Source organism: Arthrobacter sp. SAFR-044 (assembly GCF_051965175.1).
Taxonomy (GTDB): domain Bacteria; phylum Actinomycetota; class Actinomycetes; order Actinomycetales; family Micrococcaceae; genus Arthrobacter.
The window spans coordinates 160,561-216,780 of the sequence record NZ_JBQCMK010000001.1; the positions used below are offsets into that span (position 1 = coordinate 160,561).

At 66.8% G+C, this 56,220-nt stretch carries 52 protein-coding genes; 26 read left to right on the forward strand and 26 right to left on the reverse strand.

The features are described 5' to 3' along the window. Both ACTHQS_RS00685 and ACTHQS_RS00690 read right to left on the reverse strand, forming a co-directional pair. The coding region (locus tag ACTHQS_RS00685) for a S8 family serine peptidase (RefSeq protein ID WP_440165170.1) at positions 1-1,916 on the reverse strand (1,916 nt) is incomplete at its 3' end. Positions 1,917-2,323: 407 nt separating this feature from the next. Further along, positions 2,324-3,613 carry a GAF domain-containing protein gene (locus ACTHQS_RS00690; protein WP_440165172.1) on the reverse strand — a complete coding sequence of 430 codons (1,290 nt, stop codon included), beginning with the start codon at positions 3,611-3,613 and terminating at the stop codon, positions 2,324-2,326. Positions 3,614-3,755: 142 nt separating this feature from the next. Between ACTHQS_RS00690 and ACTHQS_RS00695 the strand changes: the two genes are divergently transcribed. The 7 genes from ACTHQS_RS00695 to ACTHQS_RS00725 all read left to right on the forward strand — a co-directional run bounded on the left by ACTHQS_RS00695 (position 3,756) and on the right by ACTHQS_RS00725 (position 13,025). Beyond that, positions 3,756-5,546: an NAD(P)/FAD-dependent oxidoreductase gene (locus tag ACTHQS_RS00695; RefSeq protein ID WP_440165174.1), complete on the forward strand. Its 1,791-nt coding sequence runs from the start codon at positions 3,756-3,758 to the stop codon at positions 5,544-5,546. A 24-nt stretch (positions 5,547-5,570) separates the two neighbouring features. After that, positions 5,571-6,626, forward strand: coding sequence for a 2,3-butanediol dehydrogenase (locus ACTHQS_RS00700; protein ID WP_440165176.1), 1,056 nt, complete (start codon positions 5,571-5,573; stop codon positions 6,624-6,626). A gap of 95 nt (positions 6,627-6,721) precedes the next feature. Continuing rightward, the gene (locus ACTHQS_RS00705) at positions 6,722-7,423 is read left to right on the forward strand and encodes a hypothetical protein (protein WP_440165178.1); all 702 of its coding nucleotides are present in this window, start codon (positions 6,722-6,724) and stop codon (positions 7,421-7,423) included. Between the two features lie 29 nt (positions 7,424-7,452). Further along, positions 7,453-7,740 carry a hypothetical protein gene (locus tag ACTHQS_RS00710; protein ID WP_440165180.1) on the forward strand — a complete coding sequence of 96 codons (288 nt, stop codon included), beginning with the start codon at positions 7,453-7,455 and terminating at the stop codon, positions 7,738-7,740. A gap of 34 nt (positions 7,741-7,774) precedes the next feature. Next, positions 7,775-8,434, forward strand: coding sequence for a class I SAM-dependent methyltransferase (locus ACTHQS_RS00715; protein ID WP_440165182.1), 660 nt, complete (start codon positions 7,775-7,777; stop codon positions 8,432-8,434). Positions 8,435-8,502: 68 nt separating this feature from the next. Then, positions 8,503-11,229 (forward strand): magnesium-translocating P-type ATPase, encoded by a 2,727-nt coding sequence (gene mgtA, locus ACTHQS_RS00720; protein WP_440165184.1) that lies wholly within the window; start codon positions 8,503-8,505, stop codon positions 11,227-11,229. A 116-nt stretch (positions 11,230-11,345) separates the two neighbouring features. Next, entirely contained in the window at positions 11,346-13,025 is a 1,680-nt protein-coding gene (locus ACTHQS_RS00725) for a GAF domain-containing sensor histidine kinase (RefSeq protein WP_440165186.1), read from the forward strand. Positions 13,026-13,089: 64 nt separating this feature from the next. Here ACTHQS_RS00725 and ACTHQS_RS00730 read toward each other — a convergent pair whose 3' ends face one another. The 3 genes from ACTHQS_RS00730 to ACTHQS_RS00740 form a co-directional block, all read right to left on the reverse strand. Continuing rightward, on the reverse strand, positions 13,090-13,788 hold the full coding sequence (locus ACTHQS_RS00730; RefSeq protein WP_440165188.1) for a response regulator: 699 nt from the start codon (positions 13,786-13,788) through the stop codon (positions 13,090-13,092). Positions 13,789-13,877: 89 nt separating this feature from the next. After that, entirely contained in the window at positions 13,878-14,201 is a 324-nt protein-coding gene (locus tag ACTHQS_RS00735; protein ID WP_440165189.1) for a hypothetical protein, read from the reverse strand. A 22-nt stretch (positions 14,202-14,223) separates the two neighbouring features. After that, on the reverse strand, positions 14,224-14,763 hold the full coding sequence (locus ACTHQS_RS00740; RefSeq protein WP_440165191.1) for a hypothetical protein: 540 nt from the start codon (positions 14,761-14,763) through the stop codon (positions 14,224-14,226). 299 nt (positions 14,764-15,062) lie between these two features. Between ACTHQS_RS00740 and ACTHQS_RS00745 the strand changes: the two genes are divergently transcribed. Further along, the gene (locus tag ACTHQS_RS00745; protein ID WP_440165193.1) at positions 15,063-15,764 is read left to right on the forward strand and encodes a hypothetical protein; all 702 of its coding nucleotides are present in this window, start codon (positions 15,063-15,065) and stop codon (positions 15,762-15,764) included. Positions 15,765-15,861: 97 nt separating this feature from the next. Here the strand turns inward: ACTHQS_RS00745 and ACTHQS_RS00750 are convergent, their stop codons facing one another. Then, a complete protein-coding gene (locus ACTHQS_RS00750; protein WP_440165195.1) occupies positions 15,862-16,944 on the reverse strand; it encodes a tellurite resistance/C4-dicarboxylate transporter family protein in 1,083 nt (360 codons plus the stop codon). 97 nt (positions 16,945-17,041) lie between these two features. Further along, positions 17,042-17,452 carry a TfoX/Sxy family protein gene (locus ACTHQS_RS00755; protein ID WP_440165197.1) on the reverse strand — a complete coding sequence of 137 codons (411 nt, stop codon included), beginning with the start codon at positions 17,450-17,452 and terminating at the stop codon, positions 17,042-17,044. A 233-nt stretch (positions 17,453-17,685) separates the two neighbouring features. On the opposite strand from ACTHQS_RS00755, the gene ACTHQS_RS00760 reads away from it, so the two are divergent. The 6 genes from ACTHQS_RS00760 to ACTHQS_RS00785 all read left to right on the forward strand — a co-directional run bounded on the left by ACTHQS_RS00760 (position 17,686) and on the right by ACTHQS_RS00785 (position 21,916). Beyond that, complete coding sequence (locus ACTHQS_RS00760; RefSeq protein ID WP_440165199.1) at positions 17,686-18,174, forward strand: hypothetical protein; 489 nt, start codon at positions 17,686-17,688, stop codon at positions 18,172-18,174. A gap of 10 nt (positions 18,175-18,184) precedes the next feature. Beyond that, complete coding sequence (locus ACTHQS_RS00765; protein WP_440165200.1) at positions 18,185-19,414, forward strand: Nramp family divalent metal transporter; 1,230 nt, start codon at positions 18,185-18,187, stop codon at positions 19,412-19,414. Further along, complete coding sequence (locus ACTHQS_RS00770; protein WP_440165202.1) at positions 19,411-19,821, forward strand: hypothetical protein; 411 nt, start codon at positions 19,411-19,413, stop codon at positions 19,819-19,821. The genes ACTHQS_RS00765 and ACTHQS_RS00770 overlap by 4 nt, the downstream gene beginning before the upstream one ends. Beyond that, on the forward strand, positions 19,808-20,155 hold the full coding sequence (locus ACTHQS_RS00775; RefSeq protein ID WP_440165203.1) for a PRC-barrel domain-containing protein: 348 nt from the start codon (positions 19,808-19,810) through the stop codon (positions 20,153-20,155). Before ACTHQS_RS00770 ends, ACTHQS_RS00775 begins: the two co-directional genes overlap by 14 nt. Before the next feature lie 203 nt (positions 20,156-20,358). Further along, on the forward strand, positions 20,359-20,562 hold the full coding sequence (locus ACTHQS_RS00780; protein ID WP_015936345.1) for a cold-shock protein: 204 nt from the start codon (positions 20,359-20,361) through the stop codon (positions 20,560-20,562). Positions 20,563-20,962: 400 nt separating this feature from the next. Continuing rightward, positions 20,963-21,916, forward strand: coding sequence for a plastocyanin/azurin family copper-binding protein (locus tag ACTHQS_RS00785; protein ID WP_440165205.1), 954 nt, complete (start codon positions 20,963-20,965; stop codon positions 21,914-21,916). 75 nt (positions 21,917-21,991) lie between these two features. Here ACTHQS_RS00785 and ACTHQS_RS00790 read toward each other — a convergent pair whose 3' ends face one another. Both ACTHQS_RS00790 and ACTHQS_RS00795 read right to left on the reverse strand, forming a co-directional pair. After that, positions 21,992-22,603 (reverse strand): gluconokinase, encoded by a 612-nt coding sequence (locus tag ACTHQS_RS00790; RefSeq protein WP_440165207.1) that lies wholly within the window; start codon positions 22,601-22,603, stop codon positions 21,992-21,994. Beyond that, positions 22,603-24,009: a GntT/GntP/DsdX family permease gene (locus ACTHQS_RS00795; RefSeq protein ID WP_440165208.1), complete on the reverse strand. Its 1,407-nt coding sequence runs from the start codon at positions 24,007-24,009 to the stop codon at positions 22,603-22,605. Before ACTHQS_RS00795 ends, ACTHQS_RS00790 begins: the two co-directional genes overlap by 1 nt. 249 nt (positions 24,010-24,258) lie before the next feature. On the opposite strand from ACTHQS_RS00795, the gene ACTHQS_RS00800 reads away from it, so the two are divergent. Continuing rightward, entirely contained in the window at positions 24,259-25,083 is an 825-nt protein-coding gene (locus ACTHQS_RS00800) for an SDR family NAD(P)-dependent oxidoreductase (RefSeq protein WP_440165210.1), read from the forward strand. Positions 25,084-25,085: 2 nt separating this feature from the next. On the opposite strand, the gene ACTHQS_RS00805 is transcribed toward ACTHQS_RS00800, so the two are convergent. Together ACTHQS_RS00805 and ACTHQS_RS00810 are read right to left on the reverse strand one after the other, a co-directional pair. Then, positions 25,086-25,862 carry a hypothetical protein gene (locus tag ACTHQS_RS00805; protein ID WP_440165212.1) on the reverse strand — a complete coding sequence of 259 codons (777 nt, stop codon included), beginning with the start codon at positions 25,860-25,862 and terminating at the stop codon, positions 25,086-25,088. Between the two features lie 165 nt (positions 25,863-26,027). Continuing rightward, entirely contained in the window at positions 26,028-27,440 is a 1,413-nt protein-coding gene (locus ACTHQS_RS00810) for a PLP-dependent aminotransferase family protein (protein WP_440165214.1), read from the reverse strand. Here ACTHQS_RS00810 and ACTHQS_RS00815 point away from each other — a divergent pair. Further along, positions 27,439-28,365, forward strand: a complete 927-nt coding sequence (locus tag ACTHQS_RS00815; RefSeq protein WP_440165215.1) for a DMT family transporter — start codon at positions 27,439-27,441, stop codon at positions 28,363-28,365. The genes ACTHQS_RS00810 and ACTHQS_RS00815 overlap by 2 nt on opposite strands. An 18-nt stretch (positions 28,366-28,383) precedes the next feature. Continuing rightward, on the forward strand, positions 28,384-29,007 hold the full coding sequence (locus ACTHQS_RS00820; protein ID WP_440165217.1) for an FMN-binding negative transcriptional regulator: 624 nt from the start codon (positions 28,384-28,386) through the stop codon (positions 29,005-29,007). 9 nt (positions 29,008-29,016) lie between these two features. Here the strand turns inward: ACTHQS_RS00820 and rlmC are convergent, their stop codons facing one another. Continuing rightward, positions 29,017-30,144 carry a 23S rRNA (uracil(747)-C(5))-methyltransferase RlmC gene (rlmC, locus tag ACTHQS_RS00825; protein ID WP_440165219.1) on the reverse strand — a complete coding sequence of 376 codons (1,128 nt, stop codon included), beginning with the start codon at positions 30,142-30,144 and terminating at the stop codon, positions 29,017-29,019. A 152-nt stretch (positions 30,145-30,296) separates the two neighbouring features. Here rlmC and ACTHQS_RS00830 point away from each other — a divergent pair, with 152 nt between their 5' ends. After that, the gene (locus tag ACTHQS_RS00830; protein WP_440165221.1) at positions 30,297-30,647 is read left to right on the forward strand and encodes a DUF3846 domain-containing protein; all 351 of its coding nucleotides are present in this window, start codon (positions 30,297-30,299) and stop codon (positions 30,645-30,647) included. A 1-nt stretch (position 30,648) separates the two neighbouring features. On the opposite strand, the gene ACTHQS_RS00835 is transcribed toward ACTHQS_RS00830, so the two are convergent. Further along, positions 30,649-31,200, reverse strand: a complete 552-nt coding sequence (locus ACTHQS_RS00835; protein WP_440165223.1) for a dihydrofolate reductase family protein — start codon at positions 31,198-31,200, stop codon at positions 30,649-30,651. Between the two features lie 224 nt (positions 31,201-31,424). On the opposite strand from ACTHQS_RS00835, the gene ACTHQS_RS00840 reads away from it, so the two are divergent. Then, positions 31,425-31,856 (forward strand): hypothetical protein, encoded by a 432-nt coding sequence (locus ACTHQS_RS00840; protein ID WP_440165225.1) that lies wholly within the window; start codon positions 31,425-31,427, stop codon positions 31,854-31,856. Between the two features lie 16 nt (positions 31,857-31,872). Here ACTHQS_RS00840 and ACTHQS_RS00845 read toward each other — a convergent pair whose 3' ends face one another. Both ACTHQS_RS00845 and ACTHQS_RS00850 read right to left on the reverse strand, forming a co-directional pair. Beyond that, positions 31,873-34,044 carry a putative bifunctional diguanylate cyclase/phosphodiesterase gene (locus tag ACTHQS_RS00845; protein WP_440165227.1) on the reverse strand — a complete coding sequence of 724 codons (2,172 nt, stop codon included), beginning with the start codon at positions 34,042-34,044 and terminating at the stop codon, positions 31,873-31,875. Positions 34,045-34,197: 153 nt separating this feature from the next. Continuing rightward, on the reverse strand, positions 34,198-34,467 hold the full coding sequence (locus ACTHQS_RS00850; RefSeq protein ID WP_440165229.1) for a GlsB/YeaQ/YmgE family stress response membrane protein: 270 nt from the start codon (positions 34,465-34,467) through the stop codon (positions 34,198-34,200). Between the two features lie 199 nt (positions 34,468-34,666). On the opposite strand from ACTHQS_RS00850, the gene ACTHQS_RS00855 reads away from it, so the two are divergent. Beyond that, positions 34,667-35,530, forward strand: a complete 864-nt coding sequence (locus ACTHQS_RS00855; protein ID WP_440165231.1) for an HAD hydrolase family protein — start codon at positions 34,667-34,669, stop codon at positions 35,528-35,530. Between the two features lie 3 nt (positions 35,531-35,533). Here ACTHQS_RS00855 and ACTHQS_RS00860 read toward each other — a convergent pair whose 3' ends face one another. Then, positions 35,534-36,904, reverse strand: a complete 1,371-nt coding sequence (locus tag ACTHQS_RS00860; RefSeq protein ID WP_440165233.1) for a UDP-glucose dehydrogenase family protein — start codon at positions 36,902-36,904, stop codon at positions 35,534-35,536. Next, on the reverse strand, positions 36,901-38,058 hold the full coding sequence (locus tag ACTHQS_RS00865) for a glycosyltransferase family 4 protein (protein ID WP_440165235.1): 1,158 nt from the start codon (positions 38,056-38,058) through the stop codon (positions 36,901-36,903). The genes ACTHQS_RS00860 and ACTHQS_RS00865 overlap by 4 nt, the downstream gene beginning before the upstream one ends. A gap of 260 nt (positions 38,059-38,318) precedes the next feature. Between ACTHQS_RS00865 and ACTHQS_RS00870 the strand changes: the two genes are divergently transcribed. Beyond that, positions 38,319-39,176 (forward strand): DUF2382 domain-containing protein, encoded by an 858-nt coding sequence (locus ACTHQS_RS00870; RefSeq protein WP_440165237.1) that lies wholly within the window; start codon positions 38,319-38,321, stop codon positions 39,174-39,176. Between the two features lie 436 nt (positions 39,177-39,612). Further along, positions 39,613-40,929, forward strand: coding sequence for a cell division protein PerM (locus ACTHQS_RS00875; protein WP_440165239.1), 1,317 nt, complete (start codon positions 39,613-39,615; stop codon positions 40,927-40,929). A 13-nt stretch (positions 40,930-40,942) separates the two neighbouring features. Here ACTHQS_RS00875 and ACTHQS_RS00880 read toward each other — a convergent pair whose 3' ends face one another. Next, complete coding sequence (locus ACTHQS_RS00880; protein WP_440165241.1) at positions 40,943-41,374, reverse strand: hypothetical protein; 432 nt, start codon at positions 41,372-41,374, stop codon at positions 40,943-40,945. A 39-nt stretch (positions 41,375-41,413) separates the two neighbouring features. On the opposite strand from ACTHQS_RS00880, the gene purN reads away from it, so the two are divergent. Together purN and ACTHQS_RS00890 are read left to right on the forward strand one after the other, a co-directional pair. Beyond that, the gene (purN, locus tag ACTHQS_RS00885) at positions 41,414-41,995 is read left to right on the forward strand and encodes a phosphoribosylglycinamide formyltransferase (RefSeq protein WP_440165243.1); all 582 of its coding nucleotides are present in this window, start codon (positions 41,414-41,416) and stop codon (positions 41,993-41,995) included. A gap of 120 nt (positions 41,996-42,115) precedes the next feature. Next, on the forward strand, positions 42,116-43,066 hold the full coding sequence (locus tag ACTHQS_RS00890) for an endonuclease domain-containing protein (protein ID WP_440165245.1): 951 nt from the start codon (positions 42,116-42,118) through the stop codon (positions 43,064-43,066). 143 nt (positions 43,067-43,209) lie between these two features. Here ACTHQS_RS00890 and ACTHQS_RS00895 read toward each other — a convergent pair whose 3' ends face one another. Next, the gene (locus ACTHQS_RS00895) at positions 43,210-44,562 is read right to left on the reverse strand and encodes an MFS transporter (RefSeq protein ID WP_440165247.1); all 1,353 of its coding nucleotides are present in this window, start codon (positions 44,560-44,562) and stop codon (positions 43,210-43,212) included. 143 nt (positions 44,563-44,705) lie between these two features. On the opposite strand from ACTHQS_RS00895, the gene purH reads away from it, so the two are divergent. Continuing rightward, positions 44,706-46,391 (forward strand): bifunctional phosphoribosylaminoimidazolecarboxamide formyltransferase/IMP cyclohydrolase, encoded by a 1,686-nt coding sequence (gene purH, locus ACTHQS_RS00900; protein ID WP_440165248.1) that lies wholly within the window; start codon positions 44,706-44,708, stop codon positions 46,389-46,391. Positions 46,392-46,582: 191 nt separating this feature from the next. On the opposite strand, the gene ACTHQS_RS00905 is transcribed toward purH, so the two are convergent. Then, positions 46,583-46,756: a hypothetical protein gene (locus ACTHQS_RS00905; RefSeq protein ID WP_440165249.1), complete on the reverse strand. Its 174-nt coding sequence runs from the start codon at positions 46,754-46,756 to the stop codon at positions 46,583-46,585. Beyond that, a complete protein-coding gene (locus ACTHQS_RS00910) occupies positions 46,740-47,708 on the reverse strand; it encodes a hypothetical protein (protein WP_440165250.1) in 969 nt (322 codons plus the stop codon). Before ACTHQS_RS00910 ends, ACTHQS_RS00905 begins: the two co-directional genes overlap by 17 nt. A 329-nt stretch (positions 47,709-48,037) precedes the next feature. Here ACTHQS_RS00910 and ACTHQS_RS00915 point away from each other — a divergent pair, with 329 nt between their 5' ends. Beyond that, positions 48,038-50,257 (forward strand): NADP-dependent isocitrate dehydrogenase, encoded by a 2,220-nt coding sequence (locus ACTHQS_RS00915; RefSeq protein WP_440165252.1) that lies wholly within the window; start codon positions 48,038-48,040, stop codon positions 50,255-50,257. Positions 50,258-50,373: 116 nt separating this feature from the next. Here the strand turns inward: ACTHQS_RS00915 and ACTHQS_RS00920 are convergent, their stop codons facing one another. The 5 genes from ACTHQS_RS00920 to ACTHQS_RS00940 form a co-directional block, all read right to left on the reverse strand. Further along, on the reverse strand, positions 50,374-50,895 hold the full coding sequence (locus ACTHQS_RS00920) for a hypothetical protein (RefSeq protein ID WP_440165254.1): 522 nt from the start codon (positions 50,893-50,895) through the stop codon (positions 50,374-50,376). Further along, positions 50,892-52,133 (reverse strand): serine/threonine-protein kinase, encoded by a 1,242-nt coding sequence (locus tag ACTHQS_RS00925; protein ID WP_440165256.1) that lies wholly within the window; start codon positions 52,131-52,133, stop codon positions 50,892-50,894. The genes ACTHQS_RS00920 and ACTHQS_RS00925 overlap by 4 nt, the downstream gene beginning before the upstream one ends. 286 nt (positions 52,134-52,419) lie before the next feature. Then, positions 52,420-53,877 (reverse strand): beta strand repeat-containing protein, encoded by a 1,458-nt coding sequence (locus tag ACTHQS_RS00930; protein WP_440165257.1) that lies wholly within the window; start codon positions 53,875-53,877, stop codon positions 52,420-52,422. Between the two features lie 93 nt (positions 53,878-53,970). Then, the gene (locus ACTHQS_RS00935; protein WP_440165258.1) at positions 53,971-54,915 is read right to left on the reverse strand and encodes a hypothetical protein; all 945 of its coding nucleotides are present in this window, start codon (positions 54,913-54,915) and stop codon (positions 53,971-53,973) included. A 217-nt stretch (positions 54,916-55,132) separates the two neighbouring features. Further along, positions 55,133-56,203: a Gfo/Idh/MocA family protein gene (locus ACTHQS_RS00940; RefSeq protein WP_440165260.1), complete on the reverse strand. Its 1,071-nt coding sequence runs from the start codon at positions 56,201-56,203 to the stop codon at positions 55,133-55,135. Between the last annotated feature and the right edge of the window lie 17 nt (positions 56,204-56,220).

Here is a 56,220-nt window from a genome sequence, read left to right on the forward strand (position 1 = left end):
TCGCGGGCGACGAGATCAGGCTCCCCGTCTCCGGTCAAATCACCTGCGGCGCTGATGGCGGTCATGACGTTCCAGCCATCTCCGACTTTGATGCGCCAGCCAAAGAGGCCGTTGCCTTGGCCGGGGTAGGTCCAGAGGGTGCCGTTGGTGTCGCGGGCGACGAGATCAGGCTCCCCGTCTCCGGTCAAATCACCTGCGGCGCTGATGGCGGTCATGACGTTCCAGCCGTCGCCGACTTTGATGCGCCAGCCGAAGAGGCCGTTGCCTTGGCCGGGGTAGGTCCAGAGGGTGCCGTTGGTGTCGCGGGCGACGAGGTCGGGCTGGCCGTCTCCCGTGAGGTCACCTGCGGCGCTGATGGCGGTCATGACGTTCCAGCCATCGCCGACTTTAATGCGCCAGCCGAAGAGGCCGTTGCCCTGGCCCGGATAGGTCCACAGGGTGCCGTTGGTGTCACGGGCGACGAGGTCGGGTTCGCCGTCCCCGGTGAGGTCTCCTGCGGCGCTGATAGCGGTCATGACGTTCCAACCATCGCCGACTTTAATGGGCCAGCCGAAGAGGCCGTTGCCCTGGCCCGGATAGGTCCACAGGCTCCCGTTGCTGTCCTGGGCCAGCAGGTCGGCCTTGCCGTCACTGGTGAAGTCCCTCGCTGCCGGTGCCGGCGCCGGAGCCGGAGCCGTGCTGGTGAAGAGCAGCCGGTTGGGGGTTCCCGCTGACACGTTGGTGACGGCGCCCTGCGTGGCGGCGGAGGTGATGTCCGCTGCCACCGCAGCAGGAGTCTGCTGCGGGTTCCGCGACAGGGCAAGCGCTGCAGCACCGGCAACGTGCGGTGACGCCATGGAGGTGCCGCTCAGGGTGGCTGCTGATGTGGTGGAGGTGTCCCAGTCGGACGTGATGCCCACCCCCGGCGCGTATAGATCAACGCAACTCCCGTAATTCGAGAACCCTGCCTGCCGGTCAGAGGAATCGCTGGCGGCGACGGTCAGGGCCTCGGGTACCCGGGCGGGAGAGGTGGTGCAGGCGTCCACCGCGGCGTTTCCGGCAGCCACCACCGCCGTGACGCCGTCATTGATGATTCCCTTGACGGCGTTATCCAGGATGGTGCTGGTGGCACCGCCGATGCTGAGGTTGGCTACTGCCGGTGCGCCGGCGGCGTGCTGGGACGCGATCCAGTCAAGCCCCGCGATGACGTCGGAGTCATACCCGGACCCGTCGCACCCGAGCACCCGCACCGGAACCACGCTGGCTGCTTTGGCCACCCCGAACGTCTTTCCGGCAATGATGCCGGCAACATGGGTGCCGTGGCCGTTGCAGTCGCTGCTGCCCTTGCCGTCGGCGATTGCCGTCCAGCCCGCCGCGACCCGGCCGCCAAAGTCCGTGTTTTCCGCCAGGACGCCGGTGTCGATGACGTAGGCACTCACGCCCCCGCCGCTGGAAGAAGGCGTGAAGGTGCCGGAGAGCGGGAGCGCGCGCTGGTCGATCCTGTCCAGGCCCCAGGGCGGGGACTGCTGGGTGTCGGAAACCGAAACCGGCGAATCCGGCTCCATCAGGGAAACCCGGGGCGAATGTGCCAGGGCAGCGGCCTGCGCTTTGGTGGCTGTGATCGCCGCACCCCGTAACGCTGCGGAGAAGGTCCTGCCCACGCCCACTCCCTGGGACCGGAGGGACTGGGCTTCCGTGGCCACGTCGGCACCCTCGGTGAAACTAACCAGGTAGCGGCCTTCATCGGCGCTCAGGGGGCCGGCTGCCTGCGCGTTACCGGCGGCTGCCTGCGCGTTACCGCTGGCTGCCTGCGAGGGCATCGGATCGGGTGCCACCGCAGGGGTGACTGCTGTGGCCGGGGACGCCGCCAGCATTACCGCGGCCGCGGCTGCCAGTACCGCGCCGGCGGAGCGCCGGAATCGCTTGGAAAATGACATGGTGGCCTCCTAGTGACCCGTGTGTCCTGCAGTGAACAAACCTCGAGCGGTTCCGCAGGCCGTTCCGGGCGCGGCAATGGAGGCAGGCGTTGCCAGCCGGCAGCGGGTACAGCGGCCGGCAGTAAGTTCGGTAGCCCCAGACAATCCCTTGTGCTCCCCAGCTTTCGGCGGAAACGGAAACCATTCCCTGGTCCACGTGGTCCGTCCCCGCCCAGGAGTCCCGGCTGAGCCCGGGGCCTGTTCTCCAGCACGGGCTTGGGCCTGGGCAGACGGACGTTGTGGCTCCGGCCATTTTACAACTCCCCGGTTCCGGAAGCCGCGGCCCCACCTGCCAACTCGCAACCTGCCAAGCCCCGCCAACGTTCCGCGCCCGGGGCCCACCAAGCACGCCACCCTGCCCGGTCGGCTCAGCCGGCGGGGCAGGAAGCCCGGAAGGCCAGGTACCGCGGATCGCCGCGGCCCACCAGCCGCCCCAGCGCCTCGACGGCCAGGAAATCGGCAGCACCCATATCCGTGGAAAGCCACCGGGCCAGCAGCGAAGCGTCCCCGCTGGAGCGCACGGCCGATCCAATCGCCATGTCCAGCTGGTCCCGCAGCAGCTGCACGGGAAGGGCACCGGACCGGCTGAGCAGGGGAGCGCGGTACGACTCCAGCGCCCCGGCAACCCTGCCCTTGCGCAGCAGCCGCAGCACGCGCGCCGCGTCGGACCGGCCGGCCAGCCCGGGAGCCAGCCGGTAGGGGGTGGACTCCACGGCCCCGCCCAGCATGGACCGCACCCGGAACATCTCGGTCCGGATGGCCTGCGGCGTTCCCGCATCACCATGCAGCTCGTACGCCAACTCCTCCGCGGACCAGCCCTGCGACCGCGAATCCAGCAGCGCCAGGATCTCCGCCCGGCGCAGCGTCAGCGGCGTGCGGGTACCGTCAGCAAACACCGCAGAGGGTTTGTCGCCGAGCAGTTCCAGCGACTCCACCCCAGCCGTCCGGGCTGCAGGAGGCCCGGGCCGCCGGGACGCACCCAACGGAGACGGGGCACCCGGGGAGGTGCCGCCGTCGGACGTTCCCAGCAACGCCTCTGCCACCCGCACGGCGCACCGCACCATCCGCAGGGTGTCCGCGCTGATGGTGTCCAGCGGGCCGGAGACATCCAGCACCCCGAGCACCCGTCCCGTGGCCGGGTCCGTAATGGGGGCTGCCGTGCAGGCCCATTCGTGGTGCGTGCGGACCAGGTGTTCGGCGGAAAACAGCTGCACGGCGCCGCCGGTGGCCAGGGCCTCGCTGATGGCATTGGTGCCGATGCCCGCCTCGGACCAGTCGGCGCCTTCGGAGAACTCCAGCGTGTCGGCACGGCGGAGGACGGCGGGGCTGCCCACCCGCCACAGGACCTCGCCGCCGGCATCGGTGAGCACCAGCAGGTGGCGGCCGGACCTGGAGTCGTCGGCAAGGAGGTCGTGGAGCGCCGGCATGACCTGCTGCAGCCGGTGTTCCCGCCGAAGCTCCAGTACCTCGGACACCTCGTGCAGGTGCCGCGGGCTGTGCTGGTCCGGGCTGATACCCAAGGCCATGGAACGGTGCCAGGAGTCAACCAGGCGGGTGGGGATCTCGGGCCGCGGGAAACCGGCAATAACCAACTCGTGTGCGCGGCGCAGCGTCCGTGCGTACCGTGCCGGGTCCGAAAACCTCAGGCCGTAGTCCACCGTTTCCTCCTCGCAGCCGGCACCGTTGCCGGATCCGTGTAACGCCGCTGTTACCCCCGCAGGGTTCCACTGGTGATGCAGCTCACGCCCGCCCCAGCATATCGGGCAGGCGGAGCCCAAGGAACAGCACAAAGGAGTGGAAATGACCCAAACACCCACGGCTGCCGCCCAGGCCTGGCTTTCCGGTCTGGACGATGCGCTGCAGCGGCGCGACGTGGACGCCGCGCTGGAACTTTTCGAGGACGGCGCCTACTGGAGGGACTTCGTGGCCTTCACCTGGAACCTCAAAACGCTCGAAGGCAAGGCGGACATCCGGCGGATGCTGGAGGCCACACTGGACCGCGTGCAGCCTGCCAACTGGGCGCTCGCCGAAGACGCCACCGGGGACACGGAGAATGTGGAAGCCTGGATCACGTTCGAAACCGGCGCCGCGCGCGGCTACGGCCACCTCCGGCTCCGCAACGGCAAATGCTGGACGCTGCTGACCACCATGCAGGAGCTGAAGGGCTTCGAGGAGAAGAAGGGTCCCCGGCGCGAGCAGGGCGTGGCGCGCGAGACAGTCCGCGGCCGCCGGTCCTGGAAGGAGCTCAAGGAGGAGCAGGAAGCCCGGCTCGGCTACGACGAGCAGCCCTACTGCGTGATCATCGGCGGCGGGCAGGGCGGGATCGGGCTGGCGGCGCGGCTGAAGCGGCTGGGCGTGCCCACCATCATCGTCGAAAAGAACCAGAACCCCGGTGACTCCTGGCGCAACCGCTACAAGTCCCTGCACCTGCACGATCCCGTCTGGTACGACCACCTTCCCTACCTGAAGTTCCCGGACGACTGGCCTGTCTTTGCCGCCAAGGACAAGATCGGCGACTGGCTGGAGCACTACACCCGCATCATGGAGCTGAACTACTGGTCCGGCACCGAGTGCGTCAAGGCAGCGTACGACGACGGCACGCAGGAATGGGAGGTCAACGTCCTTCGCAACGGCGAACCAGTGACGCTCCGGCCCAAGCAGCTCATCTTCGCCCTGGGCGTCTCCGGCTACCCGAACATCCCCAAATTCGATGGCGCCGAGAGTTTCCTGGGGGAGCAGCGGCACTCCTCGCAGCACCCGGGCGGCGGGGACTGGAAGGGAAAGAAGGCCGTGGTGATCGGTTCCAACAACTCGGCCCACGACATCTGCGCCGACCTGTGGGAACACGGTGCCGACGTCACCATGGTCCAGCGCTCCTCCACGCACATTGCCCGCAGCGAATCGCTGATGGACCTGGCCCTGGGTGACCTGTACTCGGAGCGGGCGCTCGCTGCCGGCGTGACCACGGAGAAGGCGGACCTGCTGTTCGCCTCCCTGCCTATGCGCGTCCTGCCGGACGCCCAAGTGCCGGTGTACCAGGAAATGGCATCCCGGGATGCGGACTTCTACTCCCAGCTGGAGGCCGCCGGCTTCGACCTGGACTTCGGGGTGGACGGGTCCGGCCTGTTCGTGAAATACCTCCGGCGCGGCTCCGGCTACTACATCGACGTAGGCGCCTCCCAACTGATCATCGACGGCCGGGTGAAGCTGAAGTCAGGGCAGGTTGCCAAGGTCACCGGCAACGCCGTGGTGATGGACGACGGCGCCGAACTGGAAGCGGACCTCATTGTCTATGCCACCGGCTACGGTTCCATGAACGGCTGGCTGGCGGACCTGGTCTCGCCCGAAATCGCCGACCGCGTGGGCAAATGCTGGGGATACGGCTCAGACACGCCAAAAGACCCTGGTCCGTGGGAGGGGGAGCTGCGCAATATGTGGAAGCCCACTAACGTGCCCAACCTCTGGATCCATGGTGGAAACCTGCACCAGAGCCGGCACTACTCCGCCTACCTGGCGCTGCAGCTAAAGGCCCGGATGGAAGGACTCGACACCCCCGTCTATGAACTGCAGCCCAGCCACCACACCCGCTAACCGCGTCCACAACATGGAGGAATCATGAAGGCAGCACGTTTCCACGCCCGCAAGGACATCCGGATCGAGGACATTCCGGAGCCGGAGCTGCGGGCGGGGGCCGTGAAGATCGACGTCGCGTGGTGCGGCATCTGCGGCACGGACCTGCACGAGTTCCTGGACGGGCCCATCTTCTGTCCCGCTCCGGGCCATCCGCACCCGCTCTCGCACGAGGAATCCCCGGTGACCCTGGGGCACGAATTCTCCGGGACTGTGTCCGAGGTCGGGGAAGGCGTGGAAGGGCTGGCAGTGGGTGACAACGTCGTCGTCGAACCCTATTTTGTGGACGGCGACTGCGACATGTGCCAGGCGGGCAGCTACCACCTGTGCCGGCAGATGGGCTTCATTGGGCTCTCCGGCGGCGGGGGAGGGCTGAGCGAGAAGATCGTGGTGGACCAGCGGTGGGTGCACCCCATCGGTGACATCCCGCTGGACGAGGCCGCGCTGATCGAGCCGCTGTCTGTTGCCCACCACGCGGTGGCGCGCAGCGGCGTCAAGGCAGGCGACGTTGCGCTGGTGGGCGGGTCCGGGCCCATCGGCCTGCTCACCGCGGCGGTCCTCAAGGGCATGGGCGTGACCACGATCATCAGCGAGCTCACCCAGGCCCGCAAGGAGAAGGCCACCTCCAGCGGCGTGGCGGACCACGTCCTGGACCCGAGCAAGGAGGACGTCCCGGCGCGGGTGCGCGAGCTCACCGGCGGCACCGGGGCGGACGTCGCGTTCGAATGCGCCGGTGTGAATGCCGTGCTGGACACCATGCTCGACGCCGTACGGCCCGGGGCCGTGGTGGTCAACGTGTCCATCTGGGGCGGGCCGGCCACCGTGGACATGCAGAAGATCGTGCTCAAGGAGATCGACCTGCGCGGCACCATCGCCTATGTCCGGGACCACCCGGCCGTCATCAAGATGGTGCAGGAGGGCAAGGTGGACCTCAAACCGTTCATCACCGGCCGGATCGCGCTGGAGGACCTGGTGGAGCAGGGTTTCGACACCCTCATCAACCACAAGGACACCGCGGTGAAGGTGCTGGTGCATCCGTAGCCAGGCGTGGACTTTGGTCCCTGTTCCTGCCGTAACCCTCAGGCGTAGCTTGAATGTGGGTCCCGCAACCGCGGGCCCACATTCAAGGGGGCGTCATGACCAGGCCCAGGCTTACCGCACTCAGCGTTCTCGGTCTCAGCGGCCTGATGGTGCTCACCGGCTGCTTCGGCCCGCCCAGTCCGTCTCCCACCACCAGTTCCGCGGCGCCGTCCGCAAGTGCCGGCACAAGCACCAGTCCAAGCACGACGGCGGGCGCCACCACAACGGCGACCCCAACGACGCCGGGCAGCACCTCAGCCGCGCCCACCACCCCGGCTGCCGCGCCGCCGTCGTCCGTGCCGACCAGCCCGCCGCCCACACAGGAACCTGCCCCGACCGGCCTTCCCGAGCAGGTGGCGCCGCTGACTGTCTACTACGTCGCGGTCGGCGACAACGGTGTCTCGGGGCCCATGATCGGCTGCGGCGACAGCCTGGTGGCCACCACCACTGCGCCCGTCCGGTTCACGGACCAGGTGGGCCCCAGCGTCGGGACCCTGCTGGCGAACAAGAGCCGGGATGTGGGACTGTCCGGGCTGATCAACGCCCTCTACCAGTCAAACCTGACCTACCTCGGCGGCGAGCTGAATGGCAGCACCATCAGCATCTGGCTCTCCGGGCAGTTCATGCTGGGCGGCGTGTGCGACGTCCCCCGCGCGAAGGCGCAGCTTGAATACACGGCCATGGCCGCCTCCGGCGCCACGAACGCGCAGGTGTTCGTTAACGGCCGGCCGATTGACGAGGTGCTCAGCCTCAAGTGACAGGAAGAAGCAACCAAGGAGGAAGCACCATGTTCGCGAGAATCAGTACCTACCGGACCGGACCTGAAACCCGCGCAGACAATCCCGGCGACGTGGTGGACGCGGTGCTGCAAATTCCCGGGTGCAAGGGCGTCTACTACTTGAACGGCACAGGAACCGATAAAGCACTGTCCATCACGCTGTGGGAGACGGAAGAGGCGATGGTTGCCAGCCGGCGGGACGCCACCAGGATCCGCGAGGAGAGCAGCCGGGCGGACAGGACGGAGATTGTCTCCGTGGAGGAATTCGAAGTCACCGCAAGCAGCCTTCACCAGTGAAGGCTGCACCAGGCGGCGGCCCCGGCGGGGCCGCATGACGGGCAAGGACGGGCCGGGCCACCTCCAGCACCCGCTGTTCGCCCGGGCTTTTTCCCGCGCCGTTGGCGGCATGGACCGCCGCGGGGCCACGGAGCACCGCCGGCGCATCCTTGCCGGGCTGCAGGGATCTGTGGTCGAAATCGGCGCAGGGGCGGGCTCATCATTTTCGCTGTACCCGCCCGCAGTCACCCACGTCCTGGCCCTGGAGCCGGATGACTACCTGCGGGCCGTGGCGGATAAAGCCGCAGGATCGGCAAGTGTCCCCGTGACCGTCGTGGCCGGCGCCGCTGAGCGCATCCCCGCGGAAACCGGCAGCGCCGACGCCGTGGTGGCAAGCCTGGTCCTCTGCAGCGTCGCGGACCAGGCGGCCGTGCTGGCGGAGATTCGCCGCGTCCTGCGCCCTGGCGGATCCCTGGCCTATTACGAGCACGTCCGGTCCGCGCGCCCGCTCCTGGCCAGGGCCGAAGATGTGCTGACCCCGGTCTGGGGACGCTTCATGGGCGGCTGCCACCTCAACCGGGACACGCTTGCGGCCATCACCGCAGCGGGATTCAGGGTCCAGGACAATGAACGCTTCGGTTTCGCGGTGCAGCGGCTGAACCCTCCCATGGCCCATATCCTGGGCACGGCCACCAGCCCCGGGCCGCCTGATTGAACCTGCCACGCCGTCGTACCCTTGCCTTAGGTTGAAGCCACGAAGCCCACGCGTCCGAACGGATCGGCATGACAGACGTGAACCTCCGGGAGCGCAGCTCCCTCCAGCTGGCCATCACCGACGCCGCGAGCCTGACGGCGGAGCAAACACTGGCACGCCTGGCATCCGGCACCGGCGGCCTCACCGGGGAGGATGCCGCCGCCCGCCTGCTGGAGCTGGGCCCCAACGCCGTCCGCACGCACCGGGCCAACTCCTGGGCCGTCCTCGGCCGGCAGTTCGCCAGCCCCATCCTCATCCTCCTGATCGTCACCGCCGGCCTGTCCCTGTTCCTGGGCGATGCCACCAACTCAATCGTCATCGGCGTGATCCTGCTGGCCAGCGTGGGCCTCGGTTTCGCCAACGAATACCGCGCCGAACGCGCCTCCGAGGCCCTGCACTCCCGCGTCACCCACAAGGCTGCCGTCCAGCGCGACGGAACCACCACCGAAGTGGACGTCACCGCCCTGGTGCCCGGCGACGTCGTCCATCTTTCCCTGGGTGCAATTGTCCCGGCGGATATCCGGCTCCTCACCACGAACAACCTGCTCTGCGACGAAAGCATCCTTACGGGCGAGTCCCAGGCGGCCGCCAAGGATCCTGCCCCCGTTCCCGGCGGCGCCTCCCTTGCCGACCTCGCCTCCTGCGTGTTCATGGGCACCGTGATCCAGTCCGGCGGCTGCAGCGGCGTGGTGGTGGCAACCGGCGGCCGCGCCGAGTTCGGCCGGATCGCGCTGGGCCTGGGCGAACGGCAGCCGCAGACCGAGTTCCAGCTGGGCCTCAAACGGTTCTCATTCCTGCTGCTGCAGGTGGCCGTGGTGCTCACGTCGCTGATCTTCGTCGCCAACCTGCTGCTGCAGCGGCCCCTGCTGGAATCACTGCTCTTCTCACTGGCCATCGCGGTTGGCATCACCCCGCAGCTGCTGCCCGCTGTCGTCAGCACCAGCCTGGCTACCGGCACCCGCCAGCTGGCCAAGCAGAAGGTCCTGGTCAAGCGGCTGGTGTGCATCGAGGACCTGGGCGACATGGACATCCTGGTCACGGACAAAACGGGCACCCTCACCGAGGGGAAGATCAGCTTCACCCACGCGCTCCCGGCCACGGAGGGGATGTCCGACGCCGGCCTGCTAACCTTGGGCCTGCTGGCTACCGAGGCGAACTACGCCGGCGCGAAGGTCTCCTCCGCCGGCCAGAACCCGCCGGATGCCGCGCTGTGGGAGAGCCCCGGCGCGGCGGCCTTCGACCCGGCACGGTTCGAGCGGCTGGACCTGATTGGATTCGACCACCAGCGCCGCCGGACTACCGCGCTGGTCAGTGAAGCCGGCGGTCCCGCCCTGCTGGTCACCAAGGGTGCCCCCGAAGATGTCCTGGCCCTGTGCGCGCCCATCACCCTGGCAGCGCAGGCGCTGCTGGATGAACAGTTCGACGCCGGCTCCCGGGTGGTTGCCGTCGCCACCCGCCCTGCGGCGGGGCTCAGCCGGCTGACTCGTGCCGATGAGCAGGACCTTACCCTTGCCGGCTTCCTGGTGTTCCTGGACCGGCCCAAGGCTAACGCCCGGCAGTCGCTGGACCGGCTTGAGGCGCTGGGCATCTCGGTGAAACTCGCCACCGGGGACAACGCCAAAGTGGCGGAGCGGGTGTGCGCAGACCTGGACGTGATCTCCGGCGGCACGCTGACAGGCGCCGAGGTTGAGGGAATGTCCGACGCCGACCTCGCCGCCGCGGCGCGCACGGCCACCATCTTCGCCCGCGTCTCGCCCGAACAAAAGGCCCGGATCATCACCCTCCTGCGGCAAAGCGGCGGGGCGGTGGGCTTCATGGGCGACGGTGTCAACGACGCCCTGGCACTGCACAAGGCGGACATCGGCATCTCCGTCGATACCGCAACGGACGTCGCCAAGGACGCGGCCGACGTCGTCCTCCTGGACAAAGACCTGGGCGTCCTGGCGGACGGCGTGATGGAGGGGCGGCGGATCTTCGCCAACACCATCAAGTACGTGCTGATGGGCACGTCCAGCAACTTCGGCAATATGTTCAGCGCAGCCACGGCCTCCGTGGTGCTCAGCTTCCTGCCCATGCTGCCGGGCCAGATCCTGCTGAACAACCTGCTTTATGACAGCGGCCAACTCGCCATCCCGGGCGACCGCGTGGACAAGGAACAGTTGCGGGCACCCTCCCACTGGAACATCGCCTTCATCCGCCGCTTCATGCTCCTCTTCGGGCCCATCAGCTCGCTGTTCGACTTCGCCACGTTCGCCCTGATGCTGGTCGTGTTCACGGCGGTGCCCGGCGAGTTCCGGGCCGGTTGGTTCATCGAATCCATCGCTACCCAGACGCTGATTATCTTCGCCATCCGTACCCGGCGGGTGCCGTTCCTGCGCAGCCGGCCGTCCGCGGGCCTGCTTTCCGCCTCCCTCGGAGTAGTGGCCCTGGGCGTGTTCCTGCCGCTCTCGCCCCTGGCCGGCGTGCTGGGCTTCGACCCCCTGCCGGTACCGTTCTTCCTCGCCCTGCTGGGCATGGTGGTGGTGTACCTGGTGCTGGTGGAGCTCGCCAAACAATGGTTCTTCGCCCGCGACGCCCAGCAGCTGCCCGCGCCGCCGCCGCCCGTCCGGCGCCGGCATGCCACCCACCACATTTCCCGGCGCGCGTTCCGGTTCAGCATCCCGGCCCGGGTTCCTCCGCTCAAGGTGCATGCAGCCAGGGGGCGCGCGGTAGGCTGGCGCCGGGCACGGCGGGGAAGGCCTGGCCGTAACCTTTAGGGCCCGCGGCGCCAAGGGTTGTTAGCATGGAGAAAAGAGACGCTGGGGGCTTTCAAAAATCGGATCCGGGGTGATGCAGCCCGCCGTGGATGCGTTCGATTTCGGAGCGTTTTTACATGTGGCGTGAACCAATAAGGCGGCGGACCCGGGAACTCCTGCGGGAGTTTGTAGAGCGGGCGGATGATCTTGTCCGGGCACAGGAACATGTCGAGGGGCTGCTCGGCGCAGTGGTCTCCATGACAGAAGACCTGAGCCTGGAAGCAGTACTGGACCGGCTGGTGCAGTCGGCATGCGAACTAGTGGGGGCGCGCTATGGGGCCCTGGGCGTCATCGGCGACGACCAGCAGCTCAGCCACTTCATCACCGTGGGCATCGATGAAGACGGTGCCCGGGTGATCGGCGACCTGCCCACCGGCCATGGCGTGCTTGGCGAGCTGATCCGCGAACCCAAGCCGTTGCGGCTCCATGATTTGGGCGAGCACCCCATAGCGGTTGGGTTCCCTTCCAACCACCCGCCCATGAGTACCTTCCTCGGCGTACCGGTCCGGGTTCGGAACGAAGTCTTCGGGAACCTCTACCTAACGGAAAAGATCGGCGAGCAGGATTTCACGGGCGAGGACGAAGACCTCGCTGTTGCCCTTGCGGCTGCCGCCGGTGTGGCCATCCAGAACGCTAAGTTGTTCGATGACAGCAGGCGCCGCCAGCGATGGCTGGAAGCGGGCATGGAAGTAAGTGACCGCCTGAAGGAGGAGCCACGCTCCGATACGGAGAACCTGGACATGATCGCGGAGCGCGCCCTGAACGCCTCCGTCTCCGTCCTGTCCCTGATTGCATCGGTGGGCGCGGACGGGACCATCAGGTCCCGGACATCGGTGGGTGCCCAGGCAATGCCCGGCGGCCAGGAACTTTCCGCTGCCAACGTCCTGGCTAAAGTGCTGGAAACAGGGGAGTCCAAGGTCCTGGCCGACCCCCTCCTGGTGTTCGATCCGACGTCGGCCGAGAAGCTTGGGCCGGTCCTGGTGGCCGCCCTGGGCAGCAACAGTGACGGCCACCGCGACAGCGTCCTCATCCTCGCCAGGAATGTTGGCGGAGCGCGGTATACGGAAGTGGACATTGAGCAAAGCGCCGTATTTGCGTCCCGGATAGGCCTGACGCTGGACCTGCTCAAGGCGAACCAACTGCGGGAAGAGCACGCCCTGTTCATCGACCGGGAACGGATCGCGGCGGACCTGCACGACCTGGTGATCCAGCGGCTTTTCGCCGCCGGGTTGAGCATCCAGGGCCTGCGCCGCTACACCGCGGACCCGCCTGCCCATGAGCGGCGCATTGCGGGGATCACCGCAGAGCTGGACGACTGCATCCATCAGCTTCGCGACACCATCTACTCCCTCCAGGCGCGGGCGCCTGATAAGGAACTTCTCAGCGGCCGCCTGCTGCGCGCTGTGCAGGAAGCCGCGAACGCTGCCGGTTTCCTCCCCAGGATCCAGATTTCAGGACCCGTGGACGATGTGGTGGGCGATGAAGTGGCCGAACAGCTGCTGCGGGTGCTCCACGAAGGCGTCAGCAACGCCGTGAGGCATTCCGGATCGGAGGACATCTCCATTCAGCTCGCCGCGCAGGATGGCGAGGTGGTCCTCACAGTCCGCGACACCGGGCGTGGATTCAAGGACCCTGAGCGGGTCAGCGGGTTGACAAACATGAAGAACCGGGCCGCCCACCTGGGCGGGGACTGCGTCATTGACAGCATCCCCGGCAAAGGTACCAGTGTGACGTGGAGGGCACCCGCTGGCGGCTGATGTGACGTGGAGGGCACCCGCTGGCGGCTGAGCGGCGGGCACCGGCCTGTTTCACGGCGATGGGTCAGGAATTGGGTGCATGCAACAATTCCCACGCCCGTGGGATCGGCGCGGGGATCAGGTGACCCCGACGGCGGAAACCCAGTTTATGGAGCACGGAGGACACGTTGGCGGCAACGTCGGCTTCAGGCAGCGCCATCTCCTGCCCGATTTGCGGGTTGGTCAGTCCGCGTGCCATGAGGGCGAGCACGTTCCGCTCGGTCCGTGTCATGGCCTTCAGCCAGGGGGCAGAAGCTGTTGCGTAGAGGCTCTCGGCCACCCGTTCCCTGACGGCAGGGCTCATCGGTGGAATGCCCGCCGCCGTGTTGCGGATGCAGTTGATCAGTGCGTCGTTGTCTCCGAGCCGCTTGAGCACATACCCTGAAGCGCCTGCCAGGACCGCTGCCCGTACGGCGTGCTGCTCGTCCCAGCCGGTGAGGATCAGGCAACGCACCTCAGGGGCAGTGGAACGCAGGTCACGGCACACTTCGATGCCCGTGCCGTCCGGCAGCCTGTCGTCCAGTATTACGATGTCCGGCTGCAGGATGTGGATCAGCCGGCGCGCTTCTGCAGCCGACCCGCTTTCGCCGACCACGTCGAAGCCAACGTGCTCCAGAAGGTCGCCAAGGCCCCTTCGGACCATCTCGTGGTCGTTGAGGATGAAGACCCGGATGGGCAGGGCGGGAGACCAAAAATCATCTCGAATTTCTGTAGGTGTGTTCATGAAGACGCTCTCATCGGCTCGACGCCCTCCCCGACTGCCCTTTCCCTGCAGCCGCCCCTCCGGAAGGAACCTCATTAAAACATTGGCACTTACGGCCATTCAATTCCCAGCGCGCTGCCGGCATAGGCCGGAATCTCCCGGGGGACGCTGCAGACGGCGCAGATGGTGCTGTGTTCCGGCCCCTTCACCCATTGATGGGACTCCTCCAGCCGGTATTCGTACCGGCCCCCGAGCTTCTGGAGCCGGTTCAGGGCCACACTGGCAGTTTCCCAGGAGCCCCAGCGGCCCACCACCCCGCCGCTCGCGTTGGAAATGACATTGCACCCGCCCTGACCGAGTTCGGCGCTGTGGTCCAGCCCGCCTGTCGGTTCGTTGCCGGCGTGAACTGCCTTGTACTCGTCAATGGTTGCCATGTTCCTGTCTCCCTGCCCCGGCTTAGGCAGCCTGCTGCTGCGGACGGGCGAGGAATACCTCCAGCGACTGAAGCGTCACGACTGCGTCGTGGAAGGCCGGGTTGCGGTGCGGATGCAGGCGGCGCAGCAGGCCCCCGTTGTATTGGAGACGGCGGCGTGCGGTGCTGACGGCACGGACGGTGTGGTCAAGGTCTTCCGGGCGGCGCGGCAGGGCGTTGTTCATGCACTGGATCGACGCAAGGGCGACGGCCAGGACGTTGGCGTCCAACTGCTGGCCCGCTGCCCGGTGCCGCCGCAGCTGGGAGGCTAAACCGTCCCAAATGTCCCGCGCTGCGGTCCGTGCCACTTCTGTCCGGGCCGCGTTTGCGGACAACCCCCGGTCCAGGAACTCCTTGTAAAGGGGGTCGAACCGACCCGCCAGCTCTTCTGCTTTCTCCACAGCGTCACCGGTCGGAGCTGATTCCGGGCTGAAATTGGACGGGTGGAGGAGCATCGCCCGTCGGCGCGCTGCTTCCGCCTGTGACAGGGGAGGGGGACGGAAGGTGAGGATGTCAGCGGACATGCCGGTCCTTTCATAATCCAGCCAGCGGGCATCCTGGCGGTGCCTCCGGCGGAAAGTCACTGGGGTTCAACATGGAAAGCCGCTCCAGCCTCGCAATGTGAGGACCCGGAAGTGCCTTTACAAGGATGCCCAGCGTCCCGGGCACGGCTGTAGGGCTGAAGGTCCCGTCCTCAAAGAGGGCTCCCAGCGATCACGGGTGCCGGGCGGGGGCTTTGTGCCCTGTTTCGGGTTCCGGCGCCGCCCTAGCCTGAAATAGGCAGCGCGGTGTACGGCCGCCTGCCGGATCCGGGAGGCACACGGTGAAATCGGCAAACGCAAGCATCATCGCAGGCGTGATCCTCATAACGCTGGGCGGCCTGTTGCTCCTGGACCGGCTGGGCGGAATGGACACAGCTGCGTTCGTGGCCCCGCTGATTTTCGCGGCCGTGGGGGTTTTGTTCCTGTCCCTGTTCGTCCGCCGCCGGGAGAACTGGTGGGCGGCCATCCCGGGCTCCGTGTTCCTGGGCCTCGCAGCGGTTATCACCACTACCCAGCTCACAGGGGGTGCCTGGGGTGCGGCTTTCCTGTTCCTTTTCATGGGCGCCGGGTTCGGGGCCGTGTTCGTTCGGGAACCGGGCAATTGGTGGGCCCTGATTCCGTCCGGTGTCATGTTCACGCTGGCGGTCATCGTGGCCCTCCCGCAGGAACTGCAGGGTACGCCCACTGCGGCCGTCCTCTTCCTGGGCCTGGCGGCCACCTTCGGGGTGCTGTCCCTGGTCCCGGTCCGCGCTGAAGACAAGGGCGGCCACGCGGAACGGATGAAATGGCCCCTGATCCCGGCCGGTATCCTCACGGTCATGGGACTGATCTTCGTCCTCCAGGCAACGGCGGTGCTCATCCCCATCGACTTCGCGTTCCCCGCGGTCATGATCCTGGCGGGGCTCGCCCTGGTGGTGTACGCCTACCTGGCCCACCGCGACGGACGGCAGAAGGCTCACGGCCCCGGCCCGCGGGCAGGGTGAGCTCGGCAGGGTGAGCCGGGCGGGTTCAGGGGGCAGGTTGAGGCCGCCGGCCCCGCGAAATGGCACTACCCAGCAGTCCCACACGCCGATACTGCCGTTAACTGCCAGGTCGCGGCAAGGATGGGGCGAGCAGCGTGGCCCACAGGTGCCAGAGCATCGCGGCGAGGGTCGCGAGGAATGCCGCAACCGCCAGCCACAGCTCGGCGCGGCCGATCGCTGCCACCAGGGGCAACTGGTCGGCGCGGCCAAGGTAGATCCCGGCCAAGGCGTACATGCCGAGGGGGAAGATGACGCTCCACAGTCCCGGCTCATAGGACAGCGGTACCCGGTGGACCACGTGCCGCCACCAGCCGGCGGCGAGGAGCACCGGGAAGAGCCACGAGGCGAAGGACCAGAACACCACGGACGCGCCGGCCACCAGCCCGCGCGTGGCATCCACCATGGGGGCGCCCGCCATTTCCACGATCCGGGCCCCCGCCAGGACGCTGATGGCCATGGCACCCATGGCCACGAAGTACTGCGGGCGGAGGTCCTGCGGCCGGATGGGGTAGGTCATGAGCCGCAGTGAGACGAAGATCCCCACGGCGGCGTAGAGGATGAGCCCCACCGACCAGGCGACGACGGCGACGAGCGCCAGGGCCGCGCGCCAGTCCGGTCCGGCGAGGGGCTCGATCGACGCGGCCGCAACAGCCACAGACTGGCTGGCCACGCACCAGATGAACCATGAACCGTTGGCATCCTTGACCACGGGCCGCTCTGACCGTCCCAGCACGGCCGTCCATGGCACGACGTAGCCGAGCACCACCCAGGCAAGCACCGCGACGGCAAGAAGCACCGCCGTCGTGCCGTGCCATCCCGCCATGCCAAGGCGCGTCCCCAGCACGTTTGTTCCGGCGATAAAGGTGAAGAAGCCGAAGGCGCGCCCGGGATCCATGAAGTCACCGCGCATGTCGGCGCCGAACCTGGCCAGGCGGAGCAGGCTGAGCACCAGAATCAGGATGTAGGAGAGCGCGCACACCACCAGCAGCGCCACGGACAGGGCGTGGAAGCCCTCAAGCTCGAGCCCCACGGAGATGATGCCGCTGGCCATGGTGAGCGCGAAGTAGCCGGGGGTAAGCGTCCGTATCGCCTGGCTGGCGCGGGAGCCGAAGGAGTTCCGGGCGTCAGTGGCGGTGTCCATGGCACCAAGCTTAGGACTGCGGGGGCAGCAGGAAGGACGTTGCCGGGGAGGAGGATCACCCGATACGGTTCCATCCCACCGCACTCCCTGGCATGCGTCAGCCGCGCGCCTGCAGATCGGCTTTGGTGGCCCGCTTGGGCTGCTTAGGCTCTTTAGCCGCTTTGGGCGGCAGCGAGGCGACGTACGCCAGCGCTTTCTCCGCCCACGCCCGCGCCCGGGTGTCGTCGCCGTCGCCCTCTTCATTCCACACTTCCGGCAGGCCGGTGTAGCCACCCATGGGCCTGTCTGCCGGCCCGAACGGGACGGTCCGCTCGGACGACTCCAGCAACTCCCTGTCCTCCCGGGAGAGCTTTACTCCAATGGTGGACCCGAACAATCCGGCGAACATATTGCCGTTAACGAAGGCGCCCAGGTTGCCGAACATCGGCTTGACCACAACGCCGGGATGGCTGGGGACCACGCGGCGGAACCGCTCCTTGTCTTCCTCGCTGGCCTTGGGCATCTCCATGCCTTCATCTCCCGGTGGCAGGTTTTCCGCAGGATCTGGATGCAGGATATGCCGGTTGGCTGCCGCCGTCGAGGGCTGGCCGCCACCCTGGCGCAGCGGGCAAGAATTCCGCCCCTGAACAGGTCAAACTTCCCGCGCTGGTGCTATACCTGACCATAGGCAACTACTTGTGGCTGCCGTGGGAAGGGCGGATTCCGAGGGGCCGGGGCGTCCCCGGAGGGTTGGAGGCAAGGGTGCTGATAACTGCAGCCCACGCCCGGCCCACCGTACGCGGCGCACGGTCCCGCCGCGGGCTCGCGGGTGGACTGGCGCTCGTGGCGCTCGCCGTCCTCACCGGCTGCAGTGGCGGCACCAGCCAGTCGGTGTCCACGGCAGTGAAGGACAGCTCCTCCGCCGTCGCCACCGCCCGGCTTGCCCTCCGCCAGGACATGGACGGCAAGCTGACACGGGCCGCTGCCTCCACCACGCTTGATGATGAGCTCAAGGAGGTCCAGACCAGCCGGAGCACCGTCCTGAAGCTCTCCCCGGCCACCCAGGAGGACCGCGAGACCCAGAAGCAGGCACTGGACGTGCTGGACCAGTGCGCCGCCGGGTTCGCCACGGCGCGCGCCGCGTTGGCAGCGAACGACGGCGGCACCCCCTCCCTGGAGGACGGCGACAAGGTGCTCGCCGGCGCGCAGGACGCCCTGAGGCAGCTCGAAGACAAGGTGGGTTCCCAATGAAGGCTGAGCAGTGAAGCGCCTCCTCGGCGTCGCGCTTGGCATCCTCACTGCCATCGGCGGGTTCGTTGACATCGGGGACCTGGTGACCAACGCCGTCGTCGGGTCCCGCTTTGGCCTGTCCCTGGTGTGGGTCGTGGCCGTCGGCGTCGTGGGGATCTGCCTGTTCGCCAACATGTCCGGCCGGGTGGCAGCAGTGTCCGGCCGCGCCACGTTCGAGGTCATCCGCGAACGGCTGGGGCCGCGGGTCGGGCTGGCCAACCTCTCGGCGTCGTTCCTGATCAACCTCATGACCGTGACGGCGGAGATCGGCGGCGTCGCCCTGGCCCTGCAGTTGGCCAGCAGTGTGTACTACCTGCTGTGGATTCCCGTGGCCGCAGTGGCGGTGTGGCTGGTGATCTGGCGGGTCCGGTTCTCCATCATGGAAAACGTCACCGGCCTGCTGGGGCTGACCCTGATCATCTTCGCGGTGGCACTGTTCCTGCTCAAGCCGGACTGGGGCTCCCTGGCGGGACAGGTCCTGCAGCCCGCGGTGCCGCAGCAGGAGACGGTGTGGACGTACAGCTACTACGCGATTGCCCTGTTTGGCGCGGCCATGACTCCATACGAGGTGTTCTTCTTCTCCTCCGGAGCGGTGGAGGAGGGGTGGAGCGTCAAGGACCTGGCCCAGTCGCGGATCAATGTCCTGGTCGGTTTCCCGCTGGGCGGCCTGCTGTCCGTTTCCATCGCGGCCTGCGCCACCATCGTCCTCTTGCCCGCCGGCATCTCGGTGACCTCCCTGTCCCAGGTGATACTGCCCGTCGCCGAGGGAGCCGGAAAGCTTGGCCTGGCGTTCGTCCTGGTGGGGATCGTGGCGGCAACCTTCGGTGCTGCCCTGGAAACCACCCTCTCCAGCGGGTACACGCTGGCCCAGTTTTTCGGCTGGTCCTGGGGCAAGTTCCGCCGCCCTGCGGAAGCCGCCCGCTTCCACCTGTCCATGATTGTGTGCCTGCTGGTCGGAATCGCGGTGCTGGCCACCGGCGTGGACCCCGTCCTGGTCACCGAGTACTCGGTGGTGTTCTCCGCGATCGCCCTGCCCCTGACCTACCTGCCCATCCTCATCGTGGCCAACGATCCCCAATACATGCGCGAGCACGTGAACGGGCGGGTAGTCAACGCGCTGGGCATGGTTTACCTGGTGATCATCCTCGTCGCCTCCATCGCTGCCATCCCCCTCATGATCGCCACAGGAGCAGGCTCATGACTTCACCGCACGCCCCGCTGCCTCCGGCCCCACACGTGGTGGGGCGCATCCTGGACGCCCAGCTGCACCTGCTGGACCGGCAGGTGTTGGATCACGACGGCGTCCCGGTCACCACCGTGGACGACCTCGAGGTGAGCGGGCCTGCTTTGGACGTGGAGATCGCCCCGGGGACCCCGGCGCCGGCGATTACCGCACTGCTGACGGGGTCGGTGCTGGGGACGCGCATCTTTGGCGGCAGGCCGCCGTCGTCCCGGCTGATCCGCATTCCGTGGAAGGACGTGGCGGAGGTGGGCGTGGTGGTGCGGTTGGGCGTCAGCGGGGAGCCGCTGGACGCGAGCTGGGTGGAGCGGTGGGTCCGGGACAAGATTATTGCGCGCATCCCGGGAGGCCGCCATGATCCTCGGTGACCTGCTGGGCACGCCCGTCCATGATGCCGACGGCGGCAGGCTGGGCCGCGTGGCCGACGTCCGGTTCGTGCTTGACGGCACCCCGCACCAGCTGATGGCGGAGCCGCGCCTGCTGGGGCTGGTCATCGGCCCGCACAGTACAGCCTCCTTCATGGGCTACGAACGGAACGGCCTGGCTCATCCATGGCTGGTGGCGCGGGTCCTCCGCTGGCGGCACCGCGGATCCTTCCTGGTGCTGTGGGAGGACGTCGCCGTGGTTGGTGCAAGCTCCGTCCGGCTCCGCCCGGGTTTCACCCGCTACAGCACTGCTCTGCAGGACGCCGTGAAGGGGTAGGACGGGGTTGAACAGGCACGCAATTAGGCACGCGCCAAATCTCCTGTAATGTAGATCCTGTTGTTGTGTTTATGCAGTTGGTAGTTCAGGCAGTACGCGCGGTCGAAAGTCCGTGTTCTTCTGAAGTAGCGGTTTTTGAACACCCCACGCCGGAGGGCCCGAAAGTCGGGACGTTCCCTCCACCTTCACGAAGGACAAAAATAATGGCTACTGGTACCGTCAAATGGTTTAACGCTGAAAAGGGCTTCGGCTTCATCTCCCCGGACGACTCCTCGCAGGACGTTTTCGCGCACTACTCCGCGATCAACTCCTCCGGCTTCCGCTCCCTCGAAGAGAACCAGAAGGTTTCCTTCGACACCGAGCAGGGCCCCAAGGGTCCCCAGGCCACCAACATCCAGGCTCTCTAATTTCCTAGGACCCGGGACCGTTAGGTTTCCAAGCAGGGCTTGCCGTTGATCGGCAAGCCCTGCTTTTTGTTAACCAGGTCTTTCGTGGCCTGCTTCCCAGCCCGAATATTGCCTCCTCGACAAAGTTCAGTTGAAGGAGCAATCTGTTAGAGCGTACGTACGCAGCGTGCCAACCCCACGCCCACGGCGGCGTTTGGAAAACTCCAACCAGCGCGGCACCAGTTGGGGTGGTGCATGTCCGGCACGATGCTCGGCCGGCCCGGCTGCCTGCGCTTCCCGGCATCGGCAGCCGGCACTTTCACTCCGATAATCAGCGGCCGGTTCGGCCCCATGAGCAATGACTTGAATCGGCCACCTGTACACCGGCCTGTGGCCGGTTGCCGTTCAAGGAAGCATTGCTATGAAGAGTAATCGGGGAAGCAATTCCAGATTCAAGCTACTGGCATTTATTGTTGCATTCGCTGTTTCGCTCCTGGCCTCGATGGCCGCAGCCGGTCCCGCCTCCGCCGGCCAATCGCACCACCGGACGTGGCAGGTCCAGGTGGGCTCTGAGTCCCGAGACCAGGCAATCCAGGGCATGCAGTTCCTCCCCTCCGAGATTTTCATCAACGAGCACGACACCATCACGTGGGAGGCGAACTCAGCGGAGATCCATACAGTGACGTTCCTGGCGTCGGGCCAGCCGCTGGAGGAATTCAACCCGTTCAGCGACGATGAGTTGTTGAAGCGCGGAGGGGACAGCTACGACGGGCATTCGTACTACAACTCGGGCCTCCTGGCCAACGTGGACGTGCCCGGCTTCCCGGACGCCAGGAGTTACAGCCTGGCGTTCCCGCGCGAAGGTGACTTCACCTACTACTGCCTGGTCCACGGCATGGTGATGAAGGGGACGGTGCACGTCCGCGAGCAGGGGACCGACTATCCGTACAGCCAGGCCGACTATGACAAGTCATCGCGGGCCGAGGCGCGGTCGATCCTCCGGGACGGACGCGAGCTCACCCGCGACCTTGCGGACCAGGCCACCAGGCACATGGTGATCGCAGGCGGTGACGACGGCGTGGCCATGGTCATGCGCTTCGTGCGGCCCACCGTGACCGTGCATGTTGGCGAAACCGTCGTGTTCGCCAATACCGGTATGGGAGCTCCGCATACCGTCACGTTTGGCGACGAACCGGCGAACGTTTTCGCCCCGTCCGGCACGCCGTCGAATTTCACCGGGGGCAACCTCAACTCCGGAATTATCCCTCCGCAGGGGACATTTGAAGTGACGTTTAAGGCAACCGGAACCTTCGGGTACATCTGCGCACTCCATGACTACATGGGCATGGTGGGCAAGGTGAAGGTCGTCGACTGACGAATCCAATATGCCCGGCTGGAGCCGTTCGCACCAGCCGGGCACGCCGGCGACCGCCACCTGGGGCGGACAGGCCTAGGAATCGGCAGGGTCCCCCGGCTGGCCTGGCGCGGACGACCGGCCCGGGTGGGGGTGGCCCAGCGCGGTTGAACCGGAAGCCGGAGAGAGGCCAAGCCGGCTCACCACCTCGGCGGCTTCCTCGGCGGGAGTTCGTCCAACATCCACCACGATGGTGTTCTCATCCGGTCCCGGCGGTTCCAGGGTGGCGATCTGCGAATCCAGCAGGGACGCCGGCATGTAGTGGTCCATGCGCGCTGTCAGCCGGCGCCCTATCTGTTCCTTGGAACCCGACAGATGCACGAAAACGACGTTCTTTTCGCGGAGCCGGTCCCGGTAGATCTTCTTCAACGCGGAGCAGGTGATGATGCCGGGTATGCCAGCCATCGTGTGCTCGATGATCCACGACGCAATGGTGTCCAGCCACGGCCAGCGGTCATCGTCGGTCAGGGGAATTCCGGCAGCCATTTTTGCCACGTTTTCGGCCGGATGCAGGTCATCGCCTTCCTCCAGGTCCCAGCCGAGCTGGCCTGCAAGGATGCCCGCCACGGTGGACTTGCCTGAGCCGGACACGCCCATGATGACGAGCACCGGCTGCTGGACGGAATCAGGGGTCGGTGCGGCCTCCATCAGGGGATCACCACCGAGAGGACCATGACCAGCGCGAAACCGACCACGGAGATGAGGGTCTCCATAACTGACCAGGTTTTGAATGTCTGGCCCACAGTCAGGCCGAAGAGCTCCTTGACCAGCCAGAAGCCGGCATCGTTCACGTGGGAGAGGAACAATGAACCGGCGCCCACGGCGAGTACCAGCAGGCCAGCGTGCCCGGGGGAGAGGCTGGCCGCAAGCGGCGCAACGATGCCTGCCGCCGTCACCGTTGCCACGGTGGCTGAACCGGTGGCGAGCCTGATGGCGACCGCGATGAGGAAGCCCAGGACCAGGACGGAGATGTTGGCTCCGGTGGCCCACTTGGCGACCGCATCCCCGACTCCGGCTCCGATGAGGGTCTGCTTGAAGCCGCCGCCTGCACCCACGATCAGGATCACGGCCGCGATGGGCCCAACGGAGGCGCCGATCTTGGCGCCGATTTTGGTGCCGGTGAAGCCGACGGCATAACCGAACGTCACGAGGGCCAGCAGGACGGCCAGGGTCATGGCAACCAGCGGTTCACCGATGAAGTCAAAGAAGACGCGGGCCGCGCTCGGGTTCTTGGCGTTGGGGTCGACGATGTCCACCACGGCCTTGAGGAGCATCAGCACCACAGGGAAGACGATGGTCAGCAGGGTCACGAGGAATGTCGGCTGGCGCTTGACGTCGGGGTCGGCCTGGGTGTGTTCGGTATCGATGCCGCCAGCTACCTTCGGGGCATCCACGGGAACCCAGCGCGCAGCGTAGACGGCGAACAGCGGGCCGCAGATGATGACCGTGGGAATGGCGATCAGGAGCCCGAGGGCCAGGGTGATGCCCAACGGGGCGTTCAGGCTGGAGATGGCCACGAGGGGGCCGGGGTGCGGCGGGACCAGGCCGTGCAGGACGGAGAGGCCGGCAAGGGCCGGGATGGCTACGCGCATCAGTTTCCGGCCCGACCGCTGGGCCACCAGGACGATGACGGGCAGCAGCAGCACGAGGCCGATTTCGAAGAACATCGGCAAACCGATGATGACGGCGACCAGGGCCATGGCCCAGGGGAGGACCTTCGGGGAGACTTTGCCGAGCAGGGTGTCCACGACGCGGTTGGCGCCGCCGGAGTCTGCCAACAGTTTGCCCAGCATGGCACCGAGCGCGATCAGCAGGCCAACTTCTTTCAGCGTGCCCCCCACGCCGTCTTCGAAGTTGCTGATGACCTTCCCAAGTTCTACCCCGGAGGCGAGGCCTACGAACGCGGATCCGAGGACCAGCGACAGGAACGGGTGGAGCTTGAGTTTGACGATCAGGAGAACGATCAGCGCGATGCCGATGGCGGCGACGACGACCAGTTGCGTGTCGTGTCCGTTCCACGGCTCTGCTGCGGCGGGAAGGAGAAGGGATTGCATGAGGCTTCCTCGGTTGGAGTGCAACCGCCAACGGTGCTGGTGGCGGGCTGCAATAAGTATGACGTATGACACGGCAAAAGTGAATAAGTAGGACTTTTCGTTGTCACTGAAACGGCGCGCATGCACGAGGGGCGGCCGGGAACTGCGCCCGGGCAGCCTGTCGTTTGGCCGGGAACAGGGGGCGCCACGTCCTCGTTATGCCTTTTGCGTGCTAGCGTGCGCGGAGCGACTCCGACCAAAGGACACCCCTTGACTCCTCGAACCATCGTGATCACCGGCGCCAGCGACGGCATCGGAGCGGCAGCAGCACGGACGCTGGCCAAGGCTGGGGAACAGGTGGTCGTCGTCGGCCGTTCCGCTGAGAAGACCCGCGCCCTGGCCGGGGACATCGGCGCGGACCACTACCTGGCCGACTTCGCCGACCTTTCCCAGGTCCGGGACCTCGCGGAGAAACTGAAGGCAAACTACCCGCGCATCGATGTCCTGGCCAACAACGCCGGCGGGATCATGGGCAAGCGGACGCTCACCGTTGACGGCAACGAATCAACGTTCCAGGTCAACCACCTGGCGCCGTTCCTGCTCACCACCTTGCTGCTGGACACACTGACCGCCAGCAGCGCCAAGGTGATCAACACCTCCAGCGCCGCCAACAACTTCGGAAAGCTGGACCTCTTCGACCTCAACGCCGAGTACGGGTACAGCACCAACCGCGCCTACGGCACGGGAAAACTCGCCAACATCCTGTTCACCTCCGAGCTGCACCGCCGCTTCCATGACCAGGGGATTACGACGGCGGCCTTCCACCCCGGCGTGGTCCGCACCAACTTCGCCGCGGAGTCCGGGAGTCCGTGGCGGCACGCCTACACAACCCTGCTGAACCGCTTCATGCTCAGCCCGGACCAGGGTGCCGACACCATGCTCTGGCTCATCAACGGCACCGCGGGCACGGACTGGATCTCCGGGGCCTACTACGCCAAGCGCACCCTGGCCAAGGCCAATGCCCAGGCCTACGACGCCGGGCTGGCGCGCGGGCTGTGGGAGAAGAGCGAGGAGCTGGTGGCGGAGTTCGTCTAGTCCTACCGTTCGCAGCCCACGCCGTCGTGGTCCGCGTCCAACCCGTAGATGTCGCGGCCGATGACCTGGACGGGTCCGCGGACATAGGCGGGCCCGTTGCCGCTGCCGCCGGCGCAGTCCACATCGGAAGCGATCGGGACGCAGCCTGAGTAGTTCGGGTCGCAGCCCGGATTCGTCCCCGGCACGGGCTGGGCCGCCGGTGCGGGAGGCGCGGCCTTGGCGGCTGCTTCCGCTGCTGCTTTTGCAGCGGCCGCATCCTGGGCCGCCTTCGTTTCGGCGGCTTGCCGCGCTGCAGCCTCTGCAGCCGCTTGGTCCGCGGCATCCTTGTCGGCTGCAGCCTTTTCGGCAGCAGCCTTCTCTGCCGCCGCTTTTGCCGCAGCCGCCTGCTCGGCTGCGGCCTTGTCGGCGGCCGCTTTCGCGGCGGCGGCCGCAGCCAGTTTGTCGTTGACACGCTTGGACACTGAGGCCTCAAGCCACACCAGCCTGCCTGACTCGTCCTTGGTGCACACATAGCTGCTTCCGGCAGAGACCTGCCGGGCGTCAATGGTCGTGCACGGCGTGTCCGCGATGGGCTTCGCGGTAGGAGTGGCCGTGGCGGCTTCACTGGCGGGGCCGGCAGCAACGGACAGCGAAGCCTGGGTGGAGCAGCCGGTTAGCAGGAGGACGACGGCGGCCGCGGCCCCCGCGCGCAATATCGCCTGCCGGGGGCCTGCCGCAGTGGGAATGTCTTCCCTGCGGTGTGCGCGAAGAGGCACGGGAAAGTTACGAGTGGCAGGCATGGATCCCCCAATGGCGCGTGCTGGATGCGGATGGCACGGCCAGCGTAGCTTCGTCCACAGGCCGAGAACGGATTAAGCGCCAATCTTGAGTCATTAACGGCAAAAGCGCTGCCGGCTCCTGGACGACTGCCGGTGCAAGGCAGACCGGTTGGGGCCCTGGGCTTCCTATCCGCTGTTGCGCGCCAGCGCCTCACCGATAATGCGGGCCCCTTCCGGGTAGGCGCCGGGGTTCGGTCCTGAGTAGTTGAGGCGGATGAACGCGCCGGCGGGCTCGGCCGGAAACCACTCGGTGCCGGCGGCGATGACCACCCCGGCGTCCCCGCAGTCACGCACCAGCCGTGGAAGGTCCGTGGTGTCCGGGAGGCGCACCCACAGGTTGAGCCCGCCCTTGGGCAGGCTGTCGAGGTGTGCCAGCGGGACGTGCTCGCGGATGCTGGTGGCCAGCAGGTCGCGGCGGGACTGCAGTTGCTGGCGGAGGCTGCGCAGGTGGGTCTGCCACCCGGGCTGCGTCACCACGTCCAGTGCTGCAGCCTGCAGGAGTCCGCTGACATACATCGACTCAGCGGCGCGGTGGCCCAGGATGCGTTCCCGCGCCGGTCCGCGGACAATAACGGCGGCAACGCGGATGGCCGTGGAAACGCTCTTGGTCAACGACCTGATGTAGACCACGTGCCCGGAATCATCCCGTGTGGCCAACGGGACGGGGGTCGAGGTGATGCCGAAATCGTGGGCCCAGTCGTCCTCTACCAGGAAGGCGCCGTGCCGGCGGGCAACGTCGAGGATCTCGGCGCCCCGGCCTGCCGTCCACTGCACCCCGGTGGGATTCGAATAGTTCGGCTGGACGTAGAACGCCCGGGCTCCGGTCTCGGCGAAGGCCCGGTCCACGTCGGCGGGGTCCGGGCCGTCCGGCCCCGTGGGCACAGGCACCACCCGCACCCCGGTCTGGGCGGCGGCCAGGATAGCCCCCCAGTACGACGGCGACTCCATAAGCAGCGGCTGCCCCGCGCCCACCAGGGCACGGAAGATGGAGCTGAGCCCGCTTTGGCTGCCCGGCAGGACGATCACGTCATTCGGTGTCGGCGGCGTAATTCCCGCGGGGGTCGCCGATCCCAGTTCCTGGGCGAACCATTGCTGCAGTTCGGGCATGCCGGCCGCCGGCGGCCGCGACAGGGCCGCGTCCCCGCGGGCGGCGCGGGCCAGGGCGGCACGGACCAGCCGCTCTGGCAGCAGCTCGCGGTCCGGGTAGCCGGAGTGGAACCAGATGGCGTCGCTGGGGACATTTCGCATGGTGCCCGACAACGACGGCAGCGGAGACGACGGCGACCGCAGGGCTGCCGTTTGCCAGCCATAGTCCAACGGGCGTGCGGTGCGGACGGCCCGGACAAATGTTCCGACGCCGGGCCGGCTTTCGATCAGGCCCTGCGAGGCCAGCGCCTGCAGGGCCTTCTGGACCGTCACCGGGCTCGCCGAGTACTCGGCCACCAGCGAGCGGGTCGACGGCAGTTTGGCTCCGGGCGCAGCTCCGGCGACCCAATGGCGCAATGCCGCAACGATCCGTGAACTGCTATCGTTGTTCATGAAAGAACATAGTAGCGCTACTGTCCTGAATCGCCCAGTGATACTGCCGCGAAAGGTGACTGGAATCTGGTGGGGGCTGCTCGGCGTCGCTGCCTTCTCCTTCACCGTTCCCTTCACCCGAGTGGCCGTCGCCGGGATTCCACCGCTGTTCATCGGTTCCGGCCGGGCCGTGGTGGCCGCTGTCCTTGCCGCCGCAGCGCTCGCCATCACCCGCCAGCGGCTGCCGCATCCAGGCACCTGGCTGCGCCTTTCGCTCGTGGCAGGTGGCGTCGTCGCCGGCTTTCCGCTGCTCACCTCCTACGCGCTGACCGCCGTCCCGGCAGGGCACGGCGCGGTAGTCATTGCCCTCCTGCCGGCAGCCACTGCCACGGTGGTGGTCCTGCGCACCGGCGAACGGCCCCGATTCTCTTTTTGGGTGGTGATGGTGCTTGGCTCGCTGGCAGCCGTTTGCTTCGCGTTCCTGCAGTCCGGCGGAGTGGGGCACCTGCAGTGGGCGGACCTCCTGCTGCTCGGCGCCGTGGCCTGCGCCGCCGTCGGATACGCGGAAGGCGGCATGCTGGCCCGCGAACTTGGCTCCTGGCAGACCATCGCGTGGGCGCTGGTCCTTGCCGCGCCGGCCATGCTGGTCCTGGCAGTGCTCTCCGTCCTGAACCAGCCGCCGTCGGCCACTCCCGTCCAGTGGGCTGCCTTCGGCTACCTCGCCGTGGTCAGCATGTTCCTGGGCTTCTTTGCCTGGTACCGCGGCCTGGCCCTGGGTCCCATGGCGCAGGTGAGCCAGATCCAACTGCTGCAGCCGGTGCTGAGCCTCGTCTGGGCAGCGCTTCTGCTGGGCGAAACACTCACCTGGACCACCGCCATCGGCGCCCTTGCCGTCATCCTCTTCGCCGCCGCGGCCGTCCGCGTCCGGCTCACGCCAGCCGCCTGAACCACCGAAAGGACTCCCATGTACGTTCCGGCACACTTCGCCGCCGGCCCCGAAGCCATAAAGAACCTCCTCGCTTACCCAGGCGCCGCCAACCTGGTGACCATGACCGACGGCGGCCTGCTGGCAACGCTGCTGCCCTTCGCCTTCACCCCGGACGTGGGGGAGCACGGCGCGCTGCAGGCTCACATGGCACGGAACAACCCACACTGGTCCACCCCGCCGACAGGCGAGGCCCTCGCCATCATCCAGGGCCCCGGCGACTACATTTCGCCCTCGTGGTACGCCGCCAAAGCGGATCACGGCCGCGTGGTCCCCACCTGGAACTACACCACGGCGCACGTCTACGGTGAGTTGGTCATCCATGACGACGCCGGCTGGCTGGCACGCCATGTCCGCCACCTGAGCGGCCTGCACGAGGGCGGCCGGCAGGATCCGTGGGCCGTGGACGACGCTCCGGAGCAGTTCGTTGCCGGCCAGTTGCGGGCGATTGTTGGCGTGGAGCTGGTGATCACCCGGGTCGAGGCGAAGGAAAAACTGAGCCAGAACCGGTCCGATGCCGACGCTGCAGGAGTGGCGGCCGGGCTTCGGGCGGAAGGGCGGGAAGCCGGCGCCGCCGCCGTCGAACGCGTCAGGGTGGTGTGAGTCCGGACCTCAGGCCGTCCGTTCCAGGAGCACCATCACCTCGTAGTGCGTGGTCTGCGGGAACATGTCCAGGACCCGTGCCCGCCGGGCAGTGAAGGACGGGAGGGCGGCCAGGTCGCGGGCCAGCGACTGGGCGTTGCAGCTGGAGTACACCACATGCTGGACATCGGATGACTCCAGCCAGCCGCACAGCTCCTTGCCGATGCCGCGCCGCGGTGGGTTCACGATCACCAGCTCCGGCGACTGCTCCGCCGCGAGGGCGAACGCGGTGGCGTCGCCGGCGTGGAACTCCATGCCCGCCAGGCCGGCCTCGTCACTGCTGAGCCGCGCCGAGACGATGGCCTCGCTGCTGGTCTCTATGCCGGTGACCGTGCGGGACGGGGCGGAGCTGTGCAGGGCGAAACCGCCCACGCCGCAGTACAGGTCCCACACCGAAGCCGGCGCCAGTTCGTTGACCCACTCACGCCCCTGCCGGTACAGGGCCGCGGCCATGTCGGTGTTGGTCTGGAAGAAGCTCTGCGGGCGGAGGTGCAGGTTGACGTCATTGACCCGCATCTCCAGCGTGGACTGCTCCGTCAGCAGGATTTCGCGGTCGCCTTCCAGCACTGCCTTGTGTTCCGGCAGCAGGTTGACGGACACCACTTTGACCTGCGGCAGGTCAGCCAGGAGATCCGGAAGGTGCTTCCGGATCCGGGGGACCACCTGCTCTGAGCGGAGGACCAGGCGGAGCATGATCTCGCCGTCCGGGGATTCGGTGATGATGACGTGCTTGAGTTCCCCGGTCCGATTCGGGACGTCGTAGGGCGTCAGGCGGAGGCGGCGGATGTAGGTGGCCAGCACCGGGAAGACGGCCCGCAGGCCGGGGGAGCAGACGCCACACTTGCGCAGGTCCACGCCGTGGCCGTCAGCGTCGAGGATTCCGATGGTGGGGTTCTGCGCCGTTCCGCCGATCACCATTTTGGCCTTGTTGCGGAAGCCGGACTCCTGGCTGGCCACGGGCTCCAGCCACTCCAGGTCCGTGTGTCCGGCAAGGAGGGTCTGGCAGTGCAGCTGCTTGCCGGCCAGCTGTTCGCCGTACGGCCTGCCCATCTGGGTGCAGGAGCGGCAGGTGCCGGCATCAAAGTAGGAACAGTGCATGACTGGTCAAGTTTACCCGCTCGCTTTCCCGGCCGGTTAAGGCACGACGGCGGCACCTGGGCCGCGTTCCCGCCGTCGTTCCTTCCCCAAAGCCGCAGCGTCCGGGAACACAGCTGTGTCCACAGGTGTTAAACCGTATGGAGAAACGAACGATGGACAACAGAACTTACACAGCACTCGTCGTACCGGCCGGCAATTCCGAGCCCATCCGCATCGAGCAGGTGGGCGCGGACCTGCAGGCCCTGGAAGCCTTGGTGGGCGGCCCGCTGGAGTCGGTGATCCGCGGCGACTGGCACGTTTACCTCAATGCGGAGAGTGTCACCACGCTCCTGCCGGTCAACGTCAGGGCCGGGCAGCTGATGCATGAATGCGGCCTGGACCTTGGCGGGATCCGCGGGACCGCCGTCTTCCTTGGCCGCGGCGAACACGGGGCGGAAGCGGACATCCCCGAGCACCTGGCCCGGCTTGCCGAAGAGCTGTTCGGGGCGCCGCTGGCCGCATAGGCTACTCCGCGCGCACGCCGTATGTGCTCAGTACGTTGCCCTTGCTGGTGGTCGACTGGTCCTGCAGCACAAGGCGGGTCAGCGGGTCGCCGTCCTCGAACAGCCGGCGCCCGCTGCCGGCGATCACCGGATGGGTCATCAACTGCAGCGAGTCCAGCAGCCCGGCGAACAGCAGCTGCCGCACCACGGAGATGCTTCCGCACACGGCGATTTCGCCGCCGTCGCGCTCCTTCAAGGCGGCCACGAATTCGCCGAGCGGCGCGTCTATCAGCTGCGAGTTTTCCCATTCCAGGGGTCCCGTCAGCGTGCGCGATGCGACGAACTTCTCCACGGGGTTGATGAATGCCGCGAAGTCCTGGTCCTGCGGGGCCGTAGGCCAGTAACCGGCCCACTCCTCGTAACTGACGCGGCCCAGGATGACCGTGTCCACGGCGTTGATCATCCTGGTCAGCCCCTCACCGAGTTCCTCGTCGAAGCTGTCGAACTGGAACTTGAAAGGTTCGGACACCACCCCGTCCACGGAGTGGAACAGGCCGGCAGTGACTTTGCGCATGGGAGCCTCCAAATAATGTGCGGACAGGCATTACGGTATGCGGCCGGCTCCCTTCCGGGGAAGGGTTTGGGGCCGATGGTTTCGGCCCGGTATCCGGACGGCGGCGGGCAGCTGCGTTAGCTTCATCACTCGCCGTGTCGTCTTGCGCAGTTTCGAAGGTGCCGGGGCCCATACTTGTCATTGAACGGCTTTCGCCGTCCCCCCGGCCAGGCAGGAGGAAGTGCATGGAAACCCTGAAAAAAGTCGTGAGCAACCAGTATTTTCCTGCCGGTGCCGTACTGACGGCCGTCCTGCTGTTCTGGGTCGTCGCCATGCTGGGCGGACTGTCGCTGCTCAACAACAACCAGCCGCCGCTGACCACCCTGACCTGGATGCTGTTCGTCTACGCCGCAGCTGTGCTGACCCCCCTCGCCGGGCTGCTGGCCGCCGTCGACCTGGTCCGCCGCTGGCGCCGCAACCGCGCTGCCGCCCCTGCCTCATTCACGGACGCCGGGACGGCCAACCTCGCCGCCGACACGGCCAACTCTTCCGCCGGCGCCGGGGAAGCATCCCAGCCCGCGCTGCCCGAAAACCCGCTGCCCGAAAACCCGCAGCCCGAAAACTCCCAGCCGGCGCCCGCCAAGCAGCAGCGCCGGGGCCGCCAGGAAGCAGCCTAGGCCCCAAGCCTTCCGGCTACCGTCCCTTCAACGCGTTGAGGGCCTCTTCCGCATGGTGCAACGCCTGGCCAAGCCTGTCGCCGGGCTCAGGCAGTGAAAACAGGTAGCCCTGAAGCGAGTCGCACTCCAGCGCGGTCAGGTAGTCCGCCTGTGTGGCCGTCTCGATCCCTTCCGCCGTTACTGTCAGGCCCAGGCTGTGCGCCATGTTGATCATGGAGCTCAGGATGGGGAGGCGCTCGTTGCCGGTGCGCACCATGGACACGAAGGTCTTGTCGATCTTGACCGTATCCACGGGCAGGTCCTGAAGCCGGCCCAGCGAGGAATAGCCGGTGCCAAAATCATCCAGCGCCACCCGGACACCCGCGTCCCGCAACGCGCTGAGCTGCTGGATCAGGCTGCAGTCGGCGTCAAAAAAGACGCTCTCAGTCACTTCCAGGACCAGCTGGTAGGGGGCCACCCCGCTGGCTTCCGCAAGCCCCAGGACACTTTCGGCGAAGTCCGGTTCCTGCAGCTGTACGCCGGAGACATTCACGGCCAGGGACCGCGACGGATCCTCGGTGAGCCACCGTGCCAGCTGTACCATTCCGGTCGCCATCACTTCGGCTCCGATCTCGCTGATCAGCCCGGTGCGCTCGGCTAGCGGTATAAAGATGGACGGCGGCACCCGCTCGCCGCCGCGGTTCCATCTGGCCAGCGCCTCGAGCTGGACCACCTGCCCCATGCGGTGCGAGACGATCGGCTGGAAGTCCACTGTGATTTCGGCGCGGGGGACGGCCAGCTGCAGCCCGCTCTCCATGTGCGTCCGCTGCACCAGCGCCTGCATCATGTCCGGATGGAAGTGCAGGAACCGGTTCTTGCCCGCAGCCTTGGCCGCATACATCGCAATGTCGGCATGCCGCAGCAGCTCGGACGGGCCCATGCTGTCCTGTCCCAGGGAGGCGAGCCCCAGGCTCAGGCTGGGACGCAGGACGGTGCCGCCGATGGTGACGGGTACGTGCAGGCAGCGCACGACGCACGCCGCGATCGCATCGGCGTCCGGGCAGGCGGTCAGGAGCACCACGAACTCGTCACCACCCAGCCGGGCGACGACGTCGGCCGTGGGAACGCAGCCGCGGAGCCGGCGTGCCACTTCGATCAACATATCGTCCCCCGCCTGGTGGCCGAGGATGTCGTTGACTTCCTTGAAGTCGTCCAGGTCGAGGAGCAGCACATCCACGGTCTTCAACCGCGGTTCCTGAAGCGATTCGGCCAGGGCGTCGTTGAAGACGGCCCGGTTGGCGAGTCCGGTCAGCGGGTCCTGGAAGGCCATGGCGCGCAGCTTCTCAGCCTGCACTGCAAGGTCCATCATGGCCCGGTGCGCCTGTTCCTGGGCCTTGCGCCGCGGCGTCACGTCACGGAAGCTCCACACGCGGCCCGCGACTTTCTCGTCGACCCGTTGCGGGCGGGAATACCGCTCGAAGGTGCGGCCGTCCCGGAAATCGACGACGTCGTGGCTTTCGGCGGCAGGGTCCTGCTGGAGCTCGCCCAGCCGGGCGGTGAAGGCAACGGGGTCCGCCACCTGTTCCAGGATCAGCTTCATCACCGGTTCCTGGCTGTCGGCGTCCATGAACTCCGGGGGGATACCCCACATGGAGAGGAACTGTTCGTTGAAGCCGGCCACGCTGCCGTCATTGCCGATAACCAGGATGCCGTCTGCCGTTGATTCAAGAGTTGCCGTCAGCAGCGACATGGTCTCGCGAAGGTTTGCGTCGGCCGTCTTGCGGTGGGCGGTCCCGCGGGCGGAGAGCAGCACCCGTGCGCCTACCGGACCCCCATTTCCGGGGCCGGGTTGGTGATCGCCGGCCGGGTCCTCCCGGGGGAGGAGCGCCGCTGCCAGTTCGATGGGAAACTCGGTGCCGTCGCCGCGCAGGGCCATGATCTCCCGGGGCGGTGGATGCTCTTCCGCCTGGGTGAGGAGCCGGTGCAGCAGGTGGGCCACGTCGTCGCGGAAGCCCTCGCCGATCAGCAGCCGGTGATCCAGGCCCGTGAAGGCGTCCTGCGGAAGCGCGAACAGGCGTGCCGCTGCCGCATTTCCCGCCAACACGGTGCCGTCCGCAGCCAGCGCCAAAAGTGCGTCCGGGCTTGCGTCCATGAAGACGCCAAAAATTTGTAATGCCACATTGTTGTCACGGCCGATAAAACCGGTCATCACACCACCCCTTCGCAATCATAAAGGCCGCGGAGGGAAATTGGGTGGGGTGCAGGTATCTTCGCCTGGATCCACACAGACCCGGCGCCGGACGTAAAAAGCGCCGTCCTCCTTTTGGAGTCCGGCGCTCTTACTAATGGCGATATGAAACGGCTACACCCGGCGGCCACTGCGGTTGGTGACGGCGCCGTAGATCAGCAGCACGATGATGGCTCCGAGGATGGCCAGCAGCCAGGTCCTGAGGTCGAAGAACTCTGCCAGTCCGCCGCCGAAGATCAGTGATCCGATCCAGCCGCCCAGGATGGCCCCAACAACGCCGAGGACCATGGTGACCACCCAGCCTCCGCCTTGGCGGCCCGGCAGGATGGCCTTTGCAATGGCTCCAGCAATCAGGCCCAAAATGAGAAATCCGATAATGCCCATGTTGCCACTCCTTGTCAGTAAGTTGTGCCGGGTCCCCATTTCCGGTTCCATCATTCAATCAGCAGGCTTACTACTGTGCAAGGCCTTCATTATCACAGGATGACTGTCAGTTTTGCCGGAATGCGGCGGAATTCTCTCCGACGGAAAAGTGGACGCCGATAGGATTAGGTGTCCCAGCATTTGACGAAGGAGCTCCGGCATGTCCAGCCAGACCCAGCGGCCGCGGGCCATATTCCTCGACATCGACGGCACCTACGCTGACCACGGGCTTGCACCGCAGGCGCACGTCGACGCCGTCCGGACCGCCCGGAAGCTCGGCCACCTCGTGTTCGTCTGTACGGGGCGGCCCCTGTCCATGGTCCCCGCGCACATCCTGGCGGCGGGATTCGACGGCACCATTACAGGCGCCGGCGCCAGGGTGGAGGTAGGCGGTGACGTCCTCAGGGACGCGCGCTTCGAGCCGGAGCTGGCGGCAAGCATCGTCGAAACGCTGGACGCCCACGGCGCCTCCTACATCCTGGAAGCGCCCGAGGCCCTGTATGGCCGCACGGGCGTCGACCTGCGGCTGCGGGAGGTCCTGGGCCCCATCTTTGCCGGCCGCCCCCAGCACGACGGCGTACTCAGCACCGACGTGGATCCGCTGGAGGACATCCTGGGACCCATGCAGTACAGCGACGATCTCCGCGCAACGTCCTACGCCAAGATCTCCTGTTTCGATTCGCCCGTGCCGCTGACCCGCCTGATGGAGACCTTCGGTCCCGGGGTGGGGCTGATCCCCAGTTCCCTGTCGGCCCTGGGTGATCGTGCGGGGGAGATCTATATGGCGGGCACCCACAAAGCCGTGGGGATCCAGGTGGTGGAGGCCCGGCTCGGCCTGGACCGGGCAGACATCGTGGCCATCGGTGACAGTGCCAACGACATCGAGATGCTTGAGTACGCCGGCGTGGGCATTGCCGTGGAGGGGGGCCATCCCGCCGTTCTTGCCGTGGCGGACAGGACCACTGCCGCGCCGGCCGGCGACGGCGTGGCGCTGGCCTTCGCGGAGCTGGGGCTCCTGGGGTAGTCTTCAGCTCGCCCGGGCTGCGGCCGTCAAAACGCCGGGCGAAGTTCCCAGGCCGCGCACCACCCAGCCCTGTTCCCGCCAGGCCCCTGCGTCCAGCGCATTGCGCCCGTCCAGGACCACCCGCCGTCGTACCTGCTGCCCGGCGGCGGCAGGACACAGCTGCCGGTACTCGTCCCATTCGGTGAGGAGCAGCACCAGTTCAGCGTCCCGGAGCGCCTTCTCCGTGGATGCCTCGAAGCGGAGCCCTGGGTAGCGGCGCCATGCAAGGTTCACGGCTTTGGGGTCCGTGACGGTGACATGGGCTCCGGCGGCGGCCAGCCGGTCCGCAACATCCAGGGCCGGAGAGTCGCGGATATCGTCGGTGTCCGGTTTGAAGGAGGCCCCGAGCACGGTAATGGACCGCCCGGCGAGCGTGCCACCGCACAGCTCCGCCGCGAGGCCCACGGTGCGCTCCCGCTGGCCCACGTTCACCGCATCGACCACGCGCATCCAGTCCTCCACCGCGGGCACCGCCAGGGTGGCGGCCTGGGTGCGGAAGCTGCGGATGTCCTTGGGCAGGCAGCCGCCGCCGAAACCAAGCCCCGCGTGCAGGTAGCGGCTGCCGATCCTCGGGTCCAGCCCCATCGCCTCGCTGAGCTCGGTGACGTCGGCGCCCGAGGCCTCGCACAGTTCAGCGACTGCATTGATGAAGCTGACCTTGGTGGCCAGGTATGCGTTCGCGGCGGACTTGATGAGTTCTGCGGTGGCGAAGTTGCAGACCAGGCGGGGAGTGCCTGCGGCCAGCAGCGGTTCGTAAACAGCGTCCAGGGCTGCGGTCACGTCCAGGGGCGCCCCGGTGGCGGGGTGGAAGGCGGCGGTCCGGCCGCCCTCCACGCCGTAGACCAGCCGGTCCGGCACCAGCGAGTCCTTGACGGCGGTGCCCTGCCGCAGGAACTCGGGGTTCCAGCCGAGCAGCACGTCCGGCCGTGCGGCCAGTACGCCGCGAAGCATCTCCACGGTGCCAACAGGCACCGTGGATTTACCGACGACGACGGCCCCCTCGGCCAGGTGCGGCAACAAGGCAGCCGCGGCGGAGACCAGGAAGGTGAGGTCGGCGGCGTCGGACGTCTTGTCCTGGGGCGTCCCTACGCACAGGAAGTGCACCTGCGCGCTCCCGGCCTCGGCGGGATCCGTGGAAAAGCGGAGCCGTCCGGTGGTGCGGCCGTCCTCGAGGAGTTCATTGAGGCCAGGTTCGTGGAACGGTGCGGCTCCCTGTGCCAGCTGGGCCACCTTGGTGGGGTCGACATCGATGCCCACCACGGTGTGGCCCATGGAGGCCAAGGTCGCCGCGTGGACAGCGCCCAGGTAGCCGCAGCCGATCACGGACATTTTCACGATGATGCTCCTGCCGTGGAGGCCTTCCATGGGGGTACCGGCGCCGCCGCTATGACGTCCGTGTAGTGCTGCACCAGTTCGGTGCAGAGCGCGGGCCAGGTTCTGTCCTGGACCGAGGAGTGTGCTGCGGATGCGAATGCCCGGCGTTTGGCGTCGTCGCCCATCAGGTCCTGCACCCGGGCCCGCATGGCGGACAAATCGCCCGGTTCGTAAAGCCACCCCGTGCGCGAGTTCTCCACCAGGTCCAATGGCCCACCCCGGCCCGTGGCCACCACCGGAACACCCGATGCCATCGCCTCCTGGATGGTCTGGCAGAAGGTTTCGAACTCGCCGGGATGGACGAACAGGTCGAACGATGCCACCGCCCGCGCCAGGTCGTCACCGCCCAGGAAGCCGGTGAACGCCGCCCGGGGGAGTGCCGCCTCAAGGACTGCCCGCTGGGGTCCGTCGCCCACCACCACCAGCTTGGTGTTGGGAATGCCGGTGAGGGCGGCAAGGTCTTCCACCTGCTTTTCGACGGCCAGCCTCCCCACGTAGCCAATGATCCGTTCACCGGCCGGGGCAATCGAAGCCCGCCACCCGTCGTCGCGCTTTTCCGGCGAAAACCGCGCAGTGTCCACGCCGCGGCGCCACATCCGCACCCGCGGAATGCCCCGGCCGCGCAACTGGTTCAGCGCGAACGTGGAGGGCACCAATGTACGTGAGGCGAGCAAGTGGATGTTCTCCACCCTGTTCCAGGCCCAGTTCTCCAGGAAGGGAACGCCGTACCGGGCGGCGTAGCTGGGAACCTCGGTCTGGTAAATGGCCACGGTGGGGATACCCAGCTGGTGTGCCGCCTGGGCGGCACGCCAGCCCAGGACGAACGGCGAGGCCAGATGCACCACGTCGGGCGCGTACTCGGCAAGGATTCGCTTGACCCGGTACGCACCTCCCAATGCCAGCCGTACGTTCGGATAACCGGCCAGCGGGACCGCGGGAAGCCGGTGGACCTGCGCCCCCTTGACCTGGCCCGGCACGGACCCCTCGTGGGCTGACGCGGCGATGACCAGGACGTCGTCGCCCCTTTCCTCGAGGTGGTCCAGGACCCTCAGGATGGAGTGGGTGACGCCGTTCATCAGCGGCAAAAAAGATTCGGCAACGATTGCGATCCTCACCCCTCCACCGTGCGTGCCTTCCCTGAAATGGCGGGGGCGGAGGCGTTACCCGGAAGAGAAGGCCTGGTGAACAACTGCCCCGATTTCCCAAATAAAGTACTAAGTAGGCTTTGCATTTGATGCTAAGCATGCTTACGGTAGTGGGGCAGTCAGCGCAGAGCCTCAAGCAGTCGGGGCGGAAGCCGGATGACGGGAGCAAGCCCCGGTCCGGGACATCCATTGCTGGCAGACCCAGTGCAACGACCATCCAAGGAGACGTCATGCTCAACAGGGAAAACCTTGAAAACCTGCTCACCAAGGGCGGCAACGTCGTCGGTTCCGACGGCTCGAAAATTGGTTCGATCGGTCAGCTGTACGCAGACGATGACACAGGCGAGCCCACTTGGGTCACCGTGAAGACGGGCCTGTTCGGTACCTCCGAGTCCTTCATTCCAGTCGAAGGTGCGCACAACCAGGGCGAAGACCTGGTGGTTCCTTTCAGCAAGGAGCACGTCAAGGACGCTCCGCGCGTGGATGCCGACGGCCACCTCACTCCCGAGGAAGAAGACCGGCTGTACACGTACTACGACCGCGGTGCCCGTACCTACACGGAGGCCCGCTCCGGCGCCGCCGGGGACGTGGACCTTCAGGGTGACGCCGACCTGAACGCCGGCACCCCCACGGCAGGGCTCGGTGCAGGCCGCGACACCTATGACCGCGACGAAACCACGCGCGGAACCGTAGGCCACGACACCTCGGGCCCCACCACGGACGACGCCATGACGCGGTCCGAGGAACAGCTGCACGTTGGCAAGGAGCGCGAGGCCACCGGGCGCGCCCGGCTGCGCAAGTACGTCACCACCGAGAACGTCACCAAGACCATCCCGGTGGAGCGTGAAGAAGTCCGGATCGAGCGTGAGCCCATCACGGACGCCAACCGCGGCGCCGCCCTCGACGGACCGGCCATCAGCGAAGAAGAGCACGAGGTGGTCCTGCATGAGGAGCGCCCGGTAGTGGAGAAGGAAGCCGTCCCCGTCGAGCGGGTCCGGTTGGACAAGGACGTTGTCCGCGACGATGTCACGGTCAATGAGGAAGTCCGTAAGGAAAACATCGAAACAGACGGCAACACCCGTCGCTGATGCGGATGGGGGCTTGGCCCCCGTCCATCGGCCGGCTGATTGGAGCAGCCGCCCTGACACGGTGAACGGCGCCGGGAACCCTGCTTGCAGGCTCCCGGCGCCGCACTGTTTAAAACGCTGGTGCAGCCGCGCTGTGAGCGGTGACTGCACCAGCCAGTAGGACGAATATCTTCAGAACTTACGGTTCATCTCTCATTCGCGGCTCCTGTTTTCCCGGTTGACGGTATCCGGGTGGATGGCTGGCTCTGTTCACGTCCGGCAGCCAGCAAAAATCGCAGTGTGCCCTCGGCGGGGCGGCGGGTGTTGGTTTCTACCAATTTTACGGCGGGGCCGGGCAAAAAGCGCCGGCTGCCGGGGCATTCGATTGTTGATTGAGGCTGCACGGGAGCCTGTCGTGCGCGGGCGCGGCGCACCCGGCGTGACACCATGGAACACGATGAAACTGCGCGCTGATCAGACCGGAGACCGTGGCCTTCCCATGCCGTTATGGCTGCAGGGTGCCCTTGAAGCGGCGCAGGCGGCCGTCATTTCGGCGCTGGTGGTCGTGGCCCCCATCGTCGCAGTCTGGGCCACTGCGGGTTTCCAGAACGGGCAGTTCGAGGTCCTGGCGCGCCTGGCGGGACAGTCCTGGCTCCTGGTCCACGGGGTGCCGCTGGAACTTGCCGGCACAGGACCCGGGACTGCCACCCACGGCGGGTCCGGCATCCTGAGCCTGATTCCCCTGGGCCTGACCCTGATTCCCTTCCTCCTGGCCTGGCGCGCCGGCCGCCGGCTGGCCCGTGCTTCCTACACTGACCAGCTGTGGCAGGCGTTGCTGGGCTCGTGGGCAGTATATGCAGCGTTTGGCGCGGCCACCGGGTTCGTCTGCCGCAGCACCGACGTTGGCATCAACCTTTGGTACGCCATGTTGGTTCCGCTGGTCCCGTTCGGGCTCGGAATGGTGATTGGCGCGCGAAGGGAAGCGGGGTCCTGGAGCCGGCTCATCGGCGTCGACGCGGTGGACTGGATCTCGCGCACCAGCCAGCATTCCCGCTGGGCCGGATCGTACTTCGCATCCGCGGCGAAGGCAGGGTTCGTCGCAGTGCTGTCAGCCCTCACCCTGGCCGCGGTGCTGCTGGCAGTTGACCTGTTCATCCACTGGAACCTGGTGGTGTCCGTGTATGAAGCGCTCGACGCCGGCCCGGTGGGAGGTGCCGCCCTCACCATCGCGCAGCTGGGCTTCCTGCCCAACCTTGTGGTGTTCGCGCTTGCGTGGACGTCCGGCGCCGGCTTTGCCATGGGGGCAGGGTCCCAGGCCGGGGCGTTGGGGACCGCCGTCGGGCCGCTTCCGTCCATCCCGGTCCTGGCCGCCATCCCGTCGGGGTCCCTGGATTACGCCTTCGTTGCACTGATCGTCCCGGTGCTGGCAGGCGTCATGGCGGGATGGTGGTTCCTCAGGGAGGGTGAAAACCACTTCGACGAATGGCTTGCCATCAAGGTCCACGCCCGGTGGTTCACCGCCACCGTCTCCACGCTGATGCTCGGGGTGCTCGTGGGCGTGGCGGCCGGCCTGCTGACGGTCTGCCTTGCCTGGATCGCCAGGGGGTCAGCCGGCCTCGGCCGCTTGACCGCCATCGGACCCGACCCGCTGTGGACGGGAGTGTGGGTTGCTGCCGAGGTGGGCGTCGGCGTCGTTATCGGTTACGCCGCCGGCCCGTGGCTGGAACGCGAGAAAACCGGGGCAGCCGACCACGATGCGGAACTGGTCCACTAGGCCTGAACCGCGGCTAGCGGACCTTGGTGGGCAGGACGTCCTGGAACTGTGCCATGCACGCATGGGTTGCCCGGTCCGTCAGCGCCCGGCCCAGGCACGCCTGGTACTCACGCACCTGGTCAAACAGGACCATGGTGGTGACAATCAGCAGCACCATGACCGCTGCAACCACCAACCCCGAAATGGTGCCTAGGAGAACCAGCTTGGATTCCTTGAGCCGGATTGCCCGGACCAGCAGGACGATCCCCAGGACCAGGCTCGCTGCGGTAAGCATGGTTGTCAGCCACAGGTAGCCGACGTCCAGTTGGTATACGAAGAACGCCCCGAGGACCGAGACCACGAACATCCGGAACAGGGTGTGGGTCTTGGCGAGGGAGGCTTTCGCCGCCTCGCTGAGCGGGGCTCTGGCCTGCTGCTGCCCGCTCCGGCCCGGTTCGCTGTTCATGTTTTCCAGCGTACGCGAGCCTGCACCTAAGCTGGACCAATGCGTATCGTCGTCCTCGTTTCCGGAACCGGGTCCAATCTCCAGGCCGTCATTGACGCCGTCAAGGCGGGGGAGCTCGACGTGGACATCGCAGCGGTGGGCGCAGACCGTGAAGGAACCTACGGCGTCGAACGCTCTGCTGCCGCCGGCATCCCCACCTTCGTGGTGGACTTCAAGGCCTACCCGGACCGCGCCGACTGGAACGCCGCGCTGACCAAAGCCGTGGCCGCCTATGCCCCGGACGTGGTGGTGTCCTCCGGGTTCATGCGGATTGTCAGCCCGGACTTCATCGACGCGTTCAACGGCAGGTACCTCAACACGCACCCCGCCCTGCTCCCGGCATTCCCCGGCGCCCACGGCGTGCGCGATGCCATGGCGTACGGCGTGAAGGTCACCGGCTGCACCGTGCACTGGGCCGACGCCGGCGTGGACACCGGCCCCATCATCGCCCAGGAGGCCGTGGCCATCGAGGACTCCGACACCGAGGAAACCCTGCACGAACGCATCAAGGTGGTGGAGCGGCGGCTCCTCGTCTCCACCCTGGCGGCCCTCGCCGCAGACCCTTCCTTCCCACCCAACTAGCTCGCACTTGTTGTCGTTCTCAGCCCTCAAAACGACAACAACTGCGAGTCACTTGGTCCCCGGCGCTGCCAGCTGTGGATAACCGCGGCCCGCCACAGAAAGGTTTGCGATCATGGTCGCGTGAAGACCCCTCGCCCGCTTCCCGCCACGATCGCGGAGCTGCCATTTACGTTTCAGGAAGCGGTCGACGCCGGCGTAACCCTTCGGCGCCTTCGTCACGCAGCGCTGGACGCACCCAGCCGAGGCATCAGGGTCCCGTATTGCGGCATCTCTGTCGGTCCAGCCGGCACACACCGGATTCAAGCTCTGAGGCCGTTTACGACGATTACGGCGTTCTCAGCTGCTTCTCACGCCACAGCTTTCAACTTCTGGAATTTCCCGGGTTTTCTGCCCGGCCAAACGGACCCGCGCATCCACATTTCCCGTCCGGACTCCATGGCCATTCCCCGACGCAAGGGTGTGGTGGGCCATGTGGGACAGTTCTTCGACGACGAGATCGTGTCTGTGGAGGGGGTGCTGGTAACAAGCAGGCCGCGGACCTGGCTGGACAATGCCCGCAAGATGAGCGTCGACGAGTTGACAGTCGTTGCTGATCACCTCGTGCGCGTGCCGAGGGCTGTTTTTGAAACGCGAGCAGAGCCGCATTGCACAATGGAGGAGCTGGCTGGGATGCTGGCCCGGCACAAAGGTACGCCCGGCATCAGGAAAGCGCGCCTGGCACTGGAGCAGGCTCGGGTGGGCGCGGACTCTGCGCCTGAGACACGCTTGAGACTGGCGCTGGAATTCGCCGGGCTTCCAGAACCGCAACTGAACGCGCGCACTGAGCTGAGCGGCGGCGTCGTACGGCAGCCTGACTTGGGCTACCCCCAGCAGCGCGTTGCCGTGGAGTACGACGGCGAAGTGCATTCTTCCCCTGAACAGGTCGTCCGTGACATCGCCCGCGAGGAGGACTTTCTTCGGGCGGACTGGCTTCTGGTCAGGATCTCCAAGCGGCATATGGAAGATGCCGCCAAGGCCGCCGTCTCGAAAGTGCGCCGCGCGCTTCTCAGCAGAGGCTGGTCATCCGACTAACGGCATCGGGCGGAACATACGGCGCGTGTGCTGCCGACACGCGCGAGTCAGACGTCTGGAGCAGGTAACGAACTGGCTCGCACTTGTTGTCGTTTTGGGGGTCCTAAACGACAACAAGTGCGAGCCAGTTGGGGAGGCGGCGGCTACTGCAGGCGGGCCTGCCGTGTTTCGGGGGAGAAGAACGCCATCCACAGCACGGAGGCCAGCACCAGGGCGCCGGCCAGGGCAAAGGACGTGGCCAGCCCGAGTTCGGGCCAGAAGTAGTTGGCGAAGATCAGCGGCCCAAAACCCGCACCGAGCCGGGAAAATGTGGACGCCCAGCCGAATCCGGTGCCGCGCAGTTCGGTGGGGTAGAGCTCGGAGACGTAGGCGTAGAGCACCGGGATGGCCACCTGCACCACGAACCCGAACACCAGCAGCCAGAAGACCGCGGCCGTGGGGATGTCCACCACGAACGCCACGATCACCAGGGTCAGCGCCGAGAGCGGACCGGTGATGGCAAGGATCCATTTCCGCCCCACCCGCTCCACCAGGAGCGCCGCCACCACGACGCCAAGAAATCCGACGGCGGCCATGGACGACGTGGTGACGAACGCCTTGTATTCGGCGAACCCGGCGCCGATAAGGATCCTCGGCATCCACGTCAATGACAGGTAATACACCAGCAGGATGCTGAAGAACAGGGACCAGGCGGCAGTGGTGATCTTCCAGTTGAACTGCCACACGGACCTCAGCTGGGTCCAGGCGCTGCCGGCGGAGAGCCGCGGCACGTCCTTGGCATCGGGAAGGCTGTAGACGCGGGGTTCTGCTCCGGTGGCCACCACCAGCCCGTCAATGATTTTCGCCGCTTCCTCCCGCCGGCCTTTCCGGATGAGGAAGAGCGGGGACTCGGGAACGCTGCGCCGGATCCAGAACACCAGGAGGGCGGGCAGCACCATCACCAGCATCGTCAGGCGCCAGTCGCCGTAGAGGGCCACCAGTCCGGCCGAGACGAACCCGGCCAGGGCCGCACCGACCGGCCACCAGCCGTCCATGGCAGTCAGCACCTTGCCGCGCTGCTTCCGCGGAGTGAACTCACCCACCAGGGCGTAATCCACGGGGATGCAGCCGCCCAGGCCAAACCCGGCCATGAAGCGGAAAACGCAGAACCAGACGAAATCAGGGGCGAAGGCGCCCAGGACGGTGAACACGGAGAACAGCAGCAGGGTGGCGGTGAAGGCCTTCTTGCGCCCCACGGTGTCTGCGATGGTTCCCCAGACGAAAGCGCCCAGGGCCATACCGATCAGGTTCGCGGTTCCCACCCAGGCCGCCTCCCCGGCGGAGAGCGACCAGTGCTTGGACAGCAACGGAATCAGGATGCCGTTGAGGGTCACATCCCAGGCATCGAACATGAAGCCGAGGCCCCCGATCAGGAAGATCCTGCCCTGGACTTTCCATCGCCAGGGCAGTTCCTGGACCACCTGTTCGCCGCTGGGCACAGTGGTGTAAGTGTTCATCGCCGCCTCCTGTTGAAAACTCTAGCCCGCGCCCACGGCGTTCACACTCCGGTGGCCGCACAGGCCAACCGTGCCCTTCGCGATAAACTGGCCCTATCCCCACCAACCGCGGCCCTGTTCCGCGAGATAAGACGGAGACATTTGTGAGCTTCACGCAGCATGAGCGCGTATCCATTGACCGTGTACCCATCCGCCGGGCCCTGATCTCGGTTTACGACAAAACCGGTCTGGAGGAGCTCGCCACGGGCCTGCACGCAGCGGGCGTGAAGCTGGTCTCCACCGGCTCCACGGCCAAGAAGATCGCCGCCGCGGGCATCCCCGTCCAGGAGGTTGAGGAAGTCACCGGTTCCCCCGAGATGCTGGACGGCCGCGTCAAGACGCTGCACCCGCGCGTCCACGGCGGCATCCTGGCCGACCGACGGGTCCCGGCCCACATGGAAACCCTCGCCAGCATGGACATCGAGGCCTTCGACCTGGTGGTGGTGAACCTCTACCCGTTCGTGGAGACTGTCAAGTCCGGTGCCGCGCAGGACGACGTCGTGGAACAGATCGACATCGGAGGCCCCGCCATGGTGCGGTCGGCCGCCAAGAACCACGCCGCCGTCGCCATTGTGGTTGATCCCTCCTTCTACGGCCAGGTGGTGGAGGCTGCCGCTGCCGGTGGCTTCGACCTGAAGACCCGCCGCCGCCTCGCCGCCAAGGCATTCGCCCACACCGCCGCCTACGACAACGCGGTGGCCACCTGGACTGCCAGCCAGTTCCTGGACGAGGACGGCGACGGCGTCATTGACTGGCCCGCCTACGCCGGCCTGTCCCTGGAACGTTCGGAGGTCCTGCGGTACGGCGAGAATCCGCACCAGCAGGCTGCCCTGTACGTGGACAAGGCTGCACCGATGGGCATTGCCCAGGCCGACCAGCTGCACGGCAAGGCCATGAGCTACAACAACTTCGTTGATGCCGACGCCGCCCTGCGCGCCGCGTACGACTTCGCTGAACCCGCCGTCGCCATCATCAAGCACGCCAACCCATGCGGTGTGGCTGTCGGTTCCGCCGGCGCCGCCGACCCCATCGCCGACGCCCACGCCAAGGCCCACGCCTGCGACCCCGTCTCCGCGTTCGGCGGTGTTATCGCCGCAAACCGCACCGTCACCGCGGGCATGGCCAACACCGTCAAGGACATCTTCACCGAGGTGGTCATCGCCCCCGGCTTCGAGCCCGAGGCCGTGGAGATCCTCTCCAAGAAGAAGAACATCCGCCTGCTCGCCCTGCCTGAAGGCTACGGCCGGTACCCCACGGAGTTCCGCCAGGTCTCCGGCGGCATGCTGGTCCAGGTCACCGACAAGGTGGACGCTGACGGCGACAACCCCGCCAACTGGACCCTCGCTGCCGGTGAAGCCGCAGATGAAAAGACCCTTGCGGACCTCGCGTTCGCCTGGACTGCCTGCCGCGCCGCAAAGTCCAACGCCATCCTCCTCGCCGAGAACGGCGCAGCAGTGGGCATCGGCATGGGCCAGGTCAACCGCCTGGACTCCTGCCGCCTGGCGGTGGAGCGGGCCAATACCCTGGGCGTCACCGTGGAGTCCGACATCGAAGGTGCCGGCGGTGCCTCCAACGCGGACGCGAGCGGCGCACCCCAGCGTGCCCGCGGTGCCGTGGCTGCCTCCGACGCGTTCTTCCCGTTCGCCGACGGACTGCAGATCCTGATCGACGCCGGTGTCCGCGCCGTAGTGCAGCCCGGCGGTTCGGTCCGGGATGAGGAAGTAATTGCCGCAGCCAACGCCGCCGGCATCACGATGTACGTCACCGGAGCCCGCCACTTCTTCCACTAATCCCCACCCTTCATCGATTGCTCCGTAACTGTCGTTTTCCCGCGTGGTAACGACAGTTGGGCCCACGCCGGCAGGGTTCCCTGGCCGAGCTTGTGAGGCTAGGGCGCCGGTGGGGAGCAGTGGATGGTTGTTAAACGACGACGGCGCCCGTCCCCTGAAAAGGGGACGGGCGCCGTCGTCGTTGTCTTGGCTTAGTCCTGCTCACCCGTGGGATGGTCAGGCTCCGGAAGCCGAATCTCCCGGGGCTTCGCCTCCGCCATCCGCTCCTTGGTCCAGTACTCGAGGACTTCCTGGCGCGACTGGGTCAGGTCGACGTGGCTGACGGGATCCTCGTCGGGATCAGGTGATTTAGGACTTTGCCGCACGCTTGAAGGTGTCCTGGATGACGCGGCCCCAGTACGGGCCGTACATGACGGAAGAGCCGTTGTAGCCGTAGCTGTTGATGGAGTTCTGCAGGCCGTCAGAGCCGATGCCGATGAACCACGGGCCGCCCGAGGAACCACCCGTCATGTCGCAGGGAATGCCCTGGGTGCCGAACTGGGGGTTGTTCGGATCGTCCGAGGCGGTGCCGGTGCAGCTCTTGAGGGTCTCGCCGTTGAAGGGCGCCGCGGCGGGGTAGCCGTAGGACGTGTAGGTCAGGCCCCGTGCCTGGTTGAAGGCAGTGCCCGAACCGCCGACCACATCGGTGAGCCGGTCACCGTTGCTGTCCGGGTCCATGACGGCGAAGCCCGTGTCATAGGTCATGTCGCCGTTGGAGACCCACTGGGTGGGGGCATACAGGGCGTTGGCGGTCCACTTGCCGTAGGGCGCCGCACCGTTGTCGTAGGCGGGGACGAAGATGAAGTTTGTGGCGTAGGCGCCCGGGCCTTCGTTCACGCAGTGACCGGCCGTAGCCACGGTGCTGCCGTTGGTCGATGCGACGGCGTTGCCTGAGCACACATAGTTGGCCCCGGCCAGGGTAAAGAAGACCTTGCCGATGTGCGACACGGGATTCTCGCTCTGGGCCATGGTGGGCTTACCCTTGGTTCCTTTGGTGGAGGAAGGCTTTCCCTTCTCAACGAGGGCGGCGCTGGAGCGGTTGCCGCGTCCCAGGGCCTTGCCGGCCAGGGTGTCACCGGGAACGGCGGTCTGCATCCGTTCCGGAGTCCAGTAATCTGCTGCACCACCGGCATTGAGCGTGACGCCTGCGACTGACGGGTTGGCATCCCCATCCGACGGCGCCGGCGCGGCTGCGGCCCCGCCCGCCGAGGTAAGTGCCAGCACGGCGGCCGCCGAGAAAGTCAGGAGGCCGGAAGCCAGAGACCTGGTGCGTGTCATTGTTGTCCTGTCTGAACGGGGTTGGACCCTGGATCGGGAGTGACTTAGCGAATTTATCGCCACCGGACCAGTTTGTACACAGTAGTGAGATATCAAATACCGGCTTAGGGCCCTTTCCCTGTTCGCACCTGCCCGGCAATCTACGACGGCGGCCCCGGCACCCGGGTACGTCCCGCCGTCGGCCGTTCTCTATCGCTGTAATCCTGCTCACGGCCAGGGTAACGCTGGGACTCCGGTACGGTTCAAAGCGGTGTCCTCGGGTAAGTTGTACATGGTGAAATAGACCGAATTTTTCACAATCAAGCCGACCCACAGGGAGACGCCCGCGCATGTCCACGATTATCTACACCCACACCGACGAAGCGCCGATGCTGGCTACCTATTCGTTCCTGCCCATCATCGAGGCTTTCGCTTCGACTGCAGGTGTGGAGGTGGAGACCCGCGACATTTCGCTCGCAGGCCGCATCATTGCTGTGTTCGGTGACTACCTCACCCCGGAGCAGCAGATCGGTGACGCCCTTGCTGAACTCGGTGAGCTGGCGAAGGCGCCGGAAGCCAACATCATCAAGCTGCCCAACATCAGCGCCTCCATCCCGCAGCTGAAGGCGGCCATCGCCGAGCTCCAGGGCCAGGGCTACGCGCTGCCGGACTACCCGGACAACCCGTCCTCCGACGAGGAAACCGCCGTCCGCTCGCGCTACGACAAGATCAAGGGCTCCGCCGTGAACCCGGTCCTGCGCGAAGGCAACTCGGACCGCCGCGCGCCCCTGTCGGTCAAGAACTACGCACGCCAGAACCCGCACTCCATGGGTGCCTGGACCGCTGACTCCAAGACCAACGTGGCCACCATGGGCCAGGACGACTTCTGCTCCAACGAGAAGTCCGTGGTCATCGAGTCCGAGGGCACCATTTCCATCCAGCTGGTCCGCGGGGACGGCTCGGTCAAGGTCCTGAAGAAGGCCTTCCCGGTCCTGGCCGGCGAAGTCATCGACGGCACCGTGATGCGCGCCGCCGCCCTGGATGAGTTCCTCAAGGCCCAGGTGGCCCGCGCCAAGGAAGAGGGCGTGCTGTTCTCCGCGCACCTGAAGGCCACCATGATGAAGGTCTCCGACCCCATCATCTTCGGCCACGTGGTCAAGGCCTATTTCTCCGAACTGTTCGAGACCTACGGCAAGCAGCTCTCCGCCGCCGGCATCAGCCCCAACAACGGCCTTGCCGCCATCCTCAGCAGCCTCGAGGACCTGCCCGCGGATGTCCGCGAAGGCGTCCAGAACCTGATCAAGAAGGGCCTGGAAGACGGCCCGGCTCTGGCAATGGTGGACTCGGACAAGGGCATCACCACCCTGAACGTCCCCAGCGACGTCATCGTGGACGCCTCCATGCCCGCCATGATCCGCAGCTCCGGCCACATGTGGGGCCCGGACGGCAAGGAAGCGGACACCCTGGCCGTCCTGCCGGACAGCTCCTACGCCGGCATCTACCAGGTGGTCATCGATGACTGCCGCGCCAACGGCGCCTACGATCCCACCACCATGGGCACCGTGCCGAACGTCGGCCTCATGGCCCAGGCAGCCGAGGAGTACGGCAGCCACGACAAGACGTTCGAAATCCAGGAAGCCGGCAAGGTGCAGATCGTGGACGGCTCCGGCAACGTCCTGATCGAGCACGAGGTTTCCGAGGGCGACATCTGGCGCGCCTGCCAGACCAAGGACGCCCCCATCCGCGACTGGGTCAAGCTGGCCGTCACCCGCGCCCGCGCCTCCCAGACCCCTGCCGTGTTCTGGCTGGACGAGGAGCGCGCCCACGACGCCAACCTCATTGCCAAGGTCAACGAGTACCTGAAGGACCACGACACCGAGGGCCTGGACATCCAGATCATGGCGCCGGTCAAGGCCACCGCCTTCACCCTGGAACGCATCCGCAAGGGCCAGGACACCATCTCCGTCACGGGCAACGTGCTCCGCGACTACCTGACGGACCTGTTCCCCATCCTGGAACTGGGCACCAGCGCCAAGATGCTCTCGGTTGTCCCGCTGATGAACGGCGGCGGACTCTTCGAGACCGGTGCCGGCGGATCGGCCCCCAAGCACGTCCAGCAGCTGCTCAAGGAAAACCACCTCCGCTGGGACAGCCTGGGTGAGTTCCTGGCACTGGCCGTGAGCTTCGAGCATCTGGCCACCACCACAGGCAACGCCCGTGCGCAGGTCCTGGCCGACACCCTGGACCGCGCCACCGGCACGTTCCTGCTGGAGAACAAGTCTCCGAGCCGCCGCGCCGGCGAGCTGGACAACCGGGGCAGCCACTACTACCTGGCCCGCTACTGGGCTGAGGAACTGGCCAAGCAGACGGACGACGCCGACCTGGCCGCCGCCTTCAGTTCAGTCGCCAACGAGCTTTCCTCCAAGGAGGAAACGATCGTGGGCGAGTTGGCCGAGGTCCAGGGCTCGCCCGTGGACATCGGAGGCTACTACCGCCCGGACGACGCCAAGGCTTCGTCTGTGATGCGTCCTTCCGCCACCCTGAACAAGGTCATCGCCAGCCTGGGCTAGCGACGGGCTGCTGCGGCAGCTGTTGTTGAAAGAAGCGGGGTTCCGGATAATCATCCGGAACCCCGCTTCTTTCCGTTAAACCCATGTCTGGCAGCGGATCCAGCCCCGACGTGGATTCAGTTCTTGCCTTTGCCCTTGTCGCCGTTGTTCTTGCTGGCGTTGCCGCTGTTACTTGACGTGTTGCCTTGGTCCGCCGGCGGGGCCGGAGCGGGTGCCGGCTGCGACCCGGGCGCTTCGGAAGCGGGGGAGGGAGCTGGCGTTCCCTGGCCGGCGGCATTGGCTGCGTCTTCGGCGGCCTTCGCGGCGGCCGCCTTCTTCACAGCGACAGCATCGTCGAGGTCTGCCCGGACAGCGGTGGCCACGGTGGTGATGCTGCGGCGCCGTTCCTCGGAAACCTGGCCCTTTGCCTGAGCCGCCGCGAGATCCGCCTCAAGACCGGCCAGTGCTTGCAGCGCGGATTCGGGATCGTCCTGCGAGGACGCCTGCGTTACTTCAAGCACCCGCGCCTGGAGTTGCGTGGCTGCTTCACGCTGCAGCCCGTTCCCGGGGGCCGCGCACGCGCTGAGGAAGCTTGCCGCGATGAGCGCCGCCGAGCACGCCAGCAATAGCCGGTTTGGGGAGGCCTGCAGCAGGGTCACGGTGCCACGCTCTTTTGAAGTTCCTGCAGGTGGTCGCCCAGGACGCCGGTCACCGTGGGGTAAGGTACGACGTCGGCGGGCCGGGCGGAGATGCTCATCAGTACCGCAGCGGCGGCTGCGGCAACCACCAGGACGCCGAGCAGCACGGCCAGCCAAATCCGCTGTTTCCGTGAGAGGCGGGGCTTCCCATGGGCCTTGGCAGGGGAGGGGCCGGCTGCCGTCCCGTCCTCAGCTTCCAGATGGGCTGACGCAGGATCCTCAGCCCCTGTGGCTTCCGCGGCCGCCCGCACTTCATCAACCGACTCTTCCGCGGTGATGGTGGGAGGGTGGAAGGGCATGGCGGGCAGTACCCGCGTGGTTTCCGGTGCCAGTTCTCCGGGTGTCGAGGCAGGGGAGACCAGTGCCTGGCGCAGCGCTGCCTCGATGTCCGCCGCAGCCGGCCGCTCCAATGGCTCGATGGCGGTCATGGAGCGGATGAGGTCCGCCCATTCGGAGGGAACGTCGTCGGGGATCTCCGGCGCACGGTGGAGCCGGGCAACAGCAGACTCCACCGCGCTGCCGGGGTACTCCACGGTGCCCTTGATGCATTCCAGGAGCACCAGTCCGAAGGAATAGATGTCGGTGGCCGAGGAGAGGGGCTTGCCCAGTGCCTGCTCCGGGCTGAGGTAGGCGGCGGTACCCACCATGGTGCCCGTGGCAGTGAGCCGCGTGGAATCCACGATCCTGGCGATGCCGAAGTCCGTGAGCTTGGGCCGCAGCGGCTCGCCCGGCCGGATCTGGACCAGGAGGATATTGCCCGGTTTGATGTCGCGGTGGATGATGCCAAGGCCGTGCACGTAGGCCAGGGCGTCGGCGATGCCGGCGCCAATGACTGAGAGCTCTTCCAGCGGAACCGTGCTGTGGCGGATGCGGCCGCGCAGGTCCTGGCCCTCCACCAGTTCCATGGTCAGGAACGGCCTGGGCTCATCCGGGATGCGGTCATCGATGCCCGCGTCGAAGAGGGTCACCAGGCCGGGGTGGTTGAGTGTTGCCAGGAGCTGGATCTCGGCTTCCTGCCGCTTGAGCTCATCCGCGTCAGGGGCCTGCGGGGCGAAGAGCTTCAACGCCACATCGCGGCCCAGGTTTTCGTCCCGCGCACAGTACACCGACGACATTCCGCCACGGCCTACGACGTCACCCAAACGATAGCGACCGCCGACAACTTCATTCTTGATGGAGCTAGGCGATTCCGCCACCATGACCGTTCCTCCCGGTGCGCTGCGGCACTGTCGTACCTCAAATTATACGGGCGGCAGGGCGGAACCGGCGATTGACCTAGGCTTTCCCGTTCCGGCACGCCGACGGCCCGGCGGCGACCGTGGACCACGTTCGCCGCCGGACCATTGGCTACAAGGACATGTGTGCTGATGACATGTTTTGTACTGTTGATGCGTTTCGGGGCTGTTGTCCTCCTTCCCTCAGCCCGCCGCGTGCTGCCGCTTCAGGCGCACATTTGCGGGCGTTTACCTTTTGACCTGAAAGCCGCTACGACACCTTGCGCTTGCGGAGCACCAGGAGCCCGGCAGCCAGGAGCAGCAGGGCCAGGGGAACCAGCGACCCGTCCCAGCCGGTGGTGGCCAGGCCGGTGTGGGCAGCGCCAGTGTTGGTGGCAAGAACAGAGCTACCGCTGGCGGCGGTACCCCGGGGCATCGTCACAGTGGCGATGGCTCCGCTCACTGCGGTGGAGCCGGCCGGTGCCGCCGAGACCCCGCCGGCGCCCGAATCACCGGTCCCGTTCAAACCGGTGGAATCGCCACCCGTGGTGCCGTTGCCGGCGCCGTTGTCGGCAGGGTTGTCCGAACCTGGCGTGCTGGTTCCGGGATCCGTGGTTCCGGGATCAAGGGTGCCGGTGTCGCCGGTGGTGCCGTCACCCGGGTTCGTGGTTCCCGGATCGGAGGTACCCGGCGTGCCCGTGGTGTTGTCACCGCTGAGGCCAATCCCGAGGTCGATGCCAAGATCGACAACAGCATCCAGCCCGCCACTGACCGCAGTCCCGGTGCCTGCATCAGCACCAAGGTCTACGGCCGCGTCGATGGCACCTGCCGTGTCGCCGTTAGTGATGCCGCCGACGGTGACGTCGAGGGCCGCATCCACCGTGCTGCCGACGCCGTTGGCGTCACCATTGCTGTCACCATTGGTGATGCCGCCAAGTCCCAGGTCTGCGGCTGCATCCACCACGAGTTCTCCCGTGGTTCCGGTTCCGCTGGTCGCGGGGTCGGTGATCCCGCCGAGGCCGAGGTTGATGTCTGCTGCGGCTGCCAGGTTGGTGGTTGCGGGGTCCGTGGCTGTCACGGTGCCGAGGCCGAGATCCACGGCGGCGTCGACGGCTACGTTCGCCGTAGTGCCGTCCGTGGTCCCGGTTCCGCTGGTCGCGGGGTCGGTGATCCCGCCGAGGCCGAGGCTGACGTCTGCTGCGGCCGCCAGGGCGGCGGTGGCAGGGTCCGCCGTCGCGACGGTGCCGAGCCCGAGGTCCACGGCGGCGTCGACGGCTACGTTAGCCGTGGTGCCGTCCGTGGTCCCGGTTCCGCTGGTTGCGGGGTCGGTGATGCCGCCGACGCCGAGGTTGACGTCGGCTGCGGCCGCCAGGTTAGTGGTTGCGGGGTCCGCGGCTGTCACGGTGCCGAGCCCAAGGTCGGCGTTGGCGTCGACGGCTACATTCGCCGTGGTCCCTGTCCCGGCGGTTGCCGGATCCGTGGTGGCTACAGTACCGAGTCCGAGGTTGACGTCCACTGCGGCGGCGACACTAGTTGATCCGGCCGGCGTTGGGTCACCCAGCAGGCCCAACGACGTCGAGTCAGCGGGTGCCGCCGCCGAGATGAGGGCGGAGGCGGAAAGGTCCGTCCCGCTGGTGGTATCCGCCGCGTTGGCGGCGGCGCAGCCGAAGGCCAAGAGGCCGCCGGCAAAGAGGGTGCTCAGCAGCCCCCTGCGAAGGGTGCAGTTCATGGTGTTTACTCCTGAAAATAGTTGAGGTTGTTCGGGCGCTGGACAGCTGCCCGTGGAGCCGCGTGCTGCCCGGGAGAGGGCAGGGGGCCTCAACTAGTCAGGAGAAGAGCCGGGGTCGAATGACACCGGCGAAGGGACGTGCGCGGGTGACAGGTCGGCGCGAACAGCGCCGGTCCCATCAAAGTCAAAGTAGAACGGGTTGAGCCACGCGGCGGCACCGGGAGTGCCACCGGATGATCCGCCGCTGCCCGTGCCGGACGCCGGGGCTGCGGGAGCCTGCGCAGGAGGGGGCGCGATGTCAACGGTCAGCGGCTGCTCCGTGACGGAGCCGGCTGTCCCGGATACCCCAGGCTGCGGGGCGGCCGTGTTGGCCAGGCCGCCAAGGCCGATGACTTCAACGCCCGCGCTGCCGTGGGCCGTTGCTGCGGTGGACAACGCCTCAACAGCCTGGCCGGATTCCGGGGTCGTTTGCCTGGCATCCGGTGACTCTTCCGCCGAAGATGCCTGATCCTGGGCGGGAGCAGGAATCGCCACGGCCGGAGGATCCGTTTGTACGGCTTCCAAGGGCGGGACGGGCAACGGGGCAGTGCCGGTCAGAAGATCAGCAACTGGCTGGAGCGCGGGTTCCAGGACGGGCACGGCCGCGGCTGCAGGGGCTACAACTTCCTGCGCCACCCCGGCCGTGACCTTGTCGGCGAGGTCAACAAGGGGAGCGGAGACAGCGGAAGCAGTTCCGGCCGGAACCACATGGTCCACCACGGGAACGGCGGCAATGAGGTTGTCCGCGACGCCGGAAACCGGCGCTGCGGCAGGCTGCAGCAGCCCCGGGGATCCAGTGGACCCGGCATGAACCAATGAAACCGGTGAAGCCGCAAGATCCTGGGTCAGTGAAGACACCGGGCTGGTGGCCCCACCGAGCAGGGAAGAGGAATCCGGGGTGGCGTCGGCAGTGGCAGGCGTTGACGAAAGAGCCAGCCACGTGACGGCAGCCGCGCCAGCCAGGAGCACAGGGCGCAGGGCATGCCATGGCGAACTCATACGAGCCATGCGTACCACCCCCCAGTGACTGGCGCAATCGATGTTGCCTAAATGCTAAGACTGCTTACTGCCTGAAGTCCAGCGTTCGCTAAAAGGTATTTACAAACCGTGGTAGCGGGCGCTGAAACCGTCAACGACAGAAGCCGGAAGTCACCTTGCTTGACGTTGGGGCGAAAGCTGAACCCCCGCCGTCGTGCGTTTGCCTTTGCTGATCCTGTTAGTGGCTGTCGTTGGGGTAGGTCACGCCGAGCTGAGCGCGCACGCCATCGAAGAGGCGCATGGTGTTCAGGCTGTCCTCAAGCGGCATGACCGGGCTTTCGGTCAACCCCTGCTGGACGCACCGCATCACCTCGCGCAGTTCGTAGGCGTAACCCTTTCCCACGACGTCGAACGTTTCCGTCCGGCGGTCTTCCCACCCCTTGGCGATCACGAGTTCGAGGGGGTTGTTGATCGAACCCACGCTTTGGAGGAAGCCCAGGCTTCCGGCCACCGTGGCAGTGCGGGGTCCGTGGGCCAGGAGGGAGGAGGTGAGCTGGACCTGGGCGGCGTGGCCGTAGCCGAGGCTCAGGGCGTTCTGCGCATCGACGCCGTCGTCGTTGACGAAGCCCGTGGCGCTGACGGTGTTTGGGAAGCCAAGCGTGCCGAGCGCCCACAGGAGCGGGTAGACGGACAGATCCAGCAGTGCGCCTCCGCCGTCTTTGCGGGCCCACAGCCTGGCGGTGGGGGAGTACGGTGCCGGGAAGCCCAGGTCCGCGGTAACCCAGTGGATATCGCCCAGCTCGCCGGACGCCGCAATCTCGAAAGCGCGCTGCATCGAGGGCAGGAACCGGCTCCAGACCGCCTCCATCAGGAAGAGCTTCCGGCTGCGCGCCACCTCGATCAGCTCCGCCGCTTCCCGGGCGTTGATGGTGAAAGCCTTCTCGCACAGCACGTGCTTGCCAGCGTTGAGCGCGGCGAGAACCATCTCGTGGTGCTGCGCGTGGGGGGTGGCGACATAGACGACGTCCACCGCGTCATCGGCGAGCAGGCGCTGGTAGCCGGGCACGCCGCCGTCGTCCCCGTAGGCCTTCGCGAAGTCGTACGCCACGGCAAACGCGTCCGCAGTGTCCTGCGCCCTGGAACTAACCGCGTACAGCTCGGCATCTTCAAGCAGTGCGAGGTCCTGCGAGACGGCGCGGGCGATGCTGCCTGTTGCGATGATTCCCCAGCGCAGGGGAGCCCCGGTGGCGGACCGGGGATCCTGGTTTTGCTGGCTGGAAAGCCACGGCTTTGCGATCGGAGCAGTCATAGCTGCAATCCTGTCAC

Excerpts from the sequence above, each read along its gene's own strand:
- ACTHQS_RS00770 (WP_440165202.1), top strand. The coding sequence starts at position 19,411 with ATGACTTCACCGCACGCCCCGCTGCCTCCGGCCCCACACGTGGTGGGG.
- ACTHQS_RS00940 (WP_440165260.1), bottom strand. The coding sequence starts at position 56,203 with ATGACTGCTCCGATCGCAAAGCCGTGGCTTTCCAGCCAGCAAAACCAG.
- ACTHQS_RS00835 (WP_440165223.1), bottom strand. The coding sequence starts at position 31,200 with ATGCGCAAAGTCACTGCCGGCCTGTTCCACTCCGTGGACGGGGTGGTG.
- ACTHQS_RS00850 (WP_440165229.1), bottom strand. The coding sequence starts at position 34,467 with ATGGGCATTATCGGATTTCTCATTTTGGGCCTGATTGCTGGAGCCATT.
- ACTHQS_RS00795 (WP_440165208.1), bottom strand. The coding sequence starts at position 24,009 with ATGCAATCCCTTCTCCTTCCCGCCGCAGCAGAGCCGTGGAACGGACAC.
- ACTHQS_RS00875 (WP_440165239.1), top strand. The coding sequence starts at position 39,613 with ATGAAACTGCGCGCTGATCAGACCGGAGACCGTGGCCTTCCCATGCCG.
- mgtA (WP_440165184.1), top strand. The coding sequence starts at position 8,503 with ATGACAGACGTGAACCTCCGGGAGCGCAGCTCCCTCCAGCTGGCCATC.
- ACTHQS_RS00740 (WP_440165191.1), bottom strand. The coding sequence starts at position 14,763 with ATGTCCGCTGACATCCTCACCTTCCGTCCCCCTCCCCTGTCACAGGCG.
- ACTHQS_RS00925 (WP_440165256.1), bottom strand. The coding sequence starts at position 52,133 with ATGGTGGCGGAATCGCCTAGCTCCATCAAGAATGAAGTTGTCGGCGGT.
- ACTHQS_RS00840 (WP_440165225.1), top strand. The coding sequence starts at position 31,425 with ATGGAAACCCTGAAAAAAGTCGTGAGCAACCAGTATTTTCCTGCCGGT.
- ACTHQS_RS00785 (WP_440165205.1), top strand. The coding sequence starts at position 20,963 with ATGAAGAGTAATCGGGGAAGCAATTCCAGATTCAAGCTACTGGCATTT.
- ACTHQS_RS00780 (WP_015936345.1), top strand. The coding sequence starts at position 20,359 with ATGGCTACTGGTACCGTCAAATGGTTTAACGCTGAAAAGGGCTTCGGC.
- ACTHQS_RS00735 (WP_440165189.1), bottom strand. The coding sequence starts at position 14,201 with ATGGCAACCATTGACGAGTACAAGGCAGTTCACGCCGGCAACGAACCG.
- ACTHQS_RS00705 (WP_440165178.1), top strand. The coding sequence starts at position 6,722 with ATGACCAGGCCCAGGCTTACCGCACTCAGCGTTCTCGGTCTCAGCGGC.
- ACTHQS_RS00805 (WP_440165212.1), bottom strand. The coding sequence starts at position 25,862 with ATGCCTGCCACTCGTAACTTTCCCGTGCCTCTTCGCGCACACCGCAGG.
- ACTHQS_RS00700 (WP_440165176.1), top strand. The coding sequence starts at position 5,571 with ATGAAGGCAGCACGTTTCCACGCCCGCAAGGACATCCGGATCGAGGAC.
- ACTHQS_RS00830 (WP_440165221.1), top strand. The coding sequence starts at position 30,297 with ATGGACAACAGAACTTACACAGCACTCGTCGTACCGGCCGGCAATTCC.
- ACTHQS_RS00750 (WP_440165195.1), bottom strand. The coding sequence starts at position 16,944 with ATGGACACCGCCACTGACGCCCGGAACTCCTTCGGCTCCCGCGCCAGC.
- ACTHQS_RS00880 (WP_440165241.1), bottom strand. The coding sequence starts at position 41,374 with ATGAACAGCGAACCGGGCCGGAGCGGGCAGCAGCAGGCCAGAGCCCCG.
- ACTHQS_RS00895 (WP_440165247.1), bottom strand. The coding sequence starts at position 44,562 with ATGAACACTTACACCACTGTGCCCAGCGGCGAACAGGTGGTCCAGGAA.
- ACTHQS_RS00935 (WP_440165258.1), bottom strand. The coding sequence starts at position 54,915 with ATGAGTTCGCCATGGCATGCCCTGCGCCCTGTGCTCCTGGCTGGCGCG.
- ACTHQS_RS00845 (WP_440165227.1), bottom strand. The coding sequence starts at position 34,044 with ATGACCGGTTTTATCGGCCGTGACAACAATGTGGCATTACAAATTTTT.
- ACTHQS_RS00810 (WP_440165214.1), bottom strand. The coding sequence starts at position 27,440 with ATGAACAACGATAGCAGTTCACGGATCGTTGCGGCATTGCGCCATTGG.
- ACTHQS_RS00870 (WP_440165237.1), top strand. The coding sequence starts at position 38,319 with ATGCTCAACAGGGAAAACCTTGAAAACCTGCTCACCAAGGGCGGCAAC.
- ACTHQS_RS00790 (WP_440165207.1), bottom strand. The coding sequence starts at position 22,603 with ATGGAGGCCGCACCGACCCCTGATTCCGTCCAGCAGCCGGTGCTCGTC.
- ACTHQS_RS00695 (WP_440165174.1), top strand. The coding sequence starts at position 3,756 with ATGACCCAAACACCCACGGCTGCCGCCCAGGCCTGGCTTTCCGGTCTG.
- ACTHQS_RS00715 (WP_440165182.1), top strand. The coding sequence starts at position 7,775 with ATGACGGGCAAGGACGGGCCGGGCCACCTCCAGCACCCGCTGTTCGCC.
- rlmC (WP_440165219.1), bottom strand. The coding sequence starts at position 30,144 with ATGCACTGTTCCTACTTTGATGCCGGCACCTGCCGCTCCTGCACCCAG.
- ACTHQS_RS00910 (WP_440165250.1), bottom strand. The coding sequence starts at position 47,708 with ATGACACGCACCAGGTCTCTGGCTTCCGGCCTCCTGACTTTCTCGGCG.
- ACTHQS_RS00710 (WP_440165180.1), top strand. The coding sequence starts at position 7,453 with ATGTTCGCGAGAATCAGTACCTACCGGACCGGACCTGAAACCCGCGCA.
- ACTHQS_RS00820 (WP_440165217.1), top strand. The coding sequence starts at position 28,384 with ATGTACGTTCCGGCACACTTCGCCGCCGGCCCCGAAGCCATAAAGAAC.
- ACTHQS_RS00730 (WP_440165188.1), bottom strand. The coding sequence starts at position 13,788 with ATGAACACACCTACAGAAATTCGAGATGATTTTTGGTCTCCCGCCCTG.
- ACTHQS_RS00930 (WP_440165257.1), bottom strand. The coding sequence starts at position 53,877 with ATGAACTGCACCCTTCGCAGGGGGCTGCTGAGCACCCTCTTTGCCGGC.
- ACTHQS_RS00815 (WP_440165215.1), top strand. The coding sequence starts at position 27,439 with ATGAAAGAACATAGTAGCGCTACTGTCCTGAATCGCCCAGTGATACTG.
- ACTHQS_RS00755 (WP_440165197.1), bottom strand. The coding sequence starts at position 17,452 with ATGGAGATGCCCAAGGCCAGCGAGGAAGACAAGGAGCGGTTCCGCCGC.
- ACTHQS_RS00855 (WP_440165231.1), top strand. The coding sequence starts at position 34,667 with ATGTCCAGCCAGACCCAGCGGCCGCGGGCCATATTCCTCGACATCGAC.
- ACTHQS_RS00725 (WP_440165186.1), top strand. The coding sequence starts at position 11,346 with ATGTGGCGTGAACCAATAAGGCGGCGGACCCGGGAACTCCTGCGGGAG.
- purN (WP_440165243.1), top strand. The coding sequence starts at position 41,414 with ATGCGTATCGTCGTCCTCGTTTCCGGAACCGGGTCCAATCTCCAGGCC.
- ACTHQS_RS00915 (WP_440165252.1), top strand. The coding sequence starts at position 48,038 with ATGTCCACGATTATCTACACCCACACCGACGAAGCGCCGATGCTGGCT.
- ACTHQS_RS00775 (WP_440165203.1), top strand. The coding sequence starts at position 19,808 with ATGATCCTCGGTGACCTGCTGGGCACGCCCGTCCATGATGCCGACGGC.